Raw genomic sequence first — 57,671 nt, forward strand, 5'->3', positions numbered from 1 at the left:
GAGCGCGATCGTATGGTCGATCGCCTGTTTGCCATGGGCATGGGCGGCGACTTTCATGTCGAGGCTGTGGGCGGTCTCGATCACCGCCTTGATCTCGTCGTCTTCCATCAGTTGCAGCGAGGGATCGTCGCCGATCGACATGACGCCGCCAGAGGGCATGATCTTGACAAGGTCCGCGCCTTCGCGCTTCAGCCGCCGCACCGTGCGCCGCGCTGCCTCCGGACTGTCGATGATCGAATCCGTCCAGCCGGGATGATCGAGCCCCGGATCGAGGCCGTTCGCCGGATCGCCGTGGCCGCCGGTCGGCCCCAGCGGCACGCCCGACACCCACATGCGCGGCCCGTCGATCACGCCAGCATTCACCGCTTTCTTCAGCGCGACGACCACCGCGGTCGATCCGCCCACGTCCCGGATCGCGGTGAAGCCGGCAAGCAGCGTATTGCGCGCCGAGACCGTCGCCTCGATCGCATCGTCATCCTCCGTACGCGTCACCGCCAGGCGGATCGGATCGCCCTTGTGCCAGTTCATCGTGATATGGTCATGGCAGTCGATCAGGCCAGGCAGCACCGTTTTATCGGCCAGCTCGATGAGCTGCGCACCGGCCGGCCCGGCGACGAAGCCGTCCTGCACGCCGGTGATGCGATCGTCATGGATCAGGATGGTCACCTGCCGCCGCTCGGCCTTGGTGACGCCGTCGATCAGCCGGCCGGCATGGATCACAACGTCGCCCGCCTGCGCCGCGCTAGCGCCCATGAGGGACACCGCCCCAATCAGCGCCGCTTTCCATTTGCGCATCGTCACCTCCCTGTTGCCGGGCGCCTTGTCTATCCCCCGCCGATCGCCAGCGCCACTGCCAGCCGTCATGCGGATAGAATTGCAGCGCGCCTTGCGGGAACAGCCGCGCCGTGTCCTCCCAGCTATCGCTTCCGGGCGGGAGGACCGAGGCGGTAACCATCACGGCGCGCTCACCACGCGAATCGCGGCTCGAGTCTCGTCATCCTCCCTGAAATGGGAGAGGATGAACGGCGGCACAAATGTGCGTCCCGTCGCACCCGCAGGGCTTGATCCGGCATCCGTCGGCCGCAGCGTTGCTCGGAAAAAAGTCCTTGAGGAGAGGATCGCGGATCCCGGTGCCTTGCAAGCAGCGCCGCAAAATTCAGTCCTATCGCAGCCAAATTCGATCACCGTAACAAAATTAAGCGATTGGACCGATTTGTTTCTACAGCGCAATGTCTCAGCAGCAATGAGAGCTGAACCTGAAACGGAGGAGTCATGAGCGTCGAAGCCAAATGCCCGATGGGCAACACGGTACGAGGAAAGGCCGTGCTGTTCGAGATGACCAATCGGCTGTGGTGGCCGAACCAGCTCGAGCTCGGCGTCCTCCATCAAAACCCGCCCGCGGGCAATCCGATGGCGCCCAATTTCGATTATGCGGCCGAATTCGAGAGCCTCGACCTGAACGCCGTCAAGGACGATATCTTCGCGCTGATGACCGAATCGCAGCCGTGGTGGCCCGCTGACTTCGGCCATTATGGCCCGCTCTTCATCCGCATGGCCTGGCACAGCGCCGGCACCTATCGCATCGGCGACGGGCGCGGCGGCGCGGGTGCGGGGGCTCAGCGCTTCGCTCCGCTCAACAGCTGGCCGGACAATGCCAATCTGGATAAGGCGCGCCTGCTGCTGTGGCCGGTGAAGCAGAAATATGGCCGCAAGCTCTCCTGGGCCGATCTGCTGATCCTCGCCGGCAATTGCGCGCTGGAATCGATGGGCTTCAAGACCGCCGGCTTCGGCGGCGGCCGCGTCGATGTTTGGGAGCCGGAGAACGACGTCTATTGGGGTCCCGAGCGCGAGTGGCTGGGCGACGAGCGCTACAGTGGCGATCGCGATCTGGCGCATCCGCTGGCGGCGGTGCAGATGGGCCTCATCTACGTCAATCCGGAAGGACCGAACGGCCATCCCGATCCGGTCGCCGCGGCGCGCGACATTCGCGAGACCTTCGCCCGCATGGCGATGAACGACGAGGAGACGGTGGCGCTGATCGCCGGCGGCCACAGCTTCGGCAAGACCCATGGCGCCGCCGATCCCGGTCAATATGTCGGGCCGGAGCCGGAAGGCGCGAGCATCGAGCAGCAGGGCCTGGGCTGGGCGAACAGCTATGGCGCGGGCAACGGTGCCCATACGATCACCAGTGGTCTCGAGGTGATCTGGACGCAGACTCCGACGCAGTGGAGCAACAACTTCTTCAAGAACCTGTTCGAGCATGAATGGGAATTGATGAAGAGCCCGGCAGGCGCGCACCAGTGGGTCGCCAAGGATGCGGAGGCGACCATTCCCGATGCCTACGATCCGTCGAAGCGGTGGTTGCCGACCATGCTGACGACCGATCTCGCGCTCCGCATGGATCCGGCCTACGAGAAGATCTCGCGCCGCTTCTACGAAAATCCGGATGACTTCGCCCACGCCTTCGCCGAGGCCTGGTACAAGCTCACGCACCGCGACATGGGCCCGCATCGCCGCCTGCGCGGCGCGGACGTCCCCGCCGAGCCACGCATCTGGCAGGATCCACTCCCGCCGGTCGATCACCCGCTGATCGACGATGCGGACATCGCCTCCCTCAAGGCGAAGATCCTGGAATCGGGCTTGTCCATTTCGCGGCTGATAAAGACTGCCTGGGCGTCGGCCGCCACCTTCCGCGGATCGGACAAGCGCGGCGGCGCCAATGGCGCACGCATCCGCCTCGCCCCGCAGAAGGACTGGGCGGTGAACGAGCCGCAGCAGCTCGCCGATGCACTGGCGACGCTGGAGGCCGTGCAGACCGCGTTCAACGAGGCGCAGGCCGATAGCAAGAAGGTGTCGCTTGCCGACATCATCGTGCTGGGCGGCGCCGCGGCTGTCGAGGCTGCGGCGAAGAAGGCCGGCTACGACGTCACCGTGCCGTTCACGCCTGGCCGCACCGACGCCACGCAGGAGCAGACGGACGCCGAGTCCTTCGATCCCCTGGAGCCGAAGACCGATGGCTTCCGCAACTATGCCGGCGAAGCCTCCATCCTCTCGGCCGAGGAGCTGCTGGTCGATCGCGCCCATCTGCTGACCCTGAGCGCGCCGGAGATGACCGTGCTCATCGGCGGTCTGCGCGTGCTCGGCGCCAACCATGGCGGCTCGGCGCACGGCGTGTTCACCGATCGCATCGAAACGCTGACCAACGACTTCTTCGTGAACCTGCTCAAGACGAGCACGACGATGAAGTGGGTGGCCAGCGACGGCGACAGCCTGTTCACCGCCAGCGACCGCGCAACCGGCGAGAAGAGGTTCACCGGCACCCGTGTCGATCTGATCTTCGGCTCCAACTCGCAGCTGCGCGCCCTCGCCGAAGCCTATGCGACCGACGATGCCCAGCGCGCCTTCGTCGATGCCTTCGTTGCGGCGTGGACCAAGGTGATGAACCTCGACCGCTTCGACCTCGCCTGAGCGGCATCATCGCGGCAAAAGGAGCGACCGGCCGGTAGTGGGCCGGTCGTTTCTGTATTGCACGCCGAGAGGCCTCAGTCCCGCACGGCCATTCCGCCGTTCACGCCGAACACCTGTCCCGTGATGTAGATCAACGGGCCGCCACGCCGCGCCGGCATCTCCGGCAGCGTGCCACAGCAGCAGCGCCGACCTTCCCCTCAGCACCCGGGCAGCTTATAATTCCGATATTGCTCGCGCAGCGCCGTCTTGAGCAATTTGCCGGTGCCGGTGTGCGGAAGGCTCTCCACGAAGAGGATTTCGTCCGGCAGCCACCATTTCGCGACGCGCGCGCCGAGAAAGTCGCGCAGCTTCGCTGCGCACACGTCGTCGCCCGGTTTGCGTACGACCAGCAGCAGCGGCCGCTCGTCCCATTTCGGATGGGGCACGCCGATCGCTGCTGCCTCCGCGACGCCGGGGCAGCCGACCGCCGCATTCTCCAGCTCCACCGAGCTGATCCATTCCCCGCCGGACTTGATCACATCCTTGGCACGATCGGTGAGCTGCAGCACGCCGTCGGGATGCAGCACCGCGATATCACCGGTATCGAACCATCCATCGGCATCCACCGCGGGGCCACGCTCGTCGCGATAATAAGTGTCCACCGTCCAGGCGCCCCGCGCCTGCAATTGGCCCGCGCTCTTGCCGTCCCGCGGCAGCGCCCGGCCCTCCTCGTCGACGATGCGCAGCTCGACTCCGAACGGCGCCTTGCCCTGGCAACGGATGAGATCGATGCGCGCCTCCAGATCCATCTCCTCCCATTCTGGCGGATAGGCGCAGACCGTGCCGACCGGCGACATCTCGGTCATCCCCCAGAGATGGCCGAACTCGATGCCCATGGCGAGGAACCGCTCGATCATCGCGCGCGGCGCGGCCGAGCCGCCGGTGGCGATCGCCTTGAGCATCCCGAAATCACCGCCCGTCGCATCGACATGCTGGAGCGCGGCCAGCCACACCGTCGGCACGCCGCAGCTGAACGTCACGCCTTCCTCGGAGATCAGCTTGCACAACACCGGCGCGTCGTTGACCGCCGAGAGCACAAGCTTCGATCCCGAACCTGCCGCCGCGAAGGGCACGCCCCAGGCGCCGGCATGGAACATCGGCGTCACCGGCAAGGCCACGCTGAGCGAAGAAAAGCCGAACAGATTGGGCTGGGCGATCGTCATCATGTGCAGAAGCTGCGAGCGATGATCGTACAGCACGCCCTTGGGATTGCCGGTCGTACCGCTGGTGTAGCAGAGCATCGCCGGATCGCGCTCGTCGCCTTCCACCCAGGAAAAGGCAGAATTGCCGGACTCAACCAGCGCATCGAAACTCTCCTCGAATCCGATGATATGTTCCACCGTCTCGAGCCGGTCGCGGATGCGCGCGACGATGGGCGCGAAGGCGGCATCGTGGATCAGCACCCGATCGCCCGCATGGTTGACGATGTAGACGATCTGATCGTCGAACAGGCGCGGATTGATCGTATGGATCACCGCTCCTGCACCGATCGCGCCGATCCAGGAGACGAGGTGCCGCACATGGTTCATGGCGAGGGTCGCCACCCTGTCGCCGGGCCGGATACCCATCCCGGTGAGCGCGCCGGCCAGCCGTCGGCCGTCCGATACCACGCCGGCCCAGTCTGTCCGAACCGTCGTCCCGTCCGCCTGATGGCTGACGATCTCCCGCCGGCCATGCTCTCGCGCCGCGTAATCGAACAGCCGCGTCAGCCGCAGCGGCCAATCCTGCATCGATCCCAGCATCCGCATCTCCTCGCGTTCCGCCGATTTGCCCGGCGCGTGTTCGGCTGAGCAAAGGCCATAAATAGGGTGGCTTGTCATTAGGCCCTCGCTCGATTGCACAATCGGCCGACGAGCGGGCACACTGGCCAAGCCACCGCCCGCCGGACATAGGAGGGCCAGGAAGGGGACGGGCAATGACGGAAGACCTCGGCCGCTGGGGCGCAATCCTCGCGGAATATGAGCGGCGGCGCGCCTTCGGCCGATCGATGGGCGGGCCGGAGAAGGTGGCACGGCACCGAGCGGCAGGGCGGATGGATGCGCGTCAACGCGCCGACACGCTGTTCGACGCTGGCAGCTTCGTCGAGATTGGCGGCTTTACCGGCGCGATGACACAGGACGGCCCGGCGCCGGCACCCGCCGACGCGATGGTGGCGGGTTTCGGCCGGGTCGACGGCCGGCCCGTGCTGGCGGGGATCGAGGATTTCACCGTGCTCGGCGGTTCGATCGGCTCTGCAAGCGCCGACAAGCGCTATCGCCTGTGCCAGCTCGCAGCGCAGGAGCGCGTGCCGCTGGTGTTCATGCTGGAAGGCGCCGGCCATCGCCTCACCGACGAGCCGGGCAGCCGTGCGCCCAACGATCTCCAGGGCCTGGCCGAGCTGTCGGGCCAGGTTCCGATCGTCTGCCTCGTGCTCGGTGCATCCGCCGGCCATGGCGCGCTGACTGCGCCGCTCAGCGATTTCGTGGTGATGACCGAAAGCGCGACGATGTTCGCCGCCGGCCCGCCGCTGGTGAAGGCGGCAATCGGCGAGGTCGTGACCAAGGAGCAGCTCGGCGGGCCGCAGGTGCATGTCGATGTCTCGGGCGTCGCACATAATCTGGTCACTGACGATGCCGCAGCGATCGCTATGGCGCGACGTTACCTCTCTTATTTCCCGTCGAATGCTTGGGGTATGCCGCCACCGACAGAGGGCGCCGGCACGGGACCACGCCGGCTGGACGCGATCCTCACCCTCATCGATCCTGATCCGCGAATCCCCTTCCGCATGCGCGACGTGCTGGAGCTACTGGTCGACGACTCCACCCTGTTCGAGGTGCAACCGCGCTTCGGCCGATCGCTGATCACCGCGCTGGCGCGGCTCGGCGGGCGGAGTGTCGCGATCCTCGCCAACGATCCCAGCGTCGGTGCCGGCGCGATCGACGGCCCGGCCGCGGACAAGGCCACGCATTTCCTGGAGGTGGCCGGCGCGTTCGGACTGCCGGCGGTTTTCCTGACCGACAATCCCGGCGTGATGGCCGGCACGGCCGCCGAGAAATCCGGCATCCTGCGCCGCTCGGCCCGCATGTTCATGGCACAGCATCGGCTACGCAGCCCCAAGCTGCACGTCACGCTGCGCAAGGCGTTCGGCTTCGGCTCTTCGATCATGGCGATGAACCCGTTCGACGCGCAGACCAGCATCCTCGCCTTTCCGGCGATCACGCTCGGCGCCATGCCGGCCGGTAGCGGATCGGCCGCGGCCAAGCTCGACGCGGAAGCACGCGCGCAGGTGGAGGCGCGGCAGGCCGGCAGCGCCTATCACCTCGCCTCGCGTCTGGCCTTCGACGACGTGATCGACCCGCGGGAGCTGCGCAATGCGCTGCTCGACGGCCTGGCGCTGGCCGATGCACGGGGTGCCACGGAGCCACGCGGTCTGGGAATACTGCCCTAGTTCCTCCGCGGGACGGGGAGGATTGGAGGCTAGGAAACCAGTGCCAGTTTCGGCGCTTCGACCGGCCTCAACCGCGCGCTCACGCCCGGAATCCGCTCGATCCTCGCGACCAACTCCGCGTCGAGCAGGAAGCCACGCCCCAGCAGCAGCTTCACCTCGGAACCATCCGGCAACAGCGCCCGCAGACGGATCTCGCCACGGCCGGCCGCGCCACCGCTCACCATCGCGGCGAGCGCGGGCAGTGCCTCGGGATCGGCCGTCTCGACCTCCAGCACCAGCCGGGCGTTGAGCCCCATGCCCTCCATCGGCTGGCAGCCGCGCACCGTGACGCGCGGCGTCTCCTCACCCGGACGCCGATCGATCTCGACGGTCAGCAGCACGCAATCGCCCGAGCGGCCCGCCGCCTCCAGATCATTGGCCGCCACCTCATCGAACGCGCTCGCCATGAACTGGCCCGACTGATCGGACATCATTGCCAGCAGATAGCGGTTGCCCCGCGCCGAGGTGCGCCACCGCGCATCCTCGACCAGTGCCGCCATCTTCATCGTCGGGACGGGCTGGCGCTTGCCGTCGACATAACGCGGCGCCTGCTCGGCCGGCGCGGGCATCGCCGCAATCTCGGCGAAGCTGCGCGCGCCGTTGGCCTGGGCGAGATGGCGGTAGCGATCGGTGGGATGGGCGGAGAAATAGAAGCCGAAAGCATCCTTCTCATTGGTCATGCTCTCGGCAAGTGACCAATGTACATTCGGACGTTTTATGTGAGCGCCACCGCCGTCAGACGCAGCGAACAAGCCGCCCTGACCTTGCGCTTTGTCCCCAGCCAGCCTGCTTGCTTCAGCCAGAATTTGCTCGACGCATCCGTAAGCCACGGCACGATTTGGCTCAATTCCGTCGAACGCACCGCTCTGCGCAAGGCTTTCGAGCTGTCGCCGATTCAGCAATCTGGGATCGATACGCTCGGCGAATTGCTCAAGCGAAAGCAATTTCCCATTCGCTTTCCGCTCAGCGACGAACTGCTCCATCGCGCGCTCGCCCACGCCCTTCAGCGCGCCCAACGCGTACCGGACACTCTCCCCCTCCACCGAGAACTCCGCCTCGCTGGCGTTCACGCATGGCGGCAGGCAGGGCACGCTCATCCGCCGCATGTCGTCCACGAACACGGCGAGCTTGTCGGTCAGCGCCATGTCGTAGCACATCGAAGCGGCATAGAATTCGGGCTTGTGATGCGCCTTCAGCCACGCGGTCTGATAGGCGACCAGCGCATAGGCCGCCGCGTGGCTCTTGTTGAAGCCATAGCCGGCAAATTTGTCGATCAAGTCGAACAGCTCGTTCGCCTTGTCGCGCGAGATGGCCTTGTCCGCACAGCCGGTGACGAAGCGCTCGCGCTGCGCATCCATCTCGGCCTTGATCTTCTTGCCCATGGCGCGGCGAAGGAGGTCGGCCTCGCCGAGCGAGTAGCCGGCGAGCACCTGGGCCGCCTGCATCACCTGCTCCTGATAGACGAAGATGCCGTAGGTTTCCTTCAGCACGTCTTCCAGCAAGTCATGCGGATATTCGATCTCCTCACGCCCGTTCTTGCGCGCGCCGAACATCGGGATATTGTCCATCGGACCCGGCCGGTAGAGCGAGACGAGCGCGATGATATCGCCGAAATTGGTCGGACGCACCGCGGCGAGGGTGCGCCGCATCCCCTCCGATTCCAGCTGGAACACGCCCACCGTGTCGCCCTTCTGGAGCAAGGCGTAGACTTCGGGATCGTCCCAGGAGAGGGTGTTGAAGTCGACCTCTATGCCTTTCTGGGCCAGTAGCTCCTGCGCCTTCTTGAGCACCGACAGCGTCTTGAGGCCGAGGAAGTCGAACTTCACGAGGCCGGCACCCTCGACGAACTTCATGTCGAACTGGGTGACCGGCATGTCCGAACGCGGATCGCGATAGAGCGGGACGAGCTTGTCGAGCCGCCGGTCACCGATCACCACGCCGGCAGCGTGGGTCGAGCTGTGGCGCGGAAGGCCCTCCAGCTTCATCGCCAGATCGAACAGCCGCTTCACATCGGCATCGTTCTTATATTCGTTGGCAAGCTCCGAGACACCATTGAGCGCGCGGTCGAGGGTCCAGGGATCGGTCGGATGGTTGGGGACGAGCTTGGCGAGCCGATCGACCTGGCCATAGCTCATCTGCAGCACGCGGCCCGTATCCTTCAGCACCGCACGCGCTTTCAGCCGCCCGAAGGTGATGATCTGCGCGACATGGTCTCGGCCATATTTCTGCTGGACGTAGCTGATCACCTCGCCGCGCCGGGTTTCGCAGAAATCGATGTCGAAGTCCGGCATCGAGACGCGTTCCGGATTCAGGAAGCGCTCGAACAGCAGGCCGAGCGCGATCGGATCGAGATCGGTGATGGTGAGCGCCCAGGCGACCGCCGAGCCGGCGCCCGATCCGCGCCCCGGCCCCACCGGAATGTCATGATCCTTCGCCCATTTGATGAAGTCGGCGACGATCAGGAAATAGCCGGCGAACCCCATCCGGACGATGATGTCGAGCTCATAGTCCAGCCGCTTGCGATAGACATCGAGTTCGTCCTCGCGCCCGGCGAGTCGCATTTCGAGGCCGGCATGCGCATCGCGGCGCAACGCCTGCACCTCCGCTTCGGGATCGCCGGCCAGATTGGGCAAGATCGGCTTGCGCCAAGGTGCCGCAAAGGCGCAGCGTTGCGCGACGACCAGCGTGTTCTGGATCGCCTCGGGCACATCCTCGAACAGCCGCACCATCTCGCCGGTCGGCTTCAGCCAGGCGTCGGGTGACGAGCGGATCCGCTCCTCGCTGTCGACATAGGCCGAATTGGCGATGCACAGCATCGTGTCGTGCGCCGCGTGGAAACCCGCCTCGGCAAAGCAGGCCGGATTGGTCGCCACCAGCGGCAGATCGCGCGCATAAGCGAGATCGATCAGCGCTGCTTCGGCCACTTCCTCCGCCACATCGCCGCGCCGCGCGAGCTCGATATAGAGGCGATCGGGAAACAGCGCCTCCAGCCGGTCGACATAGGCCTCCGCTTCACTCTGCTGTTCTTCCGCGAGCAGCCGCGTTACCGCGCCTTCGCCTGCCGCAGTGAGTGCGATCAACCCATCGGTGCGCCCCTCGATCGCCTCGAAGGGCACATGCGCCGCCTCCTCGATCGGCCGATCGAGATGCGCGGCGGACACCAGCGCGCACAGATTGTCGTAGCCGGCGGCATCCTGCGCATAGAGCGCCAGCCAGTCGATCGCCTGCGGCCGGCCTTCCGCCACCGGACGCGCGACCGCCAGCATCGTACCGATGATCGGCTGCACGCCATCCTTCTTCGCCGCGTCCGAAAAGGCCATTGCGCCGTAAAGGCCGTTGCGGTCGGTGATCGCCGCCGCCGGAAAACCGAGCTTGCGCGCCTGCTTCGCGATCGCCTTCGGATCGATCGCGCCCTCGAGCATGGTGAAGGCGGAGAAAATACGGAGCGGGACGAAGGCCTGCGTCATGGACGGACTATGGGCCGTGGGGGCGAGTGATGAAAGGTCGCGGGGCTACTTTATCCACAGAATCGACGCCCTACTCCAGCACCCCATCGTGCAGCCGCACCACGCGATCCATTTTCAGCGCGATCCGTTCATTGTGCGTCGCGACCAAGGCAGCTGAGCCTTCGCCGCGGACGAGCTTCAGGAATTCTGCCAGCACCACGTCCGCAGTCGCCTCGTCCAGATTGCCGGTCGGCTCGTCGGCGAGCACCAGCGGAGGCTTGTTGGCGAGCGCTCGTGCGACGGCGACGCGCTGCTGCTCGCCGCCGGACAGCTGGCTCGGCCGGTGGTGGAGGCGATTCGCGAGGCCCAATGCCGAAAGCAGCGCCCACGCGCGGGCTTGCGCATCCGCAGGCGCAGCGCCCTTGATGAGCTGCGGCAGCACGACATTCTCCGCCGCGGTGAAATCGGGCAGCAGATGGTGGAACTGATAGACGAAGCCTAGCGAATCGCGGCGCAGCCGCGTGCGCCCGTCATTGTCGAGCTTCGCCGCCTCCTCGCCCGCCAGCCGGATCGATCCGTCGAAGCCGCCCTCCAGCAATCCCACCGCCTGCAGCAGCGTCGACTTGCCCGATCCGCTCGGCCCGAGCAGCGCCACGATCTCGCCCGGTGCGATGCTGAGGTTCACGCCGCGCAGCACGTCGATCCGCGCCCCGCCCTGCTCGAAACTGCGTTCGAGACCGTCGACGACGAGCACCTCACTCATAGCGCAGCACCTGCACCGGATCGGTGTTCGCCGCCTTGAACGCCGGATAGAGGGTGAAGAGGAAGCTGGATCCGATCGCCAGAGCGACGATCGCCGCCACTTCGACCGGATCGGTCTTGGATGGCAGTTCGGTCAGGAAGCGGATCGACGGATCCCACAGATTTTGTCCTGTCACGAATTGCACGAAATTGACCACGGACTGACGGAAGAAGAGGAAGACGAAGCCCAGTAGCAGCCCCGCCCCGGTGCCAAGCGTTCCGATGGTGACGCCCACCGTCATGAAGATCTTCATCATCCCCCATCGCGTCGCGCCCATCGTGCGCAGGATCGCGATGTCGCGCGTCTTGGCGCGCACCAGCATGATCAGCGAGGAGAGGATGTTGAACACGGCGACGAGGATAATCAGCGAGAGTACGACGAACATCGCCACCCGCTCCACCGCCAGCGCCTCGAACAAGCTGGCGTTCATCTGCCGCCAGTCCTGCACCACGCCCGAATCGCCCACCTTGGCGGCAAGCGGTGCGAGGATCTGGCCCACCTTGTCGGCATTCACCGTCTGCACCTCGACCATGCCGACCGCGTCGCCGAGCAGCAGCAGGGTCTGCGCATCGGCGATCGGCATGATCACGAATGCCTTGTCATAATCGTAAACCCCGACCTCGAAGATCGCGGCGATCCGGTAGCTCACGATGCGCGGCACCGTGCCGAACGGCGTCGTCTCGCCCTGCGGGCTGATCAGGCTGATCTGGTCGCCGACAACGGCGCCCAGTTCCTCGGCCAGCCGCGCGCCGATCGCCACGTTGCTGCTGCCAGGCGAAACGTCGGCCAGGCTCCCTGACAGGATCTTGGTGTGCAGCGTCGCGTTCCCGCGAATATCCTCCACGCGCATGCCACGCACAAGCACGCCTTCGACGCGGCCGTTGAAGCTCGCCATCAGCGGCTGCTCGATCAGTGGCGTCGCGCTGGTGACGCCCGGCGTCGCCTTCGCCTCGGCGAGGATCTGCCGCCAGTCCGGCAGGCGACCGCCATAGCCCTGGATCACGGCGTGGCCGTTGAGTCCGATGATCTTGTCGAACAGCTCCGCGCGGAAGCCATTCATCACGCTCATCACGATGATCAGCGCCGCCACGCCCAGCATCACCGCCGCGAGACTTATCGACGCGACCAGGAAGATGAACGCCTCCCCCCGGCCCGGTAGGAGATAGCGCTTGGCGATCATGCGCTCGTAGCGGGTGAGGATCATGATGGCTCCAACAGGCCGTCACCCCAGCGAAACCCGGAGTCGCTCACCCTTTGAGTCCCACTCTTGAATTGAACGATCTCAGCTTTCGCTGGGATGACGTTATCGGAAAATATCACCCCGCCACCTTCGCCAGCGCGTCCTCGACGGAAAGCTCCACCTTCTCGCCCGTGGCGCGACGCTTCAGCTCGACCACGCCCTTCTCCAGCCCCTTGGGCCCGATCACGATCTGCCAGGGCAGGCCGATCAGATCCATCGTCGCGAACTTCGCCCCGCCCCGCTCGTCGCGGTCGTCGTAGAGCGTCTCGACCCCGGCTGCGTTCAGGCGCGCGTAGAGATCGTCCGCCGCGGCGGCGCATTTGGCATCGTCCGCACGCATGTTGATGAGGCCGACCCGATAGGGCGCCACCGCGTCCGGCCAGATGATGCCGGCATCGTCATGGCTCGCCTCGATGATCGCGCCCATCAGGCGCGAGACACCGATACCGTAGCTGCCCATCTGGGGCACCACCTCGCCGCCGTCCGGCCCCTGGACCTTGAGGCCCATCGTGGCCGAATATTTGGTGCCGAAGAAGAAGATGTGGCCCACCTCGATCCCGCGCGACTGGCGCAGGGCGGCGCCCGCCTCGGCCTCGCGCGCGGTATCACGCTTCTCGTCGGTGGCGGCATAGTCGGCGGTCAGCCCGTCGACGACCTGCTGCAGCACGCCGGCATCGTCCGGATCGATATGGCCGAGATCCACCGGCTTCTCCCAATTCTCATGGTAGAAGACCTCGCTCTCGCCCGAGGGCGCGAGGATGATGAACTCGTGGCTGAGGTCGCCGCCGATCGGCCCGGTATCGGCCTGCATCGGGATCGCCCGCAGGCCCATGCGGGCATAGGTCCGCAGATAGGCGACGAACATGCGGTTATAGCTGTGCCGCGCACCAGCCACGTCCAGATCGAAGCTGTAAGCGTCCTTCATCAGGAATTCGCGCCCGCGCATCACACCGAAACGGGGACGCACCTCGTCCCGGAACTTCCACTGGATATGATAGAGGATGCGGGGAAGATCTCGATAGCTCTTCGCCGAATCGCGGAAGATCGCCGTGATCATCTCCTCATTGGTCGGCCCATAGAGCATGTCGCGATCGTGCCGGTCGCGGATGCGCAGCATCTCCTTGCCATAATCCTCGTAACGGCCGGACTGGCGCCACAGGTCGGCAGACTGCAGGGTCGGCATCAGAAGCTCGATCGCGCCCGCCCGGTCCTGCTCCTCCCGCACGATCTGCTCGATCTTGCGCAGCACGCGATGGCCGAGCGGCAGCCACGCATAGATGCCTGCCGCCGTCTGGCGAATCAGGCCCGCGCGCAGCATCAGCTTATGGCTGACGATCTGAGCATCTGCGGGCGTTTCCTTGGTAACGGGCATGAAGTGGCGGGAAAGGCGCATGAGCGATGAAGGTCCGTTATAGGCTGTTTGAGCGGTCTCTAAAGCGAGAATGGCCGGGGGGAAAGCGCTTCGCATGGATCGGCCGATCCGGGTCCTACGCGAGGCGCCGCATAGTTAAGGCGGAATTCAGCCATTTCTCGCCAGACAGCGACCGATCCGACCCCAAGGCCTGTCCTACCCCCTGTTGCGGATTGACCACAGGGGCAAGTCAATCGAATCGGCGTCTGCGGAATGCCGATGACAAGCATCCGTCTTTTGCTTAGCACGATCCCCACGAAACACAGCAAATGGCCGTGGTTCGGGGAGGCTTAGGCCCCGCATGACCGTAAAAAAGGGGCGGCATGCGCGCGGGCCGGGCAAAACATTAGGGGGCTGACGAGTTATCGTCACGCGGCGCCCGGGTCGAGACAATCGGCCCGGGCGCTTGTGTTTTCACTCTTCCTAAACTCCGTCGGCGCACAAGCGCGCCATGCTTCCTTTTCGTCACAGCTCTATCTTCAAGAGCCGCTGGATCGCGCTGCTTTGGGCGGGCGGCATCATCTGGTGGGCCGCCTCCACCGTCGGCACGCAGAATGCGCCGGGCAACAACGACAGCCAGGCGGCGCAGACCGACGCGCTCGGCCAGCCGGTCGACGAACAGCAAGTGAAAAGATTGGAGGATCAGCTCCGCAATCTCGGCAAATGAGCCAGCCTCGCCTGGCGACGCCGCTCCGCCTCAGCGGGTCAGCGTGACACCCAGAAAGGCTGGGATCGGACCGTTCCAGCCGCCGCTATCGGGCTCGTCCGGTATATGCGCGCGTGGCTCGCGGCGTGGCGGTTCGCCACGCCTCGGCCGCTCGTCCCTCGGCCGCTCGTCCCTCGGGCGGGGCTCCCGCGCCTCGCTGTGCCTTTCGCGATTGTCGCTGCCCTTGCCGCGTTTCGGCTTGCGATCTCGCCCGCGTGCAGGCTCTTCGGTGGCAGCGGACGGCGTCTCGACGCTGCCGATCCGCGGAATCGATTGGCCGGTCAGCTTCTCGATATTCTCGATCGCCTCCGCATCGTCGGCGGTGATCAGCGTGAAGGCTGCCCCGGTCGCACCGGCACGTCCGGTTCGGCCGATGCGGTGTACGTAATCGTCCGGATGCCAGGGTGCATCGAAATTGAAGACGTGGCTGACGCCTTTGATATCGAGCCCGCGCGCCGCGACGTCGGAAGCGACAAGGATGTTGATGTCCCCGGCCTTGAACCGGTCCAGCTCGCGCAGCCGCTCCGGCTGCTCCATGTCGCCGTGGATCTGCCCGGCGGCGAAGCCGTGGCGCTGAAGGCTGGCGGCCAGCTCCCGCACCGTGGTCTTGCGATTGCAGAAGATGATCGCGGTGCGAACATTCTCGGACTTGAGCAGTTGGCGAAGCGTCTCGCGCTTGCCGCGCGACGTGGTGTGGACCAGCTTCTGCTCGATCGAGGCGTTGGTCGTGCCGACGCGCGCCACCTCGATCTGCTTGGGATTGGAAAGGAACTTGTCAGCCAGCTTCTTGATCGGCGGCGGCATCGTTGCCGAGAAGAGCAAGGTCTGCCGCTCGCGGGGCAGCTTGGTACAGATTTCCTCGATATCGGGAATGAAGCCCATGTCGAGCATGCGGTCCGCCTCGTCGATGACGAGCAGGCTGCAACCGGTCAGCAGGATCTTGCCACGGCCGAACAGGTCCATCAGCCGGCCCGGCGTCGCGATCAGCACGTCGACGCCTTTCTCCAACGCCGCCACCTGATCGCTCATGTTCACGCCGCCGATCAGCAGCGCCATCGAGAGCTTGTGGTACTTGCCGTATTTCTCGAAATTCTCGGATACCTGCGCGGCGAGTTCGCGCGTCGGCTCGAGGATCAGCGAGCGCGGCATGCGCGCGCGGCTGCGGCCGTGGGCGAGGATGTCGATCATCGGCAGCACAAAGGATGCCGTCTTGCCCGTTCCGGTTTGGGCGATGCCGATCAGGTCGCGCATCATGAGCACGGGCGGTATCGCCTGTTGCTGAATCGGCGTGGGCTCGCTGTAACCCGCGTCGGAGACGGCGCGCAGCAATTCGTCGGAAAGGCCGAGATCGGCGAAAGTCATGGTCATCCGGAAATAGGCCGCGGCATATCGCGGCAGTTGGGCGCGCTTGGGCGCAAACCGCCCCATTTGTCAAGCTTTCGCCGGATTTGATCGCATTTCTCCGTTCGATTGCGTAGCGAAGACGCAATGACCACGCGCTTTGCCCTTCCACTGCTCCTGCTCTTGCTCATGCCGCTGGCCCCCGCGGCCGACGCCCGGATCGAAACGCACTGGTGGGAGGTGGGACCGGCCTTGCCACGCCTGACCGGCCGCGTGGTGGATGAAGCGGAACTGTTGCCGCCCGCAGCGCGAGCACGGCTCGAGCGGCGCTTGGCGCTGTTCGAGCGCCGTACCCGGCACCAATTGGTGATCGTCACGGTCCGTTCGTTGAGCGGCCAGACGATCGAGACCTTCGGCGTCCGCCTCGGCAGGAGCTGGGGCATCGGACGGCACGATGCCAATGACGGGGTATTGCTGATCGTCGCGCCGCACGAACGTCGAGTACGGATCGAGGTCGGCTATGGCCTCGAAAAGACGCTGGACGACCCGACGTGCAGCCGGATCATCGCTGGAACGATCCTGCCCGCTTTCCGCCAGGGTGATCCGGCGCGCGGCATCGAGACAGGGGCTGCGGCGATCATCACCCGCCTTTCCCGCTGATCGCTATTTCTCCTTGGGCACCAGCTTGCGGAAACGTTCGATCTGGCATTCGCCGCCGGCCCGCGTGTGGATCGCATCACGATCGGCACAAACCATACCGTCCTCGGTCGGCGCGATATAGAAGCCTGAATAATATTCGAGTGCCGGGCAGGCCGATTCCAGTTCCGCCCGTACCCGCATGTTGCTCCCGCGCAGCACCAGATCGACGCTGGCGGGCTCGGTGATCGCCGCCCCCGCGAGATCCTTCATAGCGATGCAGCGCGGCCCCTTCTTCTCCTGCCATGTCTGCCGGGTCGGCTTGGGCTTGGAGCGGGAAACCATCGGCACGCGGACGATGACGCGCTCCCGGATCGAAATCTGGGCATAGCGGATCGGCGGCGCATCTGCGGGTAAGGCGGGACGAGTCGGGACGGCCACCGGCGCCGCCAACAGCAGCCATCCGGCCGATCCCAACAGAATCAGCATGCTCGCACCATCCCTCCCCGCATCGTCGCGCCCGGTTGAACGCGAGATTAATTGGAGGACATCGAGATGCTGGTTTATGCCCCAGCCATGACGATGCCCGCCGACAAAAATCCGATCGCCTCTCTCGCCGAACGGCTCGGCCCGCGCGGCTTCACCGATGATCCCGATACGATGGCGCCTTGGCTGATCGACTGGCGCGGGCGGATCAACGGCCGCGCGCGCGCCCTGCTTTCGCCTGCCACGGTGGACGAGGTGGCAGACATCGTGCGCGTAGCAGCCGCGGCACGCATCCCGATTGTGCCGCAGGGCGGCAACACCTCGATGGTCGCGGGCGCCGTGCCATCTCCCGATGGCGATGCGCTGCTCCTCTCTCTGCGCCGGATGCGCGCGATCCGGTCGCTGTCGCCGGCGGACAATGTGCTGGTCGCAGAAGCCGGATGCATATTGAGCGACGTGCACGATGCCGCCGAAGCTGCGGCACGGCGTTTCCCGCTGTCGCTCGCCGCAAAGGGATCGGCGACAATCGGTGGCCTCGTTTCCACCAACGCCGGTGGCACCCAGGTTCTGCGTTTCGGCACGATGCGTTCGCTCGTGCTCGGCCTGGAAGCCGTGCTTCCCGACGGGTCCGTGTTCGACGGCCTCACCGCTCTGCGCAAGGACAATCGCGGCTATGATCTGCGCCAGCTGCTCTGCGGGGCGGAAGGTACGCTGGGCGTGGTCACTGCCGCCAGCCTTCGCCTCGTACCGGCCGCAGCGCGACGCGCGGTTGCCTGGGTGGGGCTTGATTCGGCACAAAATGCACTCGATCTGCTGCGCAAACTGGAGTCTGCCACCGCCGAAAGCGTCGAAACCTTCGAGATCGTGCCGGCCGACGGTCTGGATCTGGTGCTGCGCCACATTCCCGGCACGCGCGCACCGCTGTCCGGCCGCTACCGATGGAACCTGCTCGTCGAGGCGACGGCCCCTGCCAGCGCCGCCGATCCGGGTGAATCATTGGGCGAAGCGCTTGCCGAGGCAATCGAGGCCGGGCTGATCGGCGATGCGACGATCGCTGCCAGCGAGACGCAGGCCGAAGATCTCTGGCGGCTGCGGGAAAGCATGTCCGAAGCGGAGCGGATCGATGGCGTGGCCGCCAAGCACGACGTCTCGGTCGCCGTTTCGCATATGGCGGACTTCATGGCCTCCGCCCGCACCGAGGTGGAGCGCCGTTTCGCCGGCGCGCGCGTTCTCGCCTTCGGCCATCTCGGCGATGGCAACGTGCATTTCAACGTGCGCGCGCCAGCGGGCGCAGACGATCGCGCCTGGCTCGCTTCCGAAGGCGCTGCCGTGACGGAACTTGTGCATGACCTGGTGACTGCCGCGGGTGGCTCCATCTCCGCAGAGCACGGCATCGGGCAGACCAAGCTGGCGGAGTTCGCCCGGCTCGGCGGCACCGCCCGCCTGGCCGCGTTGCGCGCGATCAAATCCGCGCTGGATCCCCATGGTATAATGAATCCGGGCAAGCTCATCCCGCTTGCGCCGGCCCGCGCCGCCCCATAGAGGCTGCGCTTTCCCCGGCAGGGACGCCGGGCGAGACAGGATGTTTTCAGGAGATCGATGATGGCAAGCGCGGCGCCCAATGCTCTGCCGATTTTCTACAATGAGCTCCAGCCCCTCTCCAGCAACACGCACGCGGACTGGAAGATTCGCCGGATCGACCGGGCGCCCCATCTCATCAACGTGCACGCGGTGCCGCTCACCGTGGACGAGTTCGCGATCGCGCAGCGTTATTATCCGATCATCTTCTCCACCGGAGAAAATTCGGTGCCCCTGGCGCTGATGGGCCTCAACGAGGGCGTCAATGTCTTCGTTGACGACAAGGGCAAGCTGGTCCGCGAAGCCTATATCCCGGCCTATGTGCGTCGCTATCCCTTCATGCTCGCCCGCCTGCGGCCGGACACGGACGAACTGTCGCTGTGCTTCGATCCCTCCAGCGAGGCGATCGGCCCGTTCGAGGATGGCGACCCGCTCTTCGAAAACGGCCAGCCGTCCGAGGCGACGCAGGCGCTGCTCGGCTTCTGCGAGCAGTTCGAGACGGCCGGCCAGCGCACTGCCGCCTTCGTCCAGGATCTGGAAAAGGCCAAGCTGCTGATCGACGGCGAAGTCTCGATCCAGCCGGACGGCGCGGAACAGCCCTTCATCTATCGCGGTTTCCGCATGGTATCGGAGGATGCGCTACGCGAACTGCGCGGTGATCACGCACGGAAATATATCCAGTCCGGCCTGCTTCCGCTGATCTATTGCCACCTCTTCTCGCTGAATCTGATCCGGGACATTTTCGGGATCCAGATGAACCAGGGCCTGATGCCCCAGCCGGACGCACCGGTCGCCTGACGATCTCCGCGCTCCCGTCCCCTGCGTTTCGACCGGGGACGGGACGGCGCGAGGGGTTCCGCCGCGGTTCCAGACCCGGCCAGCCGGCCCGCAACATACTCCATCCGCAGCGGCATCGCATGCTTGGGGAAAAAGGCAGCGTACCGGATGTAAAATTCTACGTTGCGGGTTGAAACTTTCGTGCCAGCTACCTATTCTAGTCTTCGACGCGGTGCCGTGTTCCCCTTTCGCGGTACGGCGTTAACGCACCCTCGGGTGCGTTTCCTCCCTGAACCTTGGCCACCTCGTGCAGGCTTGCACGAGGTGGTTTTTTATTCGGCAGCCAAGGCCGGGGGATAGGATATCGCCTCATCGGTGAGCGCGGCGACTATTCGACCCACCAAATCGGTGATAGCGGTGGCGTTGCTGCTGGGCCTGCGCAGGTCATTCTCCAGATAGAGGCTGCGATCGATTTCCAGCTGCAATGCGTGAATGCCGCGATCCGGACGTCCGTGGCGGTCCAGCGTATGGCCTCCCGAATAGGGCGCGTTGCGCGTCACCTTGAGGCCGGCCGCTTCCGCCACCGCACATAAGCGGTCGCCGAACCTATCCGCGGCGCTGCGCCCGAATCTATCTCCCACCACCAGCTGCGCCACCTGCCCGTAGGGCGTTGGCGGCAGCGGCGGCATCGAATGGCAATCGATCAGCACGGCGCAGCCGAAGCGAGCTCTGGCCTGATCGAGGAGCGTAGCAATCCCGCGATGCCAGGGACGATGATCTTCCAGGATCCGGCGATCCACCTCGCGCTGCGACAGGCGCCGGCGCCAGATCTCGCCACCATCGGCGATCCGGCGCGGAACCAGTCCGATTCCGCCTCGCACCTTGGCCGAAGCGATCAGCGGAATAGGGGACGGCGTATCGAGCATGGCCGGATCGATCTCCCGCTCGTCGCGGTTGAGATCGATCCAGGCGCGCGCGCGAATCGCGACCATCGCGGTGGCTCCGGCAGCGACAGCATCCGTGACCAGCAAATCGGCATAGCGATCCTCCAGCGCCTCCAATTTGCTGCGCGGAAGACGCGATGCGGCGAGGAGATCCGGTGGATAGTCGCGCCCCGAATGGGGCACCGCCAATATGACGGGAATTTGCGGACGCGCAGGGCCGTGCGTGAGGAAGCGCGGCGGTTCCTGCGGCTGATCTGTCATAGGCGAATGCTAGGAGCGGCGAACCGTGGTGGCAATGCGACAATATGGCTGCCTGCTGGAAAATCTTAAACCCTTGCAGCATAGAGACGTCCCACGTCCGGTGGCGGTTCGGCCCCGGCAGCTGGAAGCACGGGGAGCACGATGATACGAATTTTGCTGGCAGAGGATGACGCGTCGATGCGTGAATATCTCGCCCGCGCCCTCGAACGTGTCGGCTATGCGGTTACCGCCGTCGACCGCGGCACCGCCGCCATTCCGCTGCTGGAGATGGAGAATTTCGATCTGCTGCTTACTGACATCGTGATGCCCGAAATGGACGGCATCGAGCTCGCCCAGCGCGCGGCTACGCTCGCGCCTCAGATGCGGATCATGTTCATAACCGGCTTTGCCGCCGTAGCCCTGAAAAACGGCGCAACGCCCCCACAAGCCAAGATATTGTCGAAGCCATTCCATCTTCGCGACCTCGTTCTGGAGGTCGATCGCATGTTCCAGGTGGGAACCGCCACAGGATTGTAATCTGGCGGCTTGCACAACCCGCCAGGCCCGGCTAAAGGCCCGGCCGTGGGCGCGTAGCTCAGTGGTAGAGCACTGTGTTGACATCGCAGGGGTCGCAAGTTCAATCCTTGCCGCGCCCACCATTTTCCCCTTTTATATTCAATCTCTTGGCTCTGTGGCTCGCGCTCGGAGCACCGTGACGTCGTTTGAAAATCGGGTGAAACTCGGGTGCAACTCGGGTAAAGTGCGGCGCCCGCCTTGCGGGTTAAGTCAGCGACGACATCCTCGATGCCGTCGCGTATCGTGCTCAGATAGTCCGGATCGAAGATGGCGTAACGACTGCTCGTTTTGCCGAGCGGTCGGTGGCCTAACGACATCTCCAGCTCGATAAGATCCACGCGGCGGTTCGCCAGGATGGTCGCCATGCTATGCCGAATCAGCTTTGGCCCCCATCCGTCTGGAATGCCGAGTTGGGCACGGGCGGTATCCCAGCCGGAACGGACACTCCCAACCCGCAACTGCGCGACAACGTCGATCTGCTTGTCATCGTCAAAAGATCGGCGCTCCCTGCAAACCAGCCACTCATCCGTCGCGCCGAGCCAGCGCTGCAGCAACTCCACCACAGGCATGACCGGCCGCACCTTCTTGGTCTGGAGGCGACCGGCAGGGTTGAGCGCAAAGCGGCGCTCATGCTGCATCCACTGTTCCCGTTCGGGCGCGACGCTCATGTCGAGAACGGCGTCCGGTCGCGCCAATGTGCAGATCGCACCAATGAGGTAGCGCCTGAGCGGAATGAGGCGATCGGGATGCCCGCTATATTTACCCCCGCCCCGGATCGAATAATCCAAAAGCTCGGCGATGGCGTCGACGGACAGACGATAGGTCCTTGCCGAAGTGACCTGGTCGCGGGTCTTGTGCTTGAGCGGTGGGACGTAGCGCAAGCGGCGGCTGCCGAACGCATGGTTCAATGCCGCCTTCACTTGGATGACGCTCTCCTCCGCCGTCGATGCAGCGCGTTTCCGGCTCTTGCCGTCGATCCAGTTGCCGTCCTTGTCTTTCCTGCGGGCGACGATGGGATCGGCGATCGCCCACGTCCGGAATCGTTCCAACATGCGGTCGTCGAGATGTTCCGGCAGAAAGGGATCAGTGAGGCGACCGGCCTCCGCCTCGATGTCGAGGAAGCGACTGAAGAGCTTGAGCCGGGCTTTGATCGACCCAGCGCTGGCTTGGTGGCGGCCATGCTCGATCCAATAATCGGTCATCGCCTCGGGCAGGCTGTAGATCGCCTGCTCGGGGGCAGTCGGGCGGTGAACTGCCAGATAATGCTCGTCGAGTCGATCGCAAGCTAACCGAACATCTGGCGTGCGCGTACTCTTCCGGCGCTGGTGTCCGGTGGCGGGGTCATACCAGTAGATGTACCAGCGGTCGGAGGTTGGAAGGCCCCCTGCCGCCCGGTCGTAATCGAGCCAGAAGCCGCCTCGTTGGTAGACGCCAGCCTTGTCCGTCGACATCGTGCACGCTCCTCAAGGATGGAGGCCTTCGCTTCTGCGAGCTTCGCAATCAGCCCGATTTCGGCGAGAACGTCCAGTTGATCCGTCGTAAGCTTAATTCCCCTCCTCCGCTCCATGGCGCGGGAGATTCTGCGATCCAGATCGATCACCGCGTCTCCAAAGGGACGTCCTGCGGTCATAGGCGAACACGCTTCGACGCTTCACCAACGGCGCGCTGATGCCTCAGGCGCCGTAGCGTGAGTACCCTCCGGCTCAAAATTTCCATCATTCCAAGGTCTTTCGCTTTTGCATGAAGGCACGGTCGCTTGCCAAGAAGCTCGCCAGCATCTGAGGGATCAGTTCCGTTATCGGTTCCTCCTCCCCGTAGGTGTCCCGGTAAACCGCAGCATAGGCGCCCAGCGCGCGGTGGAGCTCGGGTGGAAGGCTGATGGTAATCTTGACCGGTGTCCGTTCAGGCAGTCTGGAAAGCTTCAGTTCCGGCATACCCTGTCTCCTATCGGCGCCACGGCGCGAGGATCAGATCCTTGTGCACGACCAGCCGCACGGGCGTGCCCGGCCGGATGCGGATGGTCGGCTGGATGTCGAGCGAGCGCGAGGTGAGCTGGTCGCCGGCACGGCTGATGCTCTGCTGGGTCGACTGGCGGATCGCCTCGACCAGATCCCCCTGCCCCGAGAACTGCAGCTCCGCGCCGACCCCGAGCAGGGTCGAGAGCACCACGCCTTTCAAGAGCTGCCAGCTGTGGAAGTCGACCTTGTCCTCGAGCCCGGCATAGCCTGCGGCGTCGGTCGCCGGCACATTGTCGAGCCGGAGCGAGCTTCCGTCCGGCAGGATGATCCGCTGCCATACCACCAGTGCGCGCCGCTGACCGAACGCGACCACGCTGTCATAGCTGCCGACCAGCCGCGCGCCCTGGGGTATGAGCAGGATGCGCCCGGTCGCGCTGTCGTAGACATTCTCGGTCACCTGCGCGGTCACGAGGCCGGGGAGATCGGAATCGAGCCCGGTGATCAGGCTGGCGGCGATGACGCTGCCCGCCGACAGCATATAGGGCGATGTCGCCGGCTGCAGCGCATGCGGATTGACGTCGCCCTGTGTATCGAGCGCGCGGACGAAGTCGGTCTTGTGCTGCTGGCTGCCGAGATCATGATCCCGATCGAGCGCGATCCGGCCAGTGTCGGTGGCGGAAGCCGCCGGGTCGCTCACCCCTTCGGTAACGGCTGTAACCGGCTGCGCCGGTGTCCCCTCGCCCAATGCCGTGCCCCGCGATCCCGATTGGACGAGCAGTCCCGATTCGCGCGCCGCCTTCAATTCGGCGAGCTGGCGCTGGCGCTCGGCTTCGGCCGCCTGGACGGCGCGTTCGGCACTGCCGTCCGGTGTCTCCACCGCAAGCTGCTGCTGCCGCTCGAGGATCGGCTTGCCGAGATCGCCGGGCAGCGGCGGCCCGAGCTTCGGCGTGTCGCCATAGCTTCCGGGCAGGCCGGCCAGGACCTCGCTCGCCTGATGCGCGTCCGGCTGCGCTTGTTCGTCCTGCGCCCTGACAACATGGAAGAGATGCGGCCGCAGCGCCAGCCAGGCGACCAGCATCAGCGCGATCGCGCCGATCGCGGCGATGGCGATGATCAGCCGGCGCCGGAACCGGATGGCCCGCGGGGGCCGCCCGCGCAAGGCGAACGCCTCGGGGTCGCGCTTCGGCGGCGGCGCCGGCTCGGGCGGGGCGACAGCCTCGCTCATGATACCCTCCGCCGCGACGATGGATCGGGCTGCCGCGTGATCCGCACCACATCCTGATGCTTGAGGCCGAACCGCAGCTCGGCGGTATCGAACAGCCGGTCGACCACGTAGAAGCGGCCGCGCACGCGATAATTGACGAGCTCGGCCGCTCCCTTGTCACCGACGACGAACAGGGGCGGCGCGACCCCGGTCGCGATGTCGGCCGAAAACTCGATGAACGTCTGGCGGCCGTCGTCGAACGCGCGCAGCGGCCGCCAGTCGGGCTGGTCGCCGGTGATCACATAATCGAACCGGAGCCGGCCGATGTCGAGCCCGCTCGCGACCGGCGCGACCGCCTCGGCCTGCTCGGCCGCCTTGCGCACCGCGAGCAGCGCATCCTGCGGATAGGTCCAGGACAAGGCCGCCATCGCGGTCTTCACGGTGCTGGTCAGCGCGAGATGATAGACCCGCCGGTCGGTGGTGACGACGAGATTGGTGGCGAGACCCGCTGCGAACGGCTTCACCAGGATATGGGTGCGCTTGCTGTCGCCCGCGCCGCTGCTCGTATCGCCGATCACCCAGCGCACCGTGTCGCCCGAGGCGACCGCGCCGAGCGTCTCGCCCGGCTGCAAGGCGATATCGGTCACCGATCCCGGCGCGGTATAGACATGGTAGATGGTCCCCTCGGCGAAAGGATAGATCTGGACCGCATTGACGAAGTCCTGCCGGTCGGGCTCGGCGGTGGCCGCCCTGGTGGCGGCGGCAACGCTGCCCAGCACGGGCGACGCCCGGCGGCGGTGGCCGGCGGGAGCATGGCGCCGCCGAGCCGGTTCGATAGGCGCGGCGACCGGCCGCGACGGCGCAGGCGAAGGGAGCGGCGCCGAGCTGGCACTTGCCGTTGATGCGGATTTCGCATGGGAGGCGGGCACGGGCATAGCGGACGACGGTGCGACCGCGGTCAGCAACAGACCGGCGATCCCGGCCCGGGCGAACGAAAAGTGCGATGTCATGGCATTACCTCCGGAGATCAAGGACGCGCTGTCGGCGCGGCACCGGTGTCGGGGAGCAGTGCGGGCGACTCGCCCGCAGGAGCGCCCGGGAGCAAGGACGAGCCGGCCGACTTCGATGTCAGCGACGCGCTTTTCGCGGTGTCCACCGCCGGCTCGAGCTCGCGGCTCCAGTCGATCGCATCGACATAGAGACCGAGCGGATTGCTACGCAGCGTCTCGGCGGAGGCCGGCAGCCGGTCGACCACCGTCAGCATCGCGGTCCAGCGCGTCGTGCCGGCGAAGGCGCCGCGATCATAGACCGTCTCGATCCATTTGACCTGGAAGGAGCGGTCGGAGGCACGCACGACGCTGGTCACCTCGACCGAGACGGTGCGCTCGCCGATCCGGCCGAACGGATCGGCGGAGCGCGCATAGTCGCTGAGGAACTGGCCACCGCGGCGGGTGGCAAAGCCATAGGCCTCGAGCCAGTTCGCGCGGGTCAGCACCGGATCGAGCGAGACCGCACGGACATCCCTGACAAACCGCGCCAGGAACCAGGCGATCTGCGGGTCGGTCGGCCTATAGCCACTGTCGGCGGGCGCGATCGCGCGCGCTTCGCCGAGCCGGTCGACGGCGACCACATAAGGCACCACCCGGCTCTGCAGCGATTGCCAGAGCAGTCCGCCGGACAAGGCGGTCGCGAGGCCCAGGCAGCCGAACGCCATCAGCCGCCAGTTGCGCGCCTGGACGCGGGCCGATCCGATCCGGTCATCCCAGAGCTGCCCTGCCCGCTGGAACGGCGTCTCGGGCTCTGGCGTGCGGCCGTAGCGCTGGATGCTGCGCCGGAAGAGCATGATCAATCCTCCTTTTCCTGGATGTCGGGATGTGCGCCGGCACCGCCGCCATGGCCTTCGCGCAATGTCTGGACGGCGATCTGGCGGTGATGACGGGCGGACTGCTCGGCGCGCAGCGCCTGCGCCCAAGCCGGTGCGTCATCCGCAGCGGACGGTCCGCCGGCTGCGCCGGATGCGGCGCCTGGGTTCGGTTGCGCCACACCCATCGCCGCGGCACGGCCGCGTTCGACGGCCTCGCCAAAGCCAAACGCCTGCGATGCACGCGCGGACGCCGCTGCGCCGGCGGCACGCGCCATGCCGCTCAGGCCAGCGCCGATACTCGCGCTGCCGGCAGTTTCCTGGCCGAGCGCATAGGCGGTGGAAGCGGCCGATCCCATTGCGGTGCCGGCGCGGATCGCGCCGAGCGCGCCGCCGACACCCGCACGGGCGAGACCACCCGCTGCGCCGCCGGCGAGCATAGTGATCCCGGCGGCGCCGATCGCGGTGCCGGCGACCGAGCCGGCGCCGAGCTGCGGCGCGCCGGCGACCAGGCCCGAGGCGATGCCGGGACCGAAGATGCCGAGCCCGAACAAAGCGAGGCTGGCGAGCACCAGGCTCATCGCCTGGCCAATATCCGGCTCATGCCCCTGCAGGGCGGTGGTGAACTGCGAGAAATAGTTGGAGCCGATGCCGACGATGACCGCGAGCACCATCACCTTGATGCCGGAGGAGACGACATTGCCGAGCACCCGCTCGGCGAGGAAGCTGGTCCGGTTCCACAGCGCGAACGGCACCAGGATGAAGCCGGCGAGGCTGGTCAGCTTGAACTCGAGGATGGTGACGAACAGCTGCACGGCCAGGATGAAGAAGGCGATGATCACGATCGCCCAGGCGAACAGCAGCACCGCGATGGTCAGGAAATTGTCGAAGAAGGTCGTGAAGCTGGTGAGTTTGGACGCCTGGTCGAGTAGCGGCCAGGCGGCCGTGAAACCCGTCCCCGCGAGCCGGCCGGGCTTGAGCAGGTCGTCCGCGCCGAGCGTGCCGCCGCCGGCAGTGAGCCCGGCCTGCGCGAACGAGCGGAAGATGATGTCGGCGAGCGTCGCAAAGCTGTTCAGGATGAAGGCGAAGGCGCCGATGAACAGTATCTTGCGGAGGAGCCGGCCGATAACATTGTCCTCGCCGCCCAGCGCCCAGAACAGGCCAGCGAGGGTGACGTCGATGCCGATCAGGGTACGGGTCAGGAAGCCGACATCGGGCCCGAGCAGCCCGAACCCGCTGTCGATGTAGCGGATGAAGGCGGCCATGAACTGATCGATGACGTTGAGGTCGCTCAAAGCACTTTCCTTCGCGAGAAAAAGGCCGCGGCGCGTGCCGGGGAGCATGGAGCACGCGCCGCGGCGGCGACGGCGGCGAGGCGGCGCCGCCATCGCTCGACCGGCACAGCCTATTGGGGGGTGTAGGCCGAGCCGGAACCGAGGAACTGCGCGGTCGCCGCCTGCCCGTCCGCCTGGGACTGGGCGCGGCGCGCCTGCTCCAGCGCATCGGCGCGATACTGCGCAGCCATCAGCGTCTGGATCTGGAACTGCTGCTTGGCGCTGAGCGCGAGCAGCTGATTGGTCGCCTGGCTTGCCTGGAGCGCGCCTTGCGCATCCTGGCTGCGCGCGACGATGCCGTTCAGCGTCTTCGCATCGGCGGAGACGGCCTCGACCACCTGGGCCTGCACGGTCATGGTCTGCTGGAAGGCGCTGCGCGCCGCATCCATCCGGCTCCGGGCGGTGACGACCTGCTGGTTGGTGGTCACCGCCTGGCCGAAGTTGCGGGGGAACATCTGCCCGAACTGCTGGTCCAGGCCGGACACCCGGAACTGGATGCCCTGCGCCTGTCCCATCAGCCGATCGATCTGCTGGAGGGTCTGGGTGATCGCCTGCAGCTCGGGGAACCCGATCGTCGACAGGTTGCGCGCCTGGTTGAGCAAGCCCCGTGCCTGATTCTGCAGCATCTGGATCTGGTTGTTGATCTGCTGGAGGGTGCGCGCGGCGGTGAGGATGTTCTGGCTGTAGTTGGACGGGTCGAACACGACGATAGCCTGGGCGGGCGTCGCCGGCATGCCGATCGCGAAGACGGTGGCGCCGGTCAGGCCGGCGGCAAGGAGCGCGGAGACGAGCTTGCTTCTCATGGAAATTACTCCGGTTTGTGGGGGACAGGAAAATCGGCGAGCAGGCCTGCGGCCCAGTCGAGGCCGGCCTCGCGCAGGAAGCGGTCGGCAAAATGGGCAGGCCCCTCTTCGGCGAGGATGCGATCGATGCGATGCTGGCTGGCCGGGTCCGACGCGCCGCAGAACGCCAGCGCGATCGGTCCAAGGTCGAGCTCGAACAGGCGGTTGCCGCGGGCCGATTGCAGATAATAATGGCGCTTCGGCGTCGCCCGGCTGACCAGCTCGATCTGGCGGTCATTGAGCCCGAACCGTTCATAGGCGGCGCGCGACTGCGGCTCGATCGCCCGGTCGTTGGGCAAGAGGATGCGCTGCGGGCAGCTTTCGATAATCGCCGGGGCGATACTGCTTTCACTAATGTCGGCAAGACTCTGGGTGGCGAACAGCACCGCGACATTCTTCTTGCGCAGCGTCTTCAGCCATTCGCGGATCCGGGCGGCGAACAGCGGATCGTCGAACAGGCTCCAGGCCTCGTCGAGCAGCAGCAGGGTCGGACGCCCGTCGAAGCGCTGCTCGATGCGATGGAACAGATAGGTGAGCACTGGCGCGACCACGCCATTGCGGGTCATCAGCGCCTCGGTCTCGAAACATTGCACGTCTGCAAAGGCGAGCCGCTCGTCGGCGGCATCGAGCAGGCCGCCATAAGCGCCGTCCAGCATATAGGGCGCGAGCGCCGCGCGCAGCGGATTGGACTGGAGGAGGACGGCGAGCCCGGTCAGGGTGCGCTCCTCGCGCGGCGAGGTCGCGAGGTTCGAGAGTGCCGACCAGACCCTGTCCTTGACCTCCGGGGTCAGCACGACCTTCTCCTGCGCGAGCAGCCCGGCGATCCAGTCGGCCGCCCAGCTGCGCTCCGCCTCGTCGTCGATGTCGCGCAGCGGCTGGAAGCTCAGCCCGTTCTCGCCATGCTCGGGCGCCGGCCCCAGCGCATGATGGCTGCCGCCCATCGCGAGTATCGCGGCGCGCGCGGAAAAGCCCTTGTCGAAAAGGATGATCCGGCTGTGCGCGTAGCGCCGGAACTGGAGCGCGATCAGCGCCAGCAGTACCGACTTGCCGGCGCCGGTCGGCCCCACCACCATCATATGGCCGACATCGCCGACATGGGTGGAGAGCCGGAACGGGGTCGAGCCGGCGGCCTGCGCGAACAGCAAGGGCGGTGCGGCGAGATGGGCGTTGCTCTCGGGACCGGCCCAGACGCTCGACAGCGGCATCAGATGGGCGAGGTTCAGCGTGTGGACCAGCGGCTGGCGGACATTGGCATAAGCGTGGCCGGGCAACGAGGAGAGCCAGGCCTCGACCGCATTGATGCCCTCGCGGATGGTGGTGAAGCCGAGCCCGTTGACGATCCGCTCGGCGCGACGGACCTTGTCTTCGACATTGCCGCGATCGGCATCGGCCAGGGTGAGCGTGGTGGTGAGATAACCGAACGCGACATGGTCGCCGCCGAGCGCCTGCAAGGCGAGGTCGGCATCCGCCGCCTTGTTGTCCGCGTCGCTGTCGAGCAGCTGGGTGGGCTGGTTGTACATCACCTCGCGCAGGAGCGCGGTGATCGACTTGCGCTTGTTGAACCATTGCCGCCGGATGCGGGTCAGCGCCCTGGTCGCATCGGTCTTGTCGAGCGCGATGAAGCGGCTCGTCCAGCGATAGCCGAAATCCTGATGGTTGAGCGCATCGAGCAGGCCGGGCCGGCTCATCGATGGAAAGCCCAGCACGCTCAGCGTGCGCAGGTGGACGGCGCCGAGCCGCGGCTCGAGCCCGCCGGTCAGCGGCACGTCGGCAAGCAGGCCGTCAAGATAGAAAGGTGTTTCCGGCACCGCCACAGGATGGCGCCGCGGCGAGACGGTGCCGTGCAGATAAGTCAGCGTCTCGGTCGAATCGAGCGCGGCGACCTCGGGCATGAACGCCGCGAACAGATCGAGCGCGCGATCGGTCTCGGCGACGAACCAGGTCAAGGCGGTGCGCCAGTCGCGGCCACGTTCCGCCTCGGACCGCTCAACCAGCGCCCGTCCCGGCGCCTCGACGCTGTCGGCGGGCGGCAGCCAGAGCAGGGTCAGATGGTAGCGGCTCTCATAATGGGTGCCGGCGGCGAGAAAGCCGGCGCGGCGCTCGCGGTCGACCAGCCAGGAGGCGGCGTCGAGAAAGACGCTGTCCGGATAGGCGACCGCCTCGCGCCGCTCGGCCTCGAAGAACAAAGCCCAGCCCGAGCCGAACCGCTTCAGCACATTGTTCGCCCGCGCCGCGGCCGAAATCAACTCGGCCTCGGTCGCGCTCTCGAGGTCGGGGCCGCGGAAGCGCAGGCTGCGCTGGAAGCTGCCATCCTTGTTGAGGACGATGCCGGGCGCGACCAGCGCCGCCCAGGGGAGATGGTCGGCGAGCCGGTCGGAGCGGAGGCGATATTCCGAAAGGTTCAGCATGTCAGGACGGCCTTCTGGCGCAGGTGCCGGGCGAGCACCGGCAGGAAGTCCGGATCGCGGCGCGCGGCGAAGACGGCGACGCTGTGGCCGACCGCCCAGAACAGCAGCCCGGCCAGCCACATCTGGAGGCCGAGGCCGATCGCGGCAGCAAGCGTGCCGTTGACGATCGCGAGGCCCCGCGGCGCGCCGCCGAGCAGGATCGGCGAGCCGAGGCTGGCATGGATCGGCACCTCGAACCCGTCGACATGCCGCTCGCCCGACGGCGCGGGACCGACCCCGCTCATGCGATCAGCGCCCCGCCGCCGAAGGAGAAGAAGCTCAGGAAGAAGCTCGAGGCGGCAAAGGCGATCGACAGGCCGAACACGATCTGGATCAGCCGGCGGAAGCCGCCGGCGGTCTCGCCGAAGGCGAGGGTCAGGCCGGTGACGATGATGATGATCACCGCGACGATCTTGGCGACCGGGCCCTGCACCGAATCGAGGATCTGCTGGAGCGGCTGCTCCCAGGGCATCCCGGTGCCGGCCGCGTCCGCGCGTCCGGTCAGGGCCGTGCCAAGCGCGAGGGCGAAGCCCGCGCGAAACAGCACGCGACGGTTTGGAATGATCTTACGGGACATGGCTCAGTCTCCTTGTGCTTGGGTCGAAGGGAGGAGCTCGCGCAGCGCATAGGCGCCGTCGGGATCGACCCCGAGGACCTGCGCGATGCTGGCGAGGCGGCGATGGACGCCGCGTCCGGAGAGGAAGGCGATCAGGTCGATCGCCTCGGCGATCAGCCGGCGCGGCACGGTGACCGCCGCTTCGGCAACGAGCTGCTCGATGCGGTCGAGCGCCGCGGGCGCGCTGTTGGCGTGGATGGTGGCGATGCCGCCGGGATGGCCGGTGTTCCAGGCCTTGAGCATGGCGAGCGCCTCGGGCCCGCGCACCTCGCCGACGATGATCCGGTCGGGGCGCAGACGGAGCGTCGAGCGGACGAGATCGGCCATGCCGACCACGCCGGGCCGAGTGCGCAGCGCCACCGTGTCGGCGACCGGGCTCTGCAGCTCGCGCGTATCCTCGATCAGGATCACCCGCTCGTCGAGCGGCGCCATCTCGGCGAGCAGCGCATTGGCGAGCGTGGTCTTGCCCGAGCTGGTCCCGCCGGCGACCAGGATCGTCCGGCGCTCGACCACGGCGAGGCTGAGCAGCCGCGCCGCTTCGGGCGCCATGATCCCGTCGTTCACATAATCGAGCAGGGTGTAGAGCCGCTCGGCCGGCTTGCGGATCGCGAAGCAGGGGCCGGTCGAGACCGGCGGCAATATGCCCTCGAACCGCTCGCCGGCGCGGCCCTCGGCATGGGGCGGCAGCTCGGCCGAGACAGTCGGCGCATCGCCATGGACCTCGGCGCGGACATGGCTCGCGACCAGCCGGATGATCCGCTCGACCTGCTCGGGCTCGAGCCGCACCCCGGTGTCGATCCGGCCCTGGCCGAGACTGTCGAGGCGCAGCGCGCCGTCGGGATTGACCATGATCTCGATCACCCGCGGATCGGCCAGCGCCGCGACGATCGCGGGTCCCATCGCGGTGCGCAGCATCGCGCGGCGACGGTCGGCCGAGGCGCTGCGGGGAGAGCTGCCGGTCATCGCCGCGCCCTCAGAAGCCGGGAAGCGCGTCCTGTTCGCGCTCCCTGCCCTCGTTCAGCGCATGTGCGCGGACCAGCGTGGCGGAGCGCCGGGCCTGGTCCATCGCCCGCTTGTCGATGCCGGGATCGACATCGTCCCTGTCGAAGCCGAGCAGGTTGAGCTGCTTGACCGGCTCGGGCTTGCGCGGCTGCTCTTCCTCGAGCCCGGGATGGCGCTGCTGTTCGAGACCGTCCGGTTCCGCCGTGCCCGGCGCCTCGGGCGGCGGCGCCAGGCGGATGTCGACATGGCACTCCGCCCCGATCCAATCGTGCGGCCGTACTGCGGGACTGTCGGCATAGCGGCCTGTGTCCAGCTCCGGCGGTGGCAGCAGGCGCTGCTGGAAGTTGCGATCCTCATAATGGCGCAGCTTCAGCGCGCGGATCGGCGCCATGCCCGCGACCAGCACCAGCTCCTGGCTGGCGGGCAGCTGCATCACCTCGCCGGTGGTCAAGAGCGGCCGGGCGGTCTCCTGGCGGCTGACCATGACATGGGCGAGCCAGGGCGCGAGCCGGTGCCCGGCATAGTTGCGCATCGCGCGCTGCTCGGTCGCGGTGCCGAGCGCATCGGACAGGCGGCGTGCCGTGCGCTCGTCATTGGTGGCGAAGGCGACGCGGACATGGCAGTTGTCGAGGATCGCATTATGCTCGCCATAGGCCTTCTCGATCTGGTTGAGGCTCTGGGCGATCAGGAAGGCGCGGATCCCGTAGCCGGCCATGAAGGCGAGCGCGGTCTCGAAGAAATCGAGGCGGCCGAGCGCGGGGAACTCGTCGAGCATCATCAGCAGCCGGTGACGCCGGCCCTCCCCGCCCTGCCCGTCCAGCGTCTCGGTGAGCCGGCGGCCGATCTGGTTGAGGATCAGCCGGACGAGCGGCTTGGTGCGACTGATGTCGGAGGGCGGGATGACCAGATAGAGCGAGCAGGGCCGGGCCGCGTCGACCAGGTCGGCGATCCGCCAGTCGCAGCGCGAGGTCACCTCCGCAACGGTCGGGTCGCGGTAGAGGCCGAGGAAGGACATGGCGGTCGACAGCACGCCGGAGCGCTCATTCTCGCTCTTGTTGAGCAGCTCGCGCGCCGCCGAGGCGATCACCGGATGGACCTGCGGCGCCTGCCTGGTGCCGAGATGGTTGGTCGACATCATCTGGCGCAGCGTGGCGACGAACGGCCGCTGTGGATCGGAGAGAAAGGTCGCGACCCGGGCGAGCGTCTTCTCCTCCTCGGCATGCAGGACATGGAGGATCGCGCCGACCAGCAGGCTGTAGGAGGTCTTCTCCCAGTGGTTGCGGCGGTCGAGCGCGCCTTCCGGATCGACGAGGATGTCGGCGATGTTCTGGACGTCGCGCACCTCGTCGACGCCGCGGCGGACCTCGAGCAGCGGGTTGTAATGGGCCGAGCGCGCGTCGGTCGGATCGAACAGCAGGCAGTGCGAGAAGAGAGCGCGCCATCCGGCGGTCAGCCGCCAGTTCTCGCCCTTGATGTCGTGGATGACCGCCGAGCCGGTCCAGGACAGCAGGGTCGGGACGACGAGGCCGACGCCCTTGCCGCTGCGGGTCGGCGCGAAGGCCATGACATGCTCGGGCCCGTCATGACGCAGATAGCGGTCCTGCAGCCGGCCGAGCAGCACGCCGGCATCGCGAAACAGGCCGGCGCGGGCGATCTCGCGCGGCCCCGCCCAGCGCGCCGAGCCGTACGTGGTGACATGCCGCGACTGGCGGGCGCGCCACAGCGAAAGGCCGATTGCTGCGGCGCAGCCCGCAAAGCCGCTGGCGCCGGCGATCGCCCCTGCCCGGTCGAAGATGTGCGGCGCATAGGCATCAAAATGATACCACCAGGGGAAGATCGCCCAGGGCCGATAGATCGGCGTACGAAAGAGCAGGAACCAGGGCGCGCCGAGCTCTGGCTGATAGGCCAGCCGCGCCGCCGCCCATTGGGTCGCGGTCCACAGCCCCAGGAAGACGATCTCAAAGACGAGAAAGATCTGGCCGATCAGCAGCTTGGTCGGGGTCATCGGGGTGCTCCGCCCGTGAGCGTCATCGCCCATCGGGTTCATGCCCGTGAGAATCAGCCGATACGTCCCGATAGAAAATTACGGTCTCGACGCGCCACGGCGCATTACGATGCGGATCAGGCACCCAAGCGAGCGCTCAATATCCACATTGACACAATGTTCGCTATTTGTTCTAATGGGGCCATGGGACGGATCACTGACGAGTCACTTTCGCTTCATCTCGAGGTCGCTCTCTTCGGCGCGCCCACGGAGCTATTGGGCGGGATGCTGCATGGCGACCGTCACAGGCGCGCGGTCGCAATCGGCGACATCGCACGCCACCTAGCCCAACATCTGGCCTGTTTTGATATATGCTATGAAGCTATTCCGATGCGGGTCGAACAGACTACCCTGTTCCCGCAGGATCTCGGGCCGATCGGATAGGTCAAGCGGAGTGCATTTTGTGGCCTGTAGCGGACCGCCTTAGGCCATACCACAATAACCAGACCGGACCGTTGGCTAACCGGCCTCTTTTGGATCTTGAGGCGCCTTCGTTCAGCCAGCTGTTGAGGCCGAAAGACCCCAATCTCGGCCGTTCAAGCAGCCTAACTCGCTCCCCGAAACCGGCCGCTCATTCATGTGAGCAGACCGACTGCACTGGAGAGTTTCGCCTGCCGCTCGAAATGGCTTGGTTTGGGACTTGCCGGTCGTTCCACACGTTCTCCGCTGATGTCTGCTTTCGTCAGTATCGGATATTTCCGGCTAGATCCCACCCGTGATCGGATGGAGCGAGGCTGGCTGTGCGCTGAAGACAGATCTCGGAAAACAATCGTGGGGAGCCACCGCCCGTGGGGAAACCGTCAACGATTTATCCACGCCCATACTTCCCCGCATAAGCCTTCAGGAAATCGTCGTCAGCGCAGATGCACCTTCCCGTCGCGTCCCTGCTCTTGGGATCGTGGAGATAACCCCCCAGAGGGCGGAGCAGATTGATCCGGGTGCTGGTGGTCGGAACCGGCGGCAGGCCGGCCGCATGCTTCACAACCTCGGCTGCGAGAAGGATGCCCGCCAAGGCGGACTGGAACGCCATTGGCACCACGGCCTTCACCTTTGCCGCGCCGCCGGTCAGTTTTAGCACCAGCCCGCCGCATATCGCCCCCTGGTGGAAGGAGGCTAGCGGCTGGCCGACGAAGGCGGATAATGGCTCGAACGGCACGCCCAGCGCCGTCGCGACCCGTCCGACAAAGGCGGCGTCCACCGCGGCGTTGCGATGGAGCATCATCCTGATCTCCAGCCTCGCCTCGGGCGTGCCGAGTTCCTCGGCGACGATCTCGTCCCGGTCCTTCACCTTCCCGGCCGGCATGTAAAGGCAGGCGAGGCAGGCGCCGTCGCCGAAGCGGTGTCGGGACACACCGAGATCGGTCTCCTGCGTCCACGCGTTCGCGATCCACCTCGGCAGCGATCCCTGGACGGCCAGCCGGTCGCGGGCTGTGTCCAGCGCGACCGCCACGCGATCGAACCTCCAATCAGTCCGATCCGAAACATAGCCCTGCCAATCGGCGCGATGCGGGACAATCGCCACGGAGGGCGATCCGGCCCGCGCGACTGCGACGTCGACCTTCACCTGTGACACGTCCTCCTGGAGGCACAGGACATATCGCTGCAGGTTCGAGAGATCGACATCCTCGTGGTCAACCACATCGATCGCTCCAGACAGCCCGGTCCACCGGCTCGCCGTCCAGAGGAAGGCGTTGCCAATCGCGCCCGCACCAACGAGCTGGACGCGGCCCATGTAGATCTCTTCCACACCCGCACCGTCCGTCCCGCCACCGGGTGCGAACGACAGCAGGCAGAGGTCGATCTCCTCGTCGATGTCCCCATGCGTGAGCTGCGACGCGAAAATTGTGCGAAAGACATTCGCCGCCGCAAAGCAAGCGGCGGCGCCCGCACCGACGGGATTGCCGCTCGATCCCGAGCCTACCGGCCCCGAGACCGATAGGCGCGCGCGCCATCCATCGGAACCGACATGGAAGGTCGGGCTCGCAAAGGGCGCGTCGGTGACTCCGACGCAGATACCGACCGTCACCTTTTCCGCCTCGGCGACGAATTCGATGTCGGGGTTGATCGAGCGCGCCAGCTCCTCAAGCTCTCCGACCAGCTCAGAGGCGGAGGCGCCAATTCCCAGGATCGCGATTCGCGGATAGAGCCGAGCGACCAGCCTCAACGTGAGATCCAGCGTCACGATTGCTTCGGACGAGCCCGACGCGTCGGCGTCGAAGGCGATGCCGACGACATTACGCTCCAGGCTCTCGCGGAATGGCTGGAGTTCGAAATCGGCCAGAAGCTGCGACGCCGAAGTCACAGCGCGGTCGATGAAGTTCGCGAGCGCCATCGTCAGCCCTCCACCACGATCAGGCCGCTCGCCTCGCGCGGCTTCAGCTCCATCCACCGCCCGCGCCGATCCAGCCGGTAGGAAGCGCAGCGGGAGATGGCGAACGACGCCCGCGCGAAGTCGGGCACCACCAGCGACAGGCAGCCGACCGTCGTCGCGATCGCGTAGCGGTCGTCGGTGTCCGAATGATACGCCCTTCCCGGATGGCTGTGGATCTGGCCGAGCAGCGTTAGCTTCTCCTTGTAGAGCGTCACGTTGAGCCGATGGAGCTCGTCCGCCTGGATAATCACGCAGACGCCGTCCGAATTCCGAACGTGGCGCTGCTGGGGGATGATCGTCCGGGAGACGCGGAAAAGGTCTCCGTTCTGGACACCAACCCACAGCGCCAAGCCCTCGCAGCCGTCCCGGCCGACGGCGCGCAGGTGCGTCTGGACCGCATCCGCGCACGCCACCGGCACCACCACGCGGCGCACGTCGGCCAGCGTCATTCCGACATCGCCGTCAGCGATGCCGCAACCTGGATCCTCTGCGCCTCGACCAGCGCCTGCATGCGCAGCCCCTCGGCCTCGGTCGCCACCTGCACCAGGTAGCGCTCCATGGAGCGCGGGCCGTATTTCCAGATGTTCTCGACGATGAAGGCTAAACAGCCTTCGCCAGAGGCTCGGTGAAGAAGCCATGAGTCCCCCGTATGGGCTGGGTGTTCGTGATATTCGCGCACGCCGGGCAGGCAGAGGAACGGCATCTCGTCAGGCCCGCTCGACTGAACGAGGTTTCCGAGCTGCGCGACGGGGATGCCCTGCGCCATCATGGCGACAAGCATCTCCTTCGGCGTGCCTTCCACTTTCGGCAAGCGAGGCAGCGCCAGCGTAAGATCCTTCGACAGCAGCACATCGTGCGTGAGCGGATCGACGAAGCGCACCGACGGTGGCATCAGGTCGTAGTCGGTGAAGTCGATGCGCACCGCGCCGAGAAGGGGCGCCGGCTTCATCTTGAAGCCGCAGAAAGCGATCGTGACGGTTGGGAACGCAACCTCCTGGAGGAGGATGCCGCGACGGCGGTACGACACCTCCTGATCGCGGAAGCGCCCCACCTCGCGGTCGAACTTCGCCCGCGTCACCACAGGATCGACCGATTGGACTGCCTCAGGCACCGGCCACGCCCGCCGCGAGGCTCAGGAACAGCGTGACCTCGTGACCGAAGTGGTAGTCGCCGACCTTCTTCGCCGAGTCGAGCGGCTCGCCCGCCTCGTTCTTCAGCTCCCAGCTCTCCGGCGGCTGTGCGAGATTACCGGTCTGCTCAAGCGCCTGCTTCCGCACGTCGCCGAGCAGCTCGTCCTCCTTCGCCACGACCACCGTGGGCGCACCGTTCACGACGACGGTGATCTTGACCTTGCCCTCGTGGCCGTGCTCGCCGCTGCCGGGATGGCCGTCATCGTGACCGCCGCCATGGCGGTCGCAGTCGTGGTGGTGCGCCTCCTCGATCTTGCGCGCGCGCTCCTCGAGATCGTGGGCGCGCTCCTCCTCGCGGTGCGCCAGGTTCTCGAGCTCGCGGGCATCGCGCTCCAGCGCCGCTGCCTCCTCGCGAAGGACGCGCGCCTCGTCCACGCCGCACTTGTCGTTGTCGTCTTCGAACTTGTCCGTCATCTATCACTCCACTGCCACACCGGCCTCATCGGATTGGCAGCGGCCGGACTTGCTGCCATCATCATTGAGTGCGGAGCGGCCGACACATTCGGACAGATTTTTTATTGTCCGAATTGTCGGACTCTTCCGCATTGGATCGGCGAGGGCACGGGAGACTTCGGTGAGGACGGGGGAGGAGGAACGTGACGACGACCGTCCACCCGAGACCTATACGGTCGAGGAGGTGCGAGACGGGCTGGACGCCCTTGATGATTTCGAGAAGGCAAAGCTGCGCAAGATCAGCTGGGCTCTCGCAGGGAAGGCCGACATGGAACCCGACGACCTCTACCAGGAAGCCGTCTGCCGCATGCTCACCACGCGTTCGTGCCCAAACCACGTTCCCATCATCGCCTACGCCGCCATGACCATGAAGGGCATCGCCTCGGATGCTTGGCGGGCCCGCGCGAAGCTGGCCGCCAAGGGAAGCGGCACGGTCCACTACGCCGCGAATGATCCCGGCGAACCGGCATCAACCGATCCGACTCCGGAGGAGGCCGCGATCATCGGCGAGCATTACCGTAATTGCCTATCGCGCCTCGAAGTATTGATCACCGATGACGAACCGCTGCAATTCCTCGTCGAGGGAATCGGCGAGGGCCTGCGCGGGAAGGAGCTTGAGGAGTTCGTCGGCACCGACACTCGAGGTCTCGCAACTCTGCGCAAGCAGTTGACCCGGCTCCGCAGCAAGGCATTCCCGAAAGGATCGCTCCAATGAGCAAGGGAAAAGACATGAAGGACATCGACCGGCTCGATCGCCTGGACGACGATCTGGTCGAGACGATCCTCGCTATGTCTCCCGAGGAGGCGATGGAGGGCGTCAACCCCGACGACCTTGCGGCGATGACAGCCAACGTGGCAGCCGCCGGGGCTAAGGTCGGACGTGCCCGGCTCGCTCGCGCCAAGGCGGCAGCCCAAAGCGATGCCGGCCGACCCAAGCCGACCGGATCCACTCGCAGTGCCGAAGCGCTCAAGAGCATCCGCGCCAACGACGCCGTGTTCAACGAGCGGCTAACGCTCGCCGCACGCGGCGGAGGCGAAAGCTACGAAGCCGATCGCGCCAGCATCGAGGCCGACCTGGAGGAGCTGCGCCAGGATGAGGAGCGCGGAGACCGCGATTGACGCTCCAGTTCACCCACCCGGAGCGCCTGCTCCGCAGCTTCGGGATCGTCGATCCGGCGGACATCGACCTGGAGGCGATCGCCTGGGAACTCGGCGCAAAGATCCGCAAGGGACCGCTCGCAACCTGCGAGGCGCGCATCGTCGGACTCAACGGCCGCGCCATCATCACCGTCGACGAACGGAAGCCGCCCAAGCGCCGGCGCTTCTCGATCGCGCACGAGATCGGCCATTGGCAGCACCATAGAGGCCGATGCCTTACCTGCCGCGTGCAGGACATCGGCTCTATCCGACAGCGCCCCGCTAACGACCCCGAGCGCATCGCTGACGAATACGCGTCCGACCTTATCCTGCCGCGCTACCTGATCGAGCCGCGGGTCCAGGACGTGCCACGCCTAACCATCAAGACCCTCGGCGAGATCGCGGACGAGTTCCAGGCCAGCAAGACAGCCACGCTCATCAAGGTCGTGGCCACCGGCCGATTCCCGATCCTGATGGTGTGCACTACGCGCGCCGGCCGAAAATGGTTTCGCAGCTCTCCGACGGTGCCCGGCCGGTGGTTTCCCCGGACCGACGTCTCTCCCGACAGTCTCGCCTTCGAGATGCTCTACGGCGCCAAGCCGGAATCGACCATGCCCCGGCCGGTGAAGGCCAGCGCCTGGTTCGATCGCGACGCGGGCGGCTTCACAATCCTCGAACAGAGCTTCAAGGTCGCCGATGCGGAGATCATGAGCATCCTGACGCTGACGGACAAGAAGATGCTGGCCTCATGAGCGCCAGCGAGCCATCCCATCACGCACCAATCAGCCAATCGTCGCTGCGAACGAACGTCGGTTTCCGGGGTCAGCGCCGGGCCCGCTGGACGGCCATATTGGGCGTATTGTCGTCTGACGGCCTTGAAACTGGCGAATGGCCGATTCCGACCAACATGCGACATTTCTTAGCCGGTTCTTGAACGTCCGCTTTCTTCGAAACCGGCCCTTCGATCGAAGCGAGCAGACGGAGGGCAGGCCGCTTCGGATTTTGCCGCTATCATCATGCGGAGGTTGAGGCCGGTCTGCATCCATAGCGATGGACTTTTTGACCCGGAAAATCGACTATGTCTCGATTTCTTATCTGAGCGCCTAGGTGTAATGAGATCGAAGATCTTTCTTGCCGCATGGCTCCTGGTCGCGCTCTCCGCGGGCTCGGTGTCGGGACAGATGGTCGTGCATGACCATGCCGCGGTGGAGCGGCTTGGCAGCGTCAGCTTCGAGACCTCGTGCAATGCGGAGGCGCAGCCGCGCTTCAATCGCGCCGTGGCGCTCATGCACTCCTTTCAATTTGGCCCGGCGATCGACGGCTATCGCGCCGCGCTTGCAGCAGACCCCAGTTGCGCCATCGCCTATTGGGGGATCGCGCTGAGCAGTTGGAGCAACCCGTTTGCCGGATTCAAATCGCCGTTACAGCTGAAACAGGGCCTAGAGGCGGTTCAGGCCGGCCGCGCGTTGAAGGCGAAGACTCCACGCGAGCGCGCCTATATAGAGGCTGTATCGCACCTCTACACCGACCCGACGACCTTGGACCAAGACGCTCGAACCTTAGCTTACGAACATGCGATGGAGCGTCTGGCCGCCGAGTATCCGAAGGACACCGAAGTCGGGATCTTCTACGCCCTGGCACTGGCGGCGGCCGCCGATTCCGCCGACAAGACCTACGCCAAGCAGTTGAAGGCCGGCGCGATCCTCGAAGGGCTGTTCGCCAGGTATCCCGACCATCCTGGCTTGGCCCACTACATCATTCACGCCTATGACGAACCGGCGCTGGCATCACGTGCCGCTGTAGCGGCCAAGCGCTATGGTGCGATTGCGCCCTCTACGCCTCACGCCCTGCACATGCCCTCCCACACCTTCACCCGGATCGGCGACTGGCAGGCCTCGATCGATACGAACCTGGCATCGGCAGCCTCCGCTCGCGCTGCCGGCCAACCGGCCGACGAACTACACGCAAGCGACTACATGATTTACGCCTACCTGCAGACTGGACAGGACAGGGCTGCCGGACAGCTCGCCGAAGCCTCCGTCCAAGTGTTTTCGCGCTTCGATCCGGCCACGGCGAACGGCGCCGCGCCTGCCTCGGCGGCCTATTACGCTCACGCCGCAATCCCGGCGCGCTACGCGCTCGAGCGGCGGGACTGGGCGAGCGCAGCTAAGCTCGAGCCGACGCCGAGCCGGTTTCCCTACGCGGTCTCTATTACCTATTTTGCCCGTGGCCTGGGCGCGGCGCACCTGAAAGACGCGACGGCCACGCGGTCGGCGATCGCATCCCTGGACCAGATCCACGACAAGCTCGCCCAGCAGGGCGAAGACTATTGGGCAGAGCAGACGGATATTCAGCGGCGGGAAATTGCGGCAACACTCGCCTTGGAAGAAGGTCATATCGCCGACGCGCTGACGGGCATGCGCCAGGCCGCCGATCTCGAGGACAAGACCCAATTGGCGTCAGTAACGCCCGGACCGTTGGCACCGGCCCGTGAGATGTTGGGCGAGATGCTTTTAGGTCGCAATCAGCCGGTCGATGCGTTGGCAGCGTTCGAAGCGTCGCTTGTTCAAGAGCCCAATCGGTTCTGGTCACTGTACGGTGCCGCCGAGGCGGCCAGGCGAGCCGGCAATGGCAAGAAGGCCAGGACCTATTTTCAAAGGCTGGTCGCGATGACTCCGCAGGCTGACCAACCAGAACGGCCGCAGTTGGCAGAGGCGCGCCGACAAGCAACGCCATGATGGCGTCCCTCCAGTTCAGACATCTTGCCCCTAGCCATCACAATCCCGCTTGACCGGGAGAGACGACAATCACGCCGCCGCGCCTCGACCGTGACATCATAGGGGCGTGCCAGGGCCGCGGTCCTTGCCGAAGGCGACGCGGGACGGACGTCCGCTCCCCTTAACGCGCTTGCCTGCGAGCGGGTCGGATCGTCGTCGTAGCCGCAGTCCACAGGGTCCGTACGCAGTCGCCACGTATATTCGCTCCCAGTGCAATGTCCCGACTGCAGATATCGGCGCCAGCTGGGAGTTTGCACGCTATGTGGAGGATGGGCACGGTGATCCGGCAGTCGGACAAATGCACAGTACGGAGTCGGGCGAACAATGCTGAGGGGGGAAGAGAGAACGCGTGACCTGCTCGCTGAGCTGATCCGCGGCACGGTCGATGATACGGTGCGGCGGCAATTGCGGCGCCGTGCACAGGAGCCGTCGATCACCTCAAAGATCGCCTACGCGCTTGAAACGCAGCTAAATGGCTTCGAGATCAACGGCTATGTCGTGACGGTGGTATCGCAGGAATTCCCCGATCGGGGTCCGGGGTCGCTGGAGAAGCAGAGCGGGGCCGATCTCTATATCGGTATTCGGGTCGACTCACCCTGGCAGCCGATCCCGATCGCCAAGGGTATGCTGATCCAAGCGAAGAAGGTTCGCCCTATCGGTAAGGTGCATATGCGGGGGACTGATTCGGAACAGGCGGCGACCAAGCAACATGGTGCGCTGCTCGATCAATGCGCGAAGATGCGGGAACGCTCGGAGAAGGGCTCGTTCGTCTGGGTCTATGGCCCGGACGGGACCGGGGTGGTACCGGCATCCGAGGTGCTCGACCGGAGCGTATTTGCACCGGAGAGCCTCGCGAGCCGCGATGTCGGACAGCAATTTCGCGACATCCTCGACTGCTTTTCGGGTGATCCGGGGCTGATCGCCAGCGACATTTTCGAAGATGACGAGGCGCTTGGCGACTATCTGCGCGAGATCGCGGTCCAGCGCGGCGTGGCAATCAACGTTGCGCGGCCGGAGGTGTAATGCCGGGGCTGCCGCAAAACGAATCCAGTTATCTTTGCGATCGTTGCGTCGAGGACGAATTCCTTGCTGCCGATGTAAAGAACGAGCGGTCGCTGCACCTATGTGCGCGATAGCCTCGTCGCCCAGCGTGTTAACGCAGTCGATTAAGACGCGCCGGGACGTCATGTCTCCTGGCATCGTTGGACGCGCGAGCAGCTCGACAATTCGCCTTTCTGATCAGGGTCGCGATCGGCTCACGCGCGGGTGGCGCTTTATGCTAGGGAAAGATCATGGAGACGATCGCGCAATATTTGCTGCAACGCTGGGACGTGCTGTCGAAAGCGCCCGATGTCTTCCTCTTGTCGGTACTGATCGTCGGTGGCGGTTGCTACGCCCTCATCAATGCGTTCTTCGAAACGCGGCTGGAGAATAAGGACGCGATTATCGAAGGTCTGAAGGCTAAGCTGGAACGGAAAGACGAGACGCTCGTCGAGACGCATGATCAGCTCGCGCGTTTGCGCACCGAACAGGCGGCCACGCTGGCAGACCAGTCGAGCCCTGCTCTCCCGGCACCGGAACCGGTGATCGGAAAGCTGGCGGCCGATCCCGGCAAGGTCCAGCGCGATGTCACCGTGTCCGAGGCCCTCGCATATGCGCAATTCCATCACTGGAATCTGCGCTTTATCGACGCGGCCGGAATGGACGGCAACCAGGTTACCGATCATCTCGACCGGCTTGTGCAACTCGCGGCGGACGGCGATCTCACCATCTGGGGCAAGCGCGATGCCGCCGGTGTTTGGCAGAAGATCCCCGCCGATCATTGGCTCAACTATCGGATCGAATGGTTCGGGCTTCTAAAGACCAACGCCTTCACGGAATCGAGACGGTCGATCGCAGCGCGAGATATTTTCCACGAATTGATGACCAGCAAGGTCGAGATCGAACGATTGTTCGCGCCGCCTCCGGCGCCGATGATGCAGATGATCAAGGCAGTGGCTCCGTCGGTGCAGATATTGAAAGCGCGTGTAAGCGAGGCGCGTGAGCGGTTCGACGCAATGGATGCAAGCGAGGACCAGCTCGCCCGTATCCGTCAGACGATGTCGTCGCTGGCGCTGTCGGACGATCCGGTATGGCAGGATGCAGCGCTTGATGAGGCGCGGCAGGACATGCTCGCACTTTGGGAGCGGCTTTCGCACAATGCCGATTGGATTCAGCGTCGCGGTCGTTCCGAGGCTGGTGACCCCAATTATTTCCGCAACGAGATTGAGCGCAGCGAGCTGCTGGAAGAGGTCAATGATGCGGTCAAGCGGCTCGATGCCGGGCTGTCCGGCTTGCCGGTACCTAAGAAGGAATATTTCGGCCCGGATTTTGACTGATTCCGCGTGTCAGAAAGTTGCGTTAATTGTTATGGGCTGACAAATTCCGCAGGTGATCTGGTAGCGGTCTCATTTAAACGGCGCGAATGCAACCCGGACCACGCCAGCAAGGCCTCACTCAACCTGCTTTGCGGTGCCCGTCGGGCGCGCGCCGGACGTCGGCTTCTGGCCAGACCTGCCGTTTGAAACGTCGCCAGGGAACGGCCGAAAATCCCACGACGCGGCGTTCCGCTTCCGGCGGCACCCGACCAGCTCCGGTCTATGCCGTCCGCGCCGGTGATCGTCCGGTTGGGCCAAAACCGGTCGATTGTTCTCGCCTGAGCCGCCGTTCGGCAAAGCGCCGTAAATTAAGCCGTTCGATTCTCCCAGCCTTCCTCCCGAAAGCAGATCTTGTCGTCTCAGGTAAATTTCCCGCATCGATGAGCGACAGTCTCTGCGTGGGGTAAGAGGGCTTTTTCGACGGTTGCGCTTGGCGATGCAGCAATGCATCGATCTGTGCCCGCCTTAGGCGAGGTCAATGCTTGAGCAAAACGCTGCGATAGGAGATCGAGTTGGCGACCTTGATTAAAAAGAAGCCCCGCCCTTACCGACTGCTCCTCGTCACTTTCGACTTGACTAGAACCGAGCCCGGCGATCGCCGTTACCGGGACGCCGACAACGCGCTGTCGCTTCATGGGGAGGTGTACCGCCCAGTTAAGCAGCTGCGCTTACTCATCACTCGCTCGACGAGTGGCAGGATCAAGCAATCGCTCGAGCAGCGCTTGGGGCGGTCGGTCACGATCTTTATCGCGCCGCTGGAAAGCATTCCAGCCTGGCGCATCCACGGACTTGCTAAGCGGCGCGAGTGGGAACGCTTTGTTCGCTCGCTAGCAAGCCACGGCGTCGCTGTCCGTTACGTCTCCGAGGACCGTGATAGCCACGAATGATCATTCCGGTTCCTGCCACCGCCGGTAAACGCCCTCACCCCGGTCGTTCCGTCGCCTGGCTGAGTATCCCAAAAGCAGCCGTCTGTTCATGCCGCGTCGACGGCCAAGGTTAGCGGTAGCGCCTAAAGGTTGGAGTCAGCGGTGTTCTGAACTCCGTCATCGATGCTGTAATCGTCGCCATTGTCGAACCATGCCGACGTGTCGATCTCGCTCGTGATCTCGGTCTCGCCGAGGTCCTGCGGCGTCTCGACCGGAACCTGGAAGCGCATCCCGATCGGAAATTCATCGGCAATCTCCGCCCCTTCGCCCCTCCGCCGGTCGCTTCCCGAGCCGTAGAGCAGCGTGACGCCGACTGAACCCGTGATCTCGTATTCGACGTGGGTGGCGGTGATGCCGATGACCTGGCGCTCGTCGATGCCGACCCAGTCGACCGTGTGGTGCGTCGCCAGGATGTCGATCTCCCCGACGGTCTCAGTCGTGAACTTCTCGACCGCCTCCCTCTGCAGCCCGTCCGCGATGCCGTCGACGATCTCCCGCCGGTAGTTGCGCTGCGCCTCGAGCAGCTCAGCCAGGGCGACGAGCACATCATTGGCGATCGCGTTCTGGTCGTCGAGATCGCGGACGATCGTGTCCTCTCGGCCGTGGACGTGCTTGTTGAGGTCGCTGTAGGCACCGATCACCTCCTTGATCAGCGGCTTCACATCAATGCCGGCGATCTCCTCGACCTGCTCCACCGTCAGGCCGCCGATGAGCGCGTAGGTCAGCCGCGCGTTGCGCACGGGCTTCTCCTGACCCTCCACCGGCTCGAACCATCTGCATGCCTCGACCTGCTCGCGGGGTGCGAGCGCGTCCATGACGTGGTCGAGGAAGATCCGGATGGCGGTCGCGAATAGGTTCAGGCGCAGCGGGTTGTCGCGCTGCTCGAGCGCGAGGGCTGCCCCAAGCATCGCGTCGCGGGTGAAGTCGGTCGGCGCCAAGCCGATCATCGAGTGCGCTAGCCTCGTGACGTCGATTGCCGCCCGCTCCGCCGGCATTGCTTCGCCGACCATCACCGCTGCACCAGCTGCGCCGCACCCAGACCCGCGACCGGCATGCGCACCGCCCAAGGAAATTTCCGAGCGTCGGCCTGCTCGAACTGATTGACCGTCACCCCCGGCAGGTTCCGTCGATCGTAGACCGTCCCGAGCCGGAGTGAGAGGCTGGCTGGCGCCGCTAGGAACAGCGCGATCTCGGTGACGCCCTGCCGCGAGAGCGCCATTACCGTGTCGAGGAACTGCTGAGTGAGCTGCTGCTGCTTCGCATCCGACCAGTGCGACGCGGTCGACCGGTCCTGCAGGTCCATCCGGACGATGGGCGCGGTAGGTTCGACGAGGCGAACGTCGGCGTCGAGCACGTCGTAGGAGGCGGATATGCAGAGTGCGATGCGGCTGGTGCCGGCGGCGACGTCGCCGAGCCCGGCGACGTCGAAGCGCCTGCCGTCGTCGTCCTCGTTCAGCGGGCGCCACACGTGCGCCTTGCGGTCCCAGTCCATGAACAGCGTTCGGTGCTCGTCATCGACGATCACGCCGAGTAGGAACAGGAGTGGCACGGGCGCGAGGCCGCCCAGTACGAAGGACACGTCGGCACGATCAATGCCGTCGGTGCGCCGCGAGATGTCGTCCGGAACGCCGGCGAGCTTCTGCAGCGCGCGTTCCGGGCTGACGATCTGACCATCGACTAGGCCCTGGCGGACATCGACGACGAAGGCGTCGCGCCGTCCCCGAACCGAAATCGGCACCGCCTTCTCCAGCGGCTCGCCCTGCCAGTCACGCAGGCCGCGCGCCTCGATCACGACGACCTTCTCGCGATTTTCACGACGGACGTCGCGGATCACCAGAAGCAGTCCCGTCAGGACGATGGTCGTGGCGACGATAAAAACACCCCAGCTCAGTGCTGCGGCTCCACCCGAGGTGTCCCACGAGAAGATGAAGGGGCCGTCCTTGGTGGGGACCGTGATGCCGATGGTGAGGCTGGCCAGCACCAGAGCATATAGTGGAACGCCGACCTTTATGAGCGATGCGCCGACAGACCGCCGCCTGAACACCCAGTCGATGAGCGAGCGCAGGAAATGGTTCAGCACGCTCATTGCTCCAGTATCTCGACGAGTGAGGGTTGAAGGCCACGGCGGAACAGCGTGCACGAGCTTGCGATCCGCCGCCACCAGTCGAGCCTCACGATGAACAGCACCGCGAAGTCGATACCGCGCTCGCCGTGGACGAGCTCGAGCATCGACGCCGCGTCCTGCACACTGGGATCGACCGGGAAGCGGGGATGTGAATGCCACTCCCCGAGGTAGTTGAACCGGTCGTATTCGTTACTCGTGCGCCGGAAGAACGCGTCGAGCGCGTCGGCGTGCGCTTCGGGACTCCGCACGAAGTGCGCGCGGCCGCCGGCCTCCCCGTCGATCGAGAGGTCGACCACGCGGAAGTGGCCAGGCTCGATCTGCTCGCCCATGAGCACCCCGCCGATCTCGCGCCGGCCGGCGGCGCGGAGTGCGCGCCTGAGGGTTGCCCTGACCTCCGGCGCGATCTCAACCCTCATCGGTCTTCTTCGCTGTCAGGTCGGACAGCAGGCCCTTGAGCGCTTCGATGTCGCCGGAGCCCGGTTCGCCCCCCCAGGCGCCGCTTTCACCGAGGTCGATCGGACGGACGTCGAACGGGGCGGTGAACAGCCACCGGTCGCTGAGGCCGATGACATAGGCGGGGTAGGGGAAGGAGGTCGCCTCGGGCCGGGCCAGCAGGTCGATCGCGAAGCGCGACAGGTGTGACGCAATCACGCTGACGTCGGCGTCGTCCGCGATCAGCGGGATGTCGCCCGTGCCCGTTTCCTCGTATGGTTTCGCCGAACCGTCGTCCGGCCAGTCGACGCCCTGCTCGGCATACCAAGCCTCGATCCTCCGCCGCGCGGTAAGTGGCGTCGGATCGAACCCAGGCCGCAGCCGCACGACGATGCCGCCGGCACCGCCGCCGAAGACATGACCCCAGCACATAGGCTTCTCGGCCCGGCGCGCGATCGCGGAGCAGAGGTTGAAAACGGCCGGATCGGCGGTCGCGTCGACGATGAGGTCGCAAGTCTCGATCGCGGCCATCGTCGCGGCGGCCATCGCGCCACTCTCCTGGCCGCCGAGCGGGTTGGTACGGGCAGTAAAGGTGCAGTCGGCGTTGACCTCCGTCAGCCGTGCGCCGAGCGCCGGCGCCTTGTGCACGCCGACCGAACGCCAGTCGAGTTCGTTGCGGACGAGGTTTCCCGCCGACAGCACGTCGCCATCGACGAGAACGAAGTTCCTGACGCCGGAGCGGGCGAGTTGCACGGCGACCTTCGAGCCGACCGAGCCGCACCCGACGATCGCGACTTTGGCTGCCTTCAGCCTTTCGTATGTTGGGTCGAGCCTTACGCCGTCCGGCTCGGCGAAAATCGCGTCGTAGCTGATTAGTTTCCGCGCGCCCGGGTCGCCGAACACCATCGGGACGTGGATGCGCTGCCCGTCGAACAGGAGGATGCCGACCAGTTCGGAGCTATCCTTAAGGTCCGTCGCGAGGGCCGGGTAGCCATGGGCCCACAGCAGCGCCTTCAGTTCGTCGAAGTCCTTCGACGCGCGGCCACCGTCTGCTGGAACGCGCAACACCACAGCCCGGAAGGACCGTACGTGCCCGCCGCGCTTCTTCGACTCCCGCCAGAGCGGCGCGTCCGCCGGCCCGATGCGGGAGAGCTGCGCGACGTAGGTGCCGGCGACGTCCTGCTCCTGCATCTCGCCCTCCGCGACCTGGCCCTCCGCCAGCGAACCGAGACCGGCCAGCGTGTCTTTGGAGAACAGGAATCGGAACGCAGAGTAGCGCATCCTCTGTGCCCGCGTCGTCCGGTGGTCGGCGGGTGCTGGCCGGCCGGTTTCGTCCTCGTCGGCGAGGAGACGATGCGCGCTCTCGATCATCATCGCGCCGGTTATATTCGCGGTCCAATTGTCCGGCCGATGTTGGAGGCAGAGCTCGCCCGATGGACCGTATTGGTGGCCGGACAGCAGCTCGCGGTCACGGGCGAGGATCGACGGGGCCGCGTCTGGAAAGAAGTCGTGGTAGATGAGCGTGAGCGGGATCCTTCGCTCGCCGATCTCCAGGTCGAAGTCGAACGCGAGTTGCGTGCCGACCAGCCGCATCTCCACGTTTGCCAGCCACGGGCTACGCTCGGCGAGGTCCCCGATCGCGTTCCGCTCGGACTGGGCGCGACCGGGCTGTTCGGCCCACCAGATCAAGCGAAGCCCTTGGGGGACGTCGGCTCGCGTCGAGTGTTCGGGAACGCCGGCACGCTCGCCGCTCCCGTGCCGATGATCGCGGTGGAGGCGGCTGGGCGGAGCATGCTGCCCGAGGGCGGGTCCATTCGGGCGGCCGCCTTTTCAGCGATGACGCCCATCCTCGGTGCGATGCTCTCGACGAGGCGCCGGCGCTCGACCTGCTGCGCCAGTTGGCCGAAGTCGTGGCGCGCCTGCGCGAGCCACTCGAAAAAGGCGTTCTGCCGCTCGGGATGCGTCGGCCACTTGTCCGCGAAGTTCTCGAGCGGGTCGGACGGGTTGCGGATGATACAATTCTGGCCGTCATGCTCGATGAAACGGTCCATCCTCGCCAGGATCGTGTAAAGCGCGTCGGAGATCTTCTCCTCGCCGTTGTAGGCGTGCGCGGCGAGCGTCGTGATAATGACTGAGATCGGCCGTTCATCGTAGCGGTCCACGAACATGCCGTCGCGGTGCCGCTTGAGGATCATGATCGCGGACTGTAGCGGCGTGCGGACCCGGTATTCCGGAATGTCCTCGACGCTGGCCCGCACCGATTCCGCGATTGCGAGCCGCTTCCGTTCGAAGATCGGCCCCATGCGCAGCTGGAACCACTTCGCATATCCCTTCGGGTTGGACCGCTGCCACTCGTCGGAGATGTACTCGTAGGTCGGCGACCGCACGTCGGTGACGACGATGGCCGTCTCCGAAAAGCGGGTGTCGAGGCCGTATGCCTCGAGCAGCAGCTTCTGACGCGAGTTGTTCGGAACCGCCGGCACGATGTCCATGTGGAACTGCGCGCCGTCGGAGTAGGACAGCACCCAGCACCGCTTACCCTCGGTCACGGGCTTCACCATGTTCTGCGCTATGCGATACGCCTTGATCTCGTCGCCGACGAGTTTCTTGAGCGCTTTCTGACTAAGGTCGCCGGTGCCGAGCAGCCGCAACTCGCAGACAGAATCGACGTCATATTCCTCTTCGTCGTTCAGCGGGCGGATCGCAGTGCCGAGGCGGAAGGACCCCTGCACGTAGATCTGCGGGTTGTAACGCAGGACGGTCGATTCCGGGCGGTGCAGCCAAGCCCCGAGCGATGCGTAGCTGCGGCACGCTTGATCGTATCGCGTCTCGCTGATCGCGAGCGCGTCGGCCAGTGCGGCAAGGTATTCGTCAGCGCTTTTCGTCGTCATGGTTAGCCCCTCCCTTCTGTATTTGTTCTCGGCCGCAGGGTTTTCAACAGGTTGGGCTCCACTAATCTGCATCAATATGGAGATGCCTGTGGAAATGCGTTCAGCGGGTTTACGCAACAGCATCCCAAGCTCGGTGATTTCTGAAGATCATTCGCTTGGGCTGCTGACGCGCGCCGGTAGCCGGTTTGTGAAGTCTAAACGAATGACTGCTCTACCCTATGGCCACACAATACCCGCCGGTCGGCAATCGGCCCGGTTTCGGTTGTTCCACGATGGCAGCCGGGCGACCACTGAAGGTCGGCTTCTGACGAGAGCTGCCGTTCGGCATGTCGGGTACGAACGGCAGCAAAGTCCCAGACCCGGTCATATTTTGTCCGCTTTCAGGCGCGGCGGGATCGATGTCGAACGGCGAGAACCGGGGCACCCCTTTCCCTATCGTTGGCGATCGATGAACGCGGCGAGCCCCGCCATCGGCACAAGTGTCATAGCGCCGACCTTGATGATTTCGATCTCGCCGGCCTTGATCAGTTGGTAGAGCTTGGATCGGCCGATGCCTGTCAGCCGGCACGCCTCGGGGATACGAACGCTCAGCGGTGCGAACGGGGAAGCGGCCTCGGCCTGTATCGGTGTCATTCGGCCTTCTCCGGGTGCGGGGTCGTCGGCAGGCTGGGTGTGCCGCCGGCCCGCCTGCGCCCGACCAGGTCGACGAACGCCTCGTAGCGCCTGCGCCCGAGCAAGGCGGTCTCGCGATCAAACGGCGGCTGGTGCGCGACCAGGGTGAGCTGGTGCTGGACGAACGTGCCAAGTGCCTCGACCAGCGTGTCGACCTTCTCCTCGATCCGCGCGGCGGTGCGGTTCTGCCGGTCGAGCCGGCCCCCGAACCGCTGGTCGAGCTCATGGCCGGCACGGCGATCGAACCAGGCGGTGAGCGCGTCGGTGAGGATCGCGGTCTTGGACGATCCGGGCTTCGCGGCGAACATATCGAGCTTCTCCGACAGGTCGTCGGGCAGGTAGAACTGGTGGCGGGTCTTCTGCATCTTCATCGGTCCCATCCCTGGGAGCGATCATCCGCCCGCCGCGCCGCTCCGGCAATTACGGTCTCGGCGCAGCACGACGCGCCGGGACACAGGCCGGGCTCAGCCGATGCCGAGTCCGCGCGACCGGCCGATCGTCCAGCTGACGCCGCCTTCGCGCACGATGCCCGATACCGTCTGGCCGAGCTCACGCTCCAGCACCGGTCGCCAGGGCACCAGCGTGAACTCGCGCGAGCGCTCGATCAGCGCGAACCGCTGGTCGCCGACCTGGACCGGGCGGCGGTAAATGCCTTCGACCGCTTCGCCGGGAGCGGCTTCGGTGAACGCGAGACCCAGCTCGCGCGATAGCTGCCCCGCCACCCGGCGAAACTCGCGCCGGCGCAGCGCCTCGACCAGATCCGGCCGGTAGCGCGTCGTCTCGTCCTCGATGATGGCAAGCTGCTGCGCGACCAGCCATTGCCGGCGCCGGTCGAGCGCCTGGCGCACTTCCGCTCCGAACCCGCGCCCCAGATCGGCGGGCTCGCGCGCGACGAGCGCATGATCGAGCCAGGTCGCGCCGTCATGCTCGGGCAGCAGGGCAAGCGGTCGCTCCGACAGCGTCTCGATCAGCACGGGCGTCCGCTCCGCCTGGCGATGCTCATAGGCCTGGGCCCTTGCGAGATGGTCGGGCGCGATGACCCATGTCCCATCTGGCTCACGCTCGACGCCTCCGGTAGCCCTGCGGATCGCTTCGAGCCGGCGGATATGCGCCTCGGCGAAGGCCTGGCTGGCCATGCGATCGTGGCGCAGGTGGATGTCGACGTTGTAGCGTCCCTCGTGCGCGGCCGCGATCGCAGCCACGGTGCGATCGACATCCCGAGGTTCGACCGGTCGCGCCATGATGCGCAGGATCGCATTCTCCGGAATGGCATCCGGCGCATGGCCGATGTCGACATAATGGCTGCGGCCATCGATACCGTCGACGATCAGATAATGGCGGTCGGCATGTTCGTCGGAAAGGCCACGCAGCACGACCCGGCCGACGATCGGCTCTGCGGTTCCTCCTGCGGGATCGAACAGCGCATAGTCGACGGGAGAGCGCTCGGGCAGCCGCTCGCGCATCGCCTGGCTCATCGTGCGGATGATGTCGCCGCGCATGCCCATCCGTCTCAGCACCGGCTCCAGCTCGGGATCGAGCCGCCAGCGACCGCGTCCTTCCTCTCGGGCGAGCGCCATGCGCTCGAGCGTGCGCAGGCGTGCCGCGCGCAGCGCCTGCTCGGCAGGATCGCGATGCCGGGCGGAGACCAGACCGTCGGCGTCGATCGAGGCGACCATGCGGCGATCGATGGTGGTGAACCGCTCCTGCCCGATCTCGCGCTGGCGCGAGGCCATGATCTCCCGGTCGGTGCGCGGGCCGAGGTCGAGGTTGACCAGCTCGGCCGCGCGCATGCGCAGGCCCTGGGTCAGATATTCGCGAGCGATCACCAGGTCCTTGCCCCTGTCGTCCTTCCCACGGACAATGAGATGGGCGTGCGGATGGCCGGTGTTGAAGTGGTCGACCGCCACCCAGTCGAGCGGCGTGCCGAGATCCTGTCCGGCCTGTTCCATCAGCCGGCGGACGAGCGGCTTGAGGTCGTCATAGTCCGCACCGTCCTCGGGCGCGACGATGAACCGGAACTGGTGGCGGTCGTCCTTCCCCCGTTCGAGGAAGGCCTTGCCATCGACTGCATCCCGCTCGGCACCATAGAGCGATCCGCGCTCGCCCTCGCGGGTGGTGCCGTCGCGCTGCAGGTAGCGCAGATGCGCGACCGCGCCGGCAGCGCCCTTGCCAGCGAGCCGGACGATCCGCGCCTTGACGACGACACGGCGCGCTCGTGGTCCGGCGAACCGGTCGGAGCTGGCGAGCACCCGGCCGACGCCGGCACCGCGGCCGATGCGGCTGCCGTCGAACCGGCGGCTGCGGGTTCCGGCCGGCCTGATGCCGCCGGCGAGGTTCGCTGCCCTGCGCACGCGATGGAGGAAGGGCTTGCCGCCCGAGCGGTCGCCGATGTGACCGAGGCACAGTTCGAAATCCTCGTCGCCTGCCATCGGACACGCCTTCGTGAAGGGATGATCGACAGCGATGAGGGCGCCGATAGCCGCCGGTTCAAGGGGCCTCCATGATCCGGCCCGCGGACACGGGCTCCCGCCTATCGATGGAGGCTGGTCCACGCTCATGCCTCCCTAGCAAAGGACGTGCAGGCGCCACCTTTGCCGACGCTCGGAGGCAAAGCTTCAATCTTGCTCTCCGCGATTTTCCCGATTTTCTCCTCCTCCTGCCGCTCCCCTTCCATCGCCACTTCCTCTCTTCCCGGGCGGATGCCACGCCGCCGAGACATGAAAAAGCCGGGACGCGATGCCTGTCCGACACCGCGCCCCGGCCTTGTTCGACGGTGGTTCACCGCATCATCGCATAGGCTTCCAGCGCCTCCTCTTCGTGTTCGAAGCTGCGCCTTGCGATCAATCCCTGCGCATTGCCGTCACCATCGACGATGCTCACTCCGGCGAACCAAAGTCCATCGAGCCGCCCGAAAATCGCCACCCGATTCAGTTGATCATCGTCGTCATCGAGCCCCTCATAGCTGCCGAGCCAGCGCTCCAACACGCGCGCATCCCAGAGGAAATCACTCTGTTCCGCGTCCAGGAACCGCTGCGCCAGCGCCTCGCCGACACCCCGTCCGAACTCGATCTCAAGTCCAGCGACCAATGCCGTCATCACCCGATCGCATGCGCCGCCAATGCTCTGAACCATAGCCATATTCGCCTCCACGCTTGAGCGTCCTCCGATCGAGGACAGCCCTGTCCCGACGGGCGGCGGAGCGGCTGTCAGGGCCGCTGGAGGCGAGAGCCGGAAGCGCCGCGCAGCGGCGGCGGAGGAGCCGATTTTGTCGCATGGAAACAAACAGACGCGCGTGCGCAGCACGCTCATCATTGCGGAAAAATTGGAGGGGCCGCCGGCCTTGCACAGCCGCTTCGCCGCCCGTCATGCTCGGAGGTTTTGCCGAGACGAGCCCTTCCACCCGCTCGCCTCGGGCGGTCTGCGGTAGAAGCTAGCGCTATACCAACAGGCGATAAGGCCCGCCATTCGCGAACAGATGGAGCGCGCGCCTGGCTAGAATAGCATGGCGCCCAGCAGCGCGGCGACGAAGGCGCCTGCGATGGCAATCCCGATCCAGACAAGCGCGCGGTCGCTCAACAGCGGTTTGCGAGACATGGCGTGCCGAAGCCCGGCTGCGCGGTCAAGGCAAGCCGGTAAACATCCATTCCAGAGGGAATGGCCCAAAATTTCGCAAAAAAATCAGATATCTATCGCGTCCATGGAGCTAGCCGAGCATAGCGAATGCCCCCCGCGCCACGATCGGCGCGGGGGGCACCCCACCGGCTAGTCGGCCGGGTTCCAGATGATGGCGAAGCTGTCGTCATCCTCGCTGCCGGCAGCCCGGCCGAGATTGGCGTAGAGCCGCCGTGGCCCGAACTCGGGCGCAGCCAGCGAGAGCGAAACATAGTCGCGGCCCGACATCTCGCCGCGCCGGACCCAGCCGGCGCCGACCTCGACGCCGCCGGCCGAGACGCGATAGTCGGGCTGCGCCTCACCGGTCTTGCGGGGATTGGGATGGATCTCGATCTCGGTGCGGATCGAGAGGGTGCGAAGCTGGCCCTTGAAGCCGTTTCCGTCACGGGTGACATGGCCGATGGCTGGCATGTTCGGTCTCCTTCAATACTCGCCCGCGAACCATTTCCGGGCGATGGGCAGACCACAGGGACGGCGCGAGCCGCGCCGCGGACCGCAAGGCCGCAGCGTAGCGGAGGACCGGAGCGACCGGCTTATTTGCAGCGCAGCGCCCCGCGAGGAGCCAGCCGCAGGCGGGCGGGGAAATAAGCCGGGCGGCGATGGTTTGGCGGCAAGGCGGCCGGCCCAGGTCTCAAGCCCAGGAGCGTAAATGGTGCGTGGGCCGATGCGAATGGCGACCCCTGATAGTTTCATCGGCTGACCTCCCGTGGCGGCCCCTCAAGGGGTGGGATTATCCCTGTGATTGACGCAAGGACCCACCCCATTCTAAGGGCTCGACAAGCGGCGCGACTGGCACCGAGCGCCGCGGAAAGCGGGGCCGAAGCCTGCGTGTCGCAGCGTCGAGCCTGTCATCGCGGCGGCGATACAGCTTGATCAGCCAGCCCGCGCGCTCCCGCTCGGCTCTCGCCTCGTCGCGATCGAGCTTAAGGGGAAGATCTGGTGGCATTCCCCTCCCTGAGCGCCGCGGCCCGGCGGATTTCAGCACATGCCGACTCGGTACCGGCGAGGACGCATTCGAACGACGTGGGCGCGCCCGCTAGCGGAGCAACCACAGGAAGAGCCGCGGTTCGTCGAGGAAGGACTGCGTCTCCTTCGACAGGGTTTCGCTGGCGACTTTTCATGCGGTGAGACCAGCGATCGATCATGTCGCTGCGAAGGATCGCGAGCTGCGCGACAAGCGCCGCGCTCGCCGCCCGCGTCACCGTTTCGCGTCGCCGGATATAGTAAGAGCCACGACGTCGGCTTTCTTCGCGACCTGCGAGCGGGGTGAGCCTTTCTCCCTGGTGCCGGCGACTCCGCCGGCACCACCAATCCAAGGGCACTCCGCAACGAGCCGGCCGGATCGGCGGCATCGAACCGGGCTTTCGAGCACCGGACGGGGCTTGGCGTCCGGTCCGAAAACCGGGCGCGCCGCCCGGCCGCGAGGCGGTGTGCCGGCGGGGCCGCGCTGAGGCTGCGCACCCTGTCCGGGCAAGGCGCGGATAAGGGCCGGCTGGTGAGGCCGGCATGGCACCGATCCGTACTGCCACGTCTGGAACGGTCGTCAGTCGAAAGCGCCCTCACTGCTCGCCGGAGCAATTATGAGGTTCCATCATAGCGGACACGCCCGCGCCCCTTGCCGCTGCTCCGGCGATGTCCTGCTGAGCCAGACGCCTTCGTTTGACGATGGGCTTCGGGCAGGTGACTTGGGCCTCGGAGCGCCACTCGCCGAGCGCCTTCCAATGGAGATGAATTTACGATCCACCAGCCTCCTCGGCAGCCGATCGCACTACACTCGTCACAGGCGATGTGTCAGATAGGGCGACCGCGACTGGGGGGCCGTGAACAATGAATTGTGACGTGAGTTTCATGGGTGCCATCGGACGTGTCGTGACGCTCGGTTTGGCAACGGGCGGCGGCATCCTGTGCATCATTCTCGGCTACCGCCTCTACATCCTCGGTATCCGATCCGACATCGCCGCCTCGGGGAAGCATAAGGGGATCAGCGCTTCGATCAAAATGGCCGGCCCCGGCGCCGCCCTTGCCCTGTTTGGGTGCTGGATTCTCTCCTATGTCGTCCTCACGCAGGCGCACTTCACCGAAACGACGGTCAAACCAGCGACGGTTGCAGCGAACGATATAACCGAGATGCTGGCCTATCCCGT

General features: G+C 65.8%; 49 protein-coding genes, 1 tRNA gene and 1 pseudogene (2 of these 51 only partly in view). 16 read left to right on the plus strand and 35 right to left on the minus strand.

Going from position 1 to position 57,671, the window contains the following annotated elements:
* Window positions 1-795, minus strand: partial view of a metal-dependent hydrolase family protein gene (locus GQY20_RS21020; RefSeq protein ID WP_157219121.1) — the 5' portion only. It extends 516 nt beyond the left edge of the window; the window shows 795 of its 1,311 coding nt (coding positions 1-795); it begins with the start codon at window positions 793-795; the stop codon falls past the left edge of the window.
* A gap of 477 nt (window positions 796-1,272) precedes the next feature.
* On the opposite strand from GQY20_RS21020, the gene katG reads away from it, so the two are divergent.
* Window positions 1,273-3,468: a catalase/peroxidase HPI gene (gene katG, locus GQY20_RS21025; RefSeq protein ID WP_157219122.1), complete on the plus strand. Its 2,196-nt coding sequence runs from the start codon at window positions 1,273-1,275 to the stop codon at window positions 3,466-3,468.
* A 197-nt stretch (window positions 3,469-3,665) separates the two neighbouring features.
* Here katG and GQY20_RS21030 read toward each other — a convergent pair whose 3' ends face one another.
* A complete protein-coding gene (locus tag GQY20_RS21030; protein WP_157219123.1) occupies window positions 3,666-5,249 on the minus strand; it encodes a long-chain fatty acid--CoA ligase in 1,584 nt (527 codons plus the stop codon).
* A 173-nt stretch (window positions 5,250-5,422) separates the two neighbouring features.
* Here GQY20_RS21030 and GQY20_RS21035 point away from each other — a divergent pair, with 173 nt between their 5' ends.
* On the plus strand, window positions 5,423-6,934 hold the full coding sequence (locus GQY20_RS21035) for an acyl-CoA carboxylase subunit beta (protein WP_198351098.1): 1,512 nt from the start codon (window positions 5,423-5,425) through the stop codon (window positions 6,932-6,934).
* Window positions 6,935-6,963: 29 nt separating this feature from the next.
* On the opposite strand, the gene dnaE is transcribed toward GQY20_RS21035, so the two are convergent.
* From dnaE to proS, 4 genes are all read right to left on the minus strand, one after another.
* A complete protein-coding gene (gene dnaE / locus GQY20_RS21040) occupies window positions 6,964-10,440 on the minus strand; it encodes a DNA polymerase III subunit alpha (protein WP_157219124.1) in 3,477 nt (1,158 codons plus the stop codon).
* A gap of 70 nt (window positions 10,441-10,510) precedes the next feature.
* Window positions 10,511-11,182, minus strand: coding sequence for an ABC transporter ATP-binding protein (locus GQY20_RS21045; RefSeq protein ID WP_157219125.1), 672 nt, complete (start codon window positions 11,180-11,182; stop codon window positions 10,511-10,513).
* Entirely contained in the window at window positions 11,175-12,425 is a 1,251-nt protein-coding gene (locus GQY20_RS21050; RefSeq protein WP_157219126.1) for a lipoprotein-releasing ABC transporter permease subunit, read from the minus strand. The genes GQY20_RS21045 and GQY20_RS21050 overlap by 8 nt, the downstream gene beginning before the upstream one ends.
* A 112-nt stretch (window positions 12,426-12,537) precedes the next feature.
* The gene (proS, locus tag GQY20_RS21055; protein WP_157219127.1) at window positions 12,538-13,854 is read right to left on the minus strand and encodes a proline--tRNA ligase; all 1,317 of its coding nucleotides are present in this window, start codon (window positions 13,852-13,854) and stop codon (window positions 12,538-12,540) included.
* A 469-nt stretch (window positions 13,855-14,323) separates the two neighbouring features.
* Between proS and GQY20_RS21060 the strand changes: the two genes are divergently transcribed.
* Window positions 14,324-14,539, plus strand: a complete 216-nt coding sequence (locus GQY20_RS21060; RefSeq protein ID WP_157219128.1) for a hypothetical protein — start codon at window positions 14,324-14,326, stop codon at window positions 14,537-14,539.
* Between the two features lie 30 nt (window positions 14,540-14,569).
* Here the strand turns inward: GQY20_RS21060 and GQY20_RS21065 are convergent, their stop codons facing one another.
* Complete coding sequence (locus tag GQY20_RS21065; RefSeq protein WP_157219319.1) at window positions 14,570-15,940, minus strand: DEAD/DEAH box helicase; 1,371 nt, start codon at window positions 15,938-15,940, stop codon at window positions 14,570-14,572.
* Between the two features lie 126 nt (window positions 15,941-16,066).
* On the opposite strand from GQY20_RS21065, the gene GQY20_RS21070 reads away from it, so the two are divergent.
* Window positions 16,067-16,579, plus strand: a complete 513-nt coding sequence (locus GQY20_RS21070; RefSeq protein ID WP_232476179.1) for a TPM domain-containing protein — start codon at window positions 16,067-16,069, stop codon at window positions 16,577-16,579.
* A gap of 3 nt (window positions 16,580-16,582) precedes the next feature.
* On the opposite strand, the gene GQY20_RS21075 is transcribed toward GQY20_RS21070, so the two are convergent.
* A complete protein-coding gene (locus GQY20_RS21075; RefSeq protein WP_157219129.1) occupies window positions 16,583-17,044 on the minus strand; it encodes a hypothetical protein in 462 nt (153 codons plus the stop codon).
* A 66-nt stretch (window positions 17,045-17,110) separates the two neighbouring features.
* Here GQY20_RS21075 and GQY20_RS21080 point away from each other — a divergent pair, with 66 nt between their 5' ends.
* Both GQY20_RS21080 and GQY20_RS21085 read left to right on the plus strand, forming a co-directional pair.
* Window positions 17,111-18,583: an FAD-binding oxidoreductase gene (locus tag GQY20_RS21080; RefSeq protein WP_157219130.1), complete on the plus strand. Its 1,473-nt coding sequence runs from the start codon at window positions 17,111-17,113 to the stop codon at window positions 18,581-18,583.
* Between the two features lie 60 nt (window positions 18,584-18,643).
* The gene (locus GQY20_RS21085; RefSeq protein WP_157219321.1) at window positions 18,644-19,417 is read left to right on the plus strand and encodes a SapC family protein; all 774 of its coding nucleotides are present in this window, start codon (window positions 18,644-18,646) and stop codon (window positions 19,415-19,417) included.
* A 311-nt stretch (window positions 19,418-19,728) separates the two neighbouring features.
* Here GQY20_RS21085 and GQY20_RS21090 read toward each other — a convergent pair whose 3' ends face one another.
* Window positions 19,729-20,601: an N-formylglutamate amidohydrolase gene (locus tag GQY20_RS21090; protein ID WP_157219131.1), complete on the minus strand. Its 873-nt coding sequence runs from the start codon at window positions 20,599-20,601 to the stop codon at window positions 19,729-19,731.
* Window positions 20,602-20,742: 141 nt separating this feature from the next.
* Here GQY20_RS21090 and cpdR point away from each other — a divergent pair, with 141 nt between their 5' ends.
* A complete protein-coding gene (gene cpdR / locus GQY20_RS21095) occupies window positions 20,743-21,117 on the plus strand; it encodes a cell cycle two-component system response regulator CpdR (RefSeq protein WP_157219132.1) in 375 nt (124 codons plus the stop codon).
* A gap of 47 nt (window positions 21,118-21,164) precedes the next feature.
* Window positions 21,165-21,239 (plus strand) — tRNA-Val (locus GQY20_RS21100).
* Between the two features lie 246 nt (window positions 21,240-21,485).
* On the opposite strand, the pseudogene GQY20_RS33075 reads toward GQY20_RS21100, so the two are convergent.
* From GQY20_RS33075 to GQY20_RS21180, 16 genes and pseudogenes are all read right to left on the minus strand, one after another.
* A pseudogene (locus GQY20_RS33075) lies at window positions 21,486-22,607 on the minus strand (hypothetical protein); the annotation flags it as partial.
* 264 nt (window positions 22,608-22,871) lie between these two features.
* Complete coding sequence (locus tag GQY20_RS21110; protein ID WP_157219133.1) at window positions 22,872-23,090, minus strand: DUF2274 domain-containing protein; 219 nt, start codon at window positions 23,088-23,090, stop codon at window positions 22,872-22,874.
* A 10-nt stretch (window positions 23,091-23,100) separates the two neighbouring features.
* Window positions 23,101-24,339 (minus strand): TrbI/VirB10 family protein, encoded by a 1,239-nt coding sequence (locus tag GQY20_RS21115; protein ID WP_157219134.1) that lies wholly within the window; start codon window positions 24,337-24,339, stop codon window positions 23,101-23,103.
* Window positions 24,336-25,253: a P-type conjugative transfer protein TrbG gene (trbG, locus tag GQY20_RS21120; RefSeq protein WP_157219322.1), complete on the minus strand. Its 918-nt coding sequence runs from the start codon at window positions 25,251-25,253 to the stop codon at window positions 24,336-24,338. The genes GQY20_RS21115 and trbG overlap by 4 nt, the downstream gene beginning before the upstream one ends.
* A gap of 92 nt (window positions 25,254-25,345) precedes the next feature.
* Window positions 25,346-26,161 carry a conjugal transfer protein TrbF gene (gene trbF, locus GQY20_RS21125; protein ID WP_157219135.1) on the minus strand — a complete coding sequence of 272 codons (816 nt, stop codon included), beginning with the start codon at window positions 26,159-26,161 and terminating at the stop codon, window positions 25,346-25,348.
* 2 nt (window positions 26,162-26,163) lie between these two features.
* Window positions 26,164-27,474 carry a P-type conjugative transfer protein TrbL gene (trbL, locus tag GQY20_RS21130; RefSeq protein WP_157219136.1) on the minus strand — a complete coding sequence of 437 codons (1,311 nt, stop codon included), beginning with the start codon at window positions 27,472-27,474 and terminating at the stop codon, window positions 26,164-26,166.
* Between the two features lie 110 nt (window positions 27,475-27,584).
* Window positions 27,585-28,316: a P-type conjugative transfer protein TrbJ gene (trbJ, locus tag GQY20_RS21135; RefSeq protein WP_157219137.1), complete on the minus strand. Its 732-nt coding sequence runs from the start codon at window positions 28,314-28,316 to the stop codon at window positions 27,585-27,587.
* Window positions 28,317-28,321: 5 nt separating this feature from the next.
* Window positions 28,322-30,763, minus strand: coding sequence for a conjugal transfer protein TrbE (trbE, locus tag GQY20_RS21140; RefSeq protein WP_157219138.1), 2,442 nt, complete (start codon window positions 30,761-30,763; stop codon window positions 28,322-28,324).
* A complete protein-coding gene (locus GQY20_RS21145; protein ID WP_157219139.1) occupies window positions 30,757-31,047 on the minus strand; it encodes a VirB3 family type IV secretion system protein in 291 nt (96 codons plus the stop codon). The genes trbE and GQY20_RS21145 overlap by 7 nt, the downstream gene beginning before the upstream one ends.
* Window positions 31,044-31,379, minus strand: a complete 336-nt coding sequence (locus tag GQY20_RS21150; RefSeq protein WP_157219140.1) for a TrbC/VirB2 family protein — start codon at window positions 31,377-31,379, stop codon at window positions 31,044-31,046. The genes GQY20_RS21145 and GQY20_RS21150 overlap by 4 nt, the downstream gene beginning before the upstream one ends.
* A gap of 3 nt (window positions 31,380-31,382) precedes the next feature.
* Window positions 31,383-32,381 (minus strand): P-type conjugative transfer ATPase TrbB, encoded by a 999-nt coding sequence (gene trbB, locus GQY20_RS21155; RefSeq protein WP_198351100.1) that lies wholly within the window; start codon window positions 32,379-32,381, stop codon window positions 31,383-31,385.
* Between the two features lie 10 nt (window positions 32,382-32,391).
* Window positions 32,392-34,425, minus strand: a complete 2,034-nt coding sequence (locus tag GQY20_RS21160; protein ID WP_157219141.1) for a conjugal transfer protein TraG — start codon at window positions 34,423-34,425, stop codon at window positions 32,392-32,394.
* Window positions 34,426-35,272: 847 nt separating this feature from the next.
* Entirely contained in the window at window positions 35,273-36,796 is a 1,524-nt protein-coding gene (locus tag GQY20_RS21165; protein ID WP_157219142.1) for an E2 ligase fold family C protein, read from the minus strand.
* Window positions 36,797-36,798: 2 nt separating this feature from the next.
* Window positions 36,799-37,284 carry a Mov34/MPN/PAD-1 family protein gene (locus GQY20_RS21170; protein ID WP_157219143.1) on the minus strand — a complete coding sequence of 162 codons (486 nt, stop codon included), beginning with the start codon at window positions 37,282-37,284 and terminating at the stop codon, window positions 36,799-36,801.
* Window positions 37,281-37,946: a putative metal-binding protein gene (locus GQY20_RS21175; protein ID WP_157219144.1), complete on the minus strand. Its 666-nt coding sequence runs from the start codon at window positions 37,944-37,946 to the stop codon at window positions 37,281-37,283. Before GQY20_RS21175 ends, GQY20_RS21170 begins: the two co-directional genes overlap by 4 nt.
* Window positions 37,939-38,439, minus strand: coding sequence for a DUF2604 domain-containing protein (locus tag GQY20_RS21180; protein WP_157219145.1), 501 nt, complete (start codon window positions 38,437-38,439; stop codon window positions 37,939-37,941). Before GQY20_RS21180 ends, GQY20_RS21175 begins: the two co-directional genes overlap by 8 nt.
* Before the next feature lie 160 nt (window positions 38,440-38,599).
* Between GQY20_RS21180 and GQY20_RS21185 the strand changes: the two genes are divergently transcribed.
* The 7 genes from GQY20_RS21185 (at window position 38,600) to GQY20_RS21215 (ending at window position 45,696) form a co-directional block, all read left to right on the plus strand.
* Entirely contained in the window at window positions 38,600-39,193 is a 594-nt protein-coding gene (locus GQY20_RS21185; protein WP_157219146.1) for a hypothetical protein, read from the plus strand.
* Window positions 39,190-39,597 (plus strand): hypothetical protein, encoded by a 408-nt coding sequence (locus GQY20_RS21190; protein ID WP_157219147.1) that lies wholly within the window; start codon window positions 39,190-39,192, stop codon window positions 39,595-39,597. Before GQY20_RS21185 ends, GQY20_RS21190 begins: the two co-directional genes overlap by 4 nt.
* Window positions 39,594-40,367 carry an ImmA/IrrE family metallo-endopeptidase gene (locus GQY20_RS21195; protein ID WP_157219148.1) on the plus strand — a complete coding sequence of 258 codons (774 nt, stop codon included), beginning with the start codon at window positions 39,594-39,596 and terminating at the stop codon, window positions 40,365-40,367. The genes GQY20_RS21190 and GQY20_RS21195 overlap by 4 nt, the downstream gene beginning before the upstream one ends.
* Window positions 40,368-40,727: 360 nt before the next feature.
* The gene (locus GQY20_RS21200; RefSeq protein WP_157219149.1) at window positions 40,728-42,353 is read left to right on the plus strand and encodes a hypothetical protein; all 1,626 of its coding nucleotides are present in this window, start codon (window positions 40,728-40,730) and stop codon (window positions 42,351-42,353) included.
* A 363-nt stretch (window positions 42,354-42,716) separates the two neighbouring features.
* Window positions 42,717-43,415: a hypothetical protein gene (locus GQY20_RS21205; protein WP_157219150.1), complete on the plus strand. Its 699-nt coding sequence runs from the start codon at window positions 42,717-42,719 to the stop codon at window positions 43,413-43,415.
* 269 nt (window positions 43,416-43,684) lie between these two features.
* Window positions 43,685-44,770, plus strand: a complete 1,086-nt coding sequence (locus GQY20_RS21210) for a hypothetical protein (protein WP_157219151.1) — start codon at window positions 43,685-43,687, stop codon at window positions 44,768-44,770.
* A 551-nt stretch (window positions 44,771-45,321) separates the two neighbouring features.
* Window positions 45,322-45,696 (plus strand): hypothetical protein, encoded by a 375-nt coding sequence (locus tag GQY20_RS21215; protein WP_157219152.1) that lies wholly within the window; start codon window positions 45,322-45,324, stop codon window positions 45,694-45,696.
* Between the two features lie 122 nt (window positions 45,697-45,818).
* Here the strand turns inward: GQY20_RS21215 and GQY20_RS21220 are convergent, their stop codons facing one another.
* The 10 genes from GQY20_RS21220 to GQY20_RS21265 form a co-directional block, all read right to left on the minus strand.
* Window positions 45,819-46,745, minus strand: a complete 927-nt coding sequence (locus GQY20_RS21220; protein WP_157219153.1) for a pPIWI-associating nuclease domain-containing protein — start codon at window positions 46,743-46,745, stop codon at window positions 45,819-45,821.
* Window positions 46,745-47,821, minus strand: a complete 1,077-nt coding sequence (locus GQY20_RS21225) for an SAVED domain-containing protein (protein ID WP_198351101.1) — start codon at window positions 47,819-47,821, stop codon at window positions 46,745-46,747. The genes GQY20_RS21220 and GQY20_RS21225 overlap by 1 nt, the downstream gene beginning before the upstream one ends.
* Window positions 47,818-48,276 (minus strand): Mov34/MPN/PAD-1 family protein, encoded by a 459-nt coding sequence (locus tag GQY20_RS21230; protein WP_157219154.1) that lies wholly within the window; start codon window positions 48,274-48,276, stop codon window positions 47,818-47,820. Before GQY20_RS21230 ends, GQY20_RS21225 begins: the two co-directional genes overlap by 4 nt.
* Window positions 48,266-49,981 carry a ThiF family adenylyltransferase gene (locus tag GQY20_RS21235; protein WP_157219155.1) on the minus strand — a complete coding sequence of 572 codons (1,716 nt, stop codon included), beginning with the start codon at window positions 49,979-49,981 and terminating at the stop codon, window positions 48,266-48,268. The genes GQY20_RS21230 and GQY20_RS21235 overlap by 11 nt, the downstream gene beginning before the upstream one ends.
* Window positions 49,978-51,183, minus strand: coding sequence for a nucleotidyltransferase domain-containing protein (locus tag GQY20_RS21240; protein WP_157219325.1), 1,206 nt, complete (start codon window positions 51,181-51,183; stop codon window positions 49,978-49,980). The genes GQY20_RS21235 and GQY20_RS21240 overlap by 4 nt, the downstream gene beginning before the upstream one ends.
* Window positions 51,184-51,615: 432 nt before the next feature.
* Window positions 51,616-51,816 (minus strand): helix-turn-helix domain-containing protein, encoded by a 201-nt coding sequence (locus tag GQY20_RS21245; RefSeq protein ID WP_157219156.1) that lies wholly within the window; start codon window positions 51,814-51,816, stop codon window positions 51,616-51,618.
* On the minus strand, window positions 51,813-52,226 hold the full coding sequence (locus GQY20_RS21250) for a CopG family transcriptional regulator (protein WP_157219157.1): 414 nt from the start codon (window positions 52,224-52,226) through the stop codon (window positions 51,813-51,815). The genes GQY20_RS21245 and GQY20_RS21250 overlap by 4 nt, the downstream gene beginning before the upstream one ends.
* 93 nt (window positions 52,227-52,319) lie before the next feature.
* On the minus strand, window positions 52,320-54,284 hold the full coding sequence (gene rlxS / locus GQY20_RS21255; protein WP_157219158.1) for a relaxase/mobilization nuclease RlxS: 1,965 nt from the start codon (window positions 54,282-54,284) through the stop codon (window positions 52,320-52,322).
* Window positions 54,285-54,633: 349 nt separating this feature from the next.
* Complete coding sequence (locus GQY20_RS21260; RefSeq protein ID WP_232476180.1) at window positions 54,634-55,164, minus strand: hypothetical protein; 531 nt, start codon at window positions 55,162-55,164, stop codon at window positions 54,634-54,636.
* Between the two features lie 453 nt (window positions 55,165-55,617).
* Window positions 55,618-55,938: a DUF736 domain-containing protein gene (locus GQY20_RS21265; protein ID WP_157219159.1), complete on the minus strand. Its 321-nt coding sequence runs from the start codon at window positions 55,936-55,938 to the stop codon at window positions 55,618-55,620.
* Between the two features lie 1,437 nt (window positions 55,939-57,375).
* Between GQY20_RS21265 and GQY20_RS21270 the strand changes: the two genes are divergently transcribed.
* Window positions 57,376-57,671, plus strand: the 5' portion of a protein-coding gene (locus GQY20_RS21270) for a hypothetical protein (protein WP_198351102.1). It continues 292 nt past the right edge of the window; 296 of the gene's 588 nt are visible here — the first part of the coding sequence; the start codon lies at window positions 57,376-57,378; its stop codon lies off the right edge, out of view.

The sequence above is a fragment of the Flavisphingomonas formosensis genome (assembly GCF_009755815.1).
GTDB lineage: Bacteria > Pseudomonadota > Alphaproteobacteria > Sphingomonadales > Sphingomonadaceae > Flavisphingomonas > Flavisphingomonas formosensis.

Bases quoted from the DNA above. Each gene is read 5' to 3' on its own strand.
- katG (WP_157219122.1), top strand. From the start codon at position 1,273: ATGAGCGTCGAAGCCAAATGCCCGATGGGCAACACGGTACGAGGAAAG.
- GQY20_RS21030 (WP_157219123.1), bottom strand. From the start codon at position 5,249: ATGCTGGGATCGATGCAGGATTGGCCGCTGCGGCTGACGCGGCTGTTC.
- GQY20_RS21035 (WP_198351098.1), top strand. From the start codon at position 5,423: ATGACGGAAGACCTCGGCCGCTGGGGCGCAATCCTCGCGGAATATGAG.
- dnaE (WP_157219124.1), bottom strand. From the start codon at position 10,440: ATGACGCAGGCCTTCGTCCCGCTCCGTATTTTCTCCGCCTTCACCATG.
- GQY20_RS21045 (WP_157219125.1), bottom strand. From the start codon at position 11,182: ATGAGTGAGGTGCTCGTCGTCGACGGTCTCGAACGCAGTTTCGAGCAG.
- GQY20_RS21050 (WP_157219126.1), bottom strand. From the start codon at position 12,425: ATGATCCTCACCCGCTACGAGCGCATGATCGCCAAGCGCTATCTCCTA.
- proS (WP_157219127.1), bottom strand. From the start codon at position 13,854: ATGCGCCTTTCCCGCCACTTCATGCCCGTTACCAAGGAAACGCCCGCA.
- GQY20_RS21060 (WP_157219128.1), top strand. From the start codon at position 14,324: ATGCTTCCTTTTCGTCACAGCTCTATCTTCAAGAGCCGCTGGATCGCG.
- GQY20_RS21065 (WP_157219319.1), bottom strand. From the start codon at position 15,940: ATGACTTTCGCCGATCTCGGCCTTTCCGACGAATTGCTGCGCGCCGTC.
- GQY20_RS21070 (WP_232476179.1), top strand. From the start codon at position 16,067: ATGACCACGCGCTTTGCCCTTCCACTGCTCCTGCTCTTGCTCATGCCG.
- GQY20_RS21075 (WP_157219129.1), bottom strand. From the start codon at position 17,044: ATGCTGATTCTGTTGGGATCGGCCGGATGGCTGCTGTTGGCGGCGCCG.
- GQY20_RS21080 (WP_157219130.1), top strand. From the start codon at position 17,111: ATGCTGGTTTATGCCCCAGCCATGACGATGCCCGCCGACAAAAATCCG.
- GQY20_RS21085 (WP_157219321.1), top strand. From the start codon at position 18,644: ATGGCAAGCGCGGCGCCCAATGCTCTGCCGATTTTCTACAATGAGCTC.
- GQY20_RS21090 (WP_157219131.1), bottom strand. From the start codon at position 20,601: ATGACAGATCAGCCGCAGGAACCGCCGCGCTTCCTCACGCACGGCCCT.
- cpdR (WP_157219132.1), top strand. From the start codon at position 20,743: ATGATACGAATTTTGCTGGCAGAGGATGACGCGTCGATGCGTGAATAT.
- GQY20_RS21110 (WP_157219133.1), bottom strand. From the start codon at position 23,090: ATGCCGGAACTGAAGCTTTCCAGACTGCCTGAACGGACACCGGTCAAG.
- GQY20_RS21115 (WP_157219134.1), bottom strand. From the start codon at position 24,339: ATGAGCGAGGCTGTCGCCCCGCCCGAGCCGGCGCCGCCGCCGAAGCGC.
- trbG (WP_157219322.1), bottom strand. From the start codon at position 25,253: ATGCCCGTGCCCGCCTCCCATGCGAAATCCGCATCAACGGCAAGTGCC.
- trbF (WP_157219135.1), bottom strand. From the start codon at position 26,161: ATGCTCTTCCGGCGCAGCATCCAGCGCTACGGCCGCACGCCAGAGCCC.
- trbJ (WP_157219137.1), bottom strand. From the start codon at position 28,316: ATGAGAAGCAAGCTCGTCTCCGCGCTCCTTGCCGCCGGCCTGACCGGC.
- trbE (WP_157219138.1), bottom strand. From the start codon at position 30,763: ATGCTGAACCTTTCGGAATATCGCCTCCGCTCCGACCGGCTCGCCGAC.
- GQY20_RS21145 (WP_157219139.1), bottom strand. From the start codon at position 31,047: ATGAGCGGGGTCGGTCCCGCGCCGTCGGGCGAGCGGCATGTCGACGGG.
- GQY20_RS21150 (WP_157219140.1), bottom strand. From the start codon at position 31,379: ATGTCCCGTAAGATCATTCCAAACCGTCGCGTGCTGTTTCGCGCGGGC.
- trbB (WP_198351100.1), bottom strand. From the start codon at position 32,381: ATGACCGGCAGCTCTCCCCGCAGCGCCTCGGCCGACCGTCGCCGCGCG.
- GQY20_RS21160 (WP_157219141.1), bottom strand. From the start codon at position 34,425: ATGACCCCGACCAAGCTGCTGATCGGCCAGATCTTTCTCGTCTTTGAG.
- GQY20_RS21165 (WP_157219142.1), bottom strand. From the start codon at position 36,796: ATGGCGCTCGCGAACTTCATCGACCGCGCTGTGACTTCGGCGTCGCAG.
- GQY20_RS21170 (WP_157219143.1), bottom strand. From the start codon at position 37,284: ATGACGCTGGCCGACGTGCGCCGCGTGGTGGTGCCGGTGGCGTGCGCG.
- GQY20_RS21180 (WP_157219145.1), bottom strand. From the start codon at position 38,439: ATGACGGACAAGTTCGAAGACGACAACGACAAGTGCGGCGTGGACGAG.
- GQY20_RS21190 (WP_157219147.1), top strand. From the start codon at position 39,190: ATGAGCAAGGGAAAAGACATGAAGGACATCGACCGGCTCGATCGCCTG.
- GQY20_RS21200 (WP_157219149.1), top strand. From the start codon at position 40,728: ATGAGATCGAAGATCTTTCTTGCCGCATGGCTCCTGGTCGCGCTCTCC.
- GQY20_RS21205 (WP_157219150.1), top strand. From the start codon at position 42,717: ATGCTGAGGGGGGAAGAGAGAACGCGTGACCTGCTCGCTGAGCTGATC.
- GQY20_RS21210 (WP_157219151.1), top strand. From the start codon at position 43,685: ATGGAGACGATCGCGCAATATTTGCTGCAACGCTGGGACGTGCTGTCG.
- GQY20_RS21220 (WP_157219153.1), bottom strand. From the start codon at position 46,745: ATGGTCGGCGAAGCAATGCCGGCGGAGCGGGCGGCAATCGACGTCACG.
- GQY20_RS21225 (WP_198351101.1), bottom strand. From the start codon at position 47,821: ATGAGCGTGCTGAACCATTTCCTGCGCTCGCTCATCGACTGGGTGTTC.
- GQY20_RS21230 (WP_157219154.1), bottom strand. From the start codon at position 48,276: ATGAGGGTTGAGATCGCGCCGGAGGTCAGGGCAACCCTCAGGCGCGCA.
- GQY20_RS21240 (WP_157219325.1), bottom strand. From the start codon at position 51,183: ATGACGACGAAAAGCGCTGACGAATACCTTGCCGCACTGGCCGACGCG.
- GQY20_RS21245 (WP_157219156.1), bottom strand. From the start codon at position 51,816: ATGACACCGATACAGGCCGAGGCCGCTTCCCCGTTCGCACCGCTGAGC.
- GQY20_RS21250 (WP_157219157.1), bottom strand. From the start codon at position 52,226: ATGAAGATGCAGAAGACCCGCCACCAGTTCTACCTGCCCGACGACCTG.
- rlxS (WP_157219158.1), bottom strand. From the start codon at position 54,284: ATGGCAGGCGACGAGGATTTCGAACTGTGCCTCGGTCACATCGGCGAC.
- GQY20_RS21260 (WP_232476180.1), bottom strand. From the start codon at position 55,164: ATGAGCGTGCTGCGCACGCGCGTCTGTTTGTTTCCATGCGACAAAATC.
- GQY20_RS21265 (WP_157219159.1), bottom strand. From the start codon at position 55,938: ATGCCAGCCATCGGCCATGTCACCCGTGACGGAAACGGCTTCAAGGGC.